Genomic DNA, 55,585 nt, shown 5'->3' on the forward strand with positions numbered 1-55,585 from the left:
CCCTGGATCTGCGCTGGACCCGCACCTATCTGCTGGGCTCCCTGCCCGAAAGGCTGGTTTTGAATTAACTCACTTGGCCTTGCCAGTATTGGCTAGTTTTATCAACACCCTAGTATTACTTCCGCAAAAAAAGCCCCCCAACGCAGCGTTGGGGGGCTTTTTTTGCGGAAGTAATACCTAGCTTGTAAGCTCATATAATGCAACGCAGCTGCTATAATATCAGCGCCGCTACCGGACCTGAGACTCGGCGGGCTGGGCCATTACGGGGCAGTTGATGATAACCCTGGTTGGCTTCAGTCCGGCTATAAAGCCGTTGGGTGCGCCCATGTTGCCGGCAAAGTTGGTTACGTAGCCCTGCTGCACCAGGCTAGCCAGGTCTTCGATGCAGCGGATGCGGCGCCGTTTGCCGGCCCGGATAGCCTCATTGGTCCAGGCGTTGAGGTGAGCATCCCACAGGGGGCTGTAGTTGTTGCCGAACTGGTGTAGGGTTCCCCGACGGTGTTAGATAGCGCGCCGGCCTGCCTCAGTTGTGCGGGCGCTGCCGTAGCGTACTTGCCCCATAGAATAGAGTCGCTCTAAATTCCAGCCCCAAAAATACATCACCACGCTCTGGGACTATACAGCTACGGGGTTGGGGGCAGGTGCTGATCGATGAGCTGGGCAAAGGTAGCCGGGCGCGATTCGGCGAAGATGGAATGATGAAACGCATCGAGCTTTTGCAGCAGGTACACCAGCTGCTGGCGCTCGAAGGGCGTGAGGGTGCCGGCCGCGAGCTGGGCCAGCTGGCTCATGGGGCCGAAGCTGGCAAACAGCACGCGCTGGCCGGCGGGCGTCACGGTCAGGAGCTTGCTGCGGCGGTCGGTGGTGCTGGCCGCTTCCGCGATAAAGCCGTTGGCCAGCAGGCGCTTGATGACTTCGTTGCCGGTCGGGGTTTCGTGAATATTATGCCGAATCAGCTCCGTTTTGGTCAGCGGCTGGCGGCTGAAGGTGGTGGCCAGGTACGTGAAGTCATCGTAGGTCAGCAGCGGCGAATCGGTCAGGGCCAGGCGCGAGTAGGCGCGCAGGTAGCGGTAGAGAAAGGTGACCATCTGGCCAATAACCGTGGCATCGTCCTCCAGCTCGTGGCGGGGCAGGCGGGCCACCGCCAAGGTCTGGGGCGGGGGCGACACGCGCAGCTGTAGCCACGCGCTGAAGGCTTCCAGTTCCCGGGGTTCCTCGCGTGCTCCGGCGGGAGCGGAGGAGGCCGCCGGGGCCGAGGCCTGGAATTCTTCGAGCAGGGGCAGGACTTGTTTGAGGAGGGTGTAGTTCATACGGAGCGAAGAAAAGCAGTCGGCGAAACTACCAGCTAACACCAGAATCCGGCCCGAGGGCCAACGAAAATAGGGTTACGGGCAGGGGTCCTGACAAAGTTAATTTATTTTGTAAACAAAACAAATATTATTCCGTTACTTTGTTTTCAAAATAAAACAACCCGCTTATGAAACTCAACTCCACACTCCTGCTAGCCGGTTGGCTGCTCTGTTTACTTCCCGGCTCCGCATGGGGGCAAAGCACCGGTAGCCTGACCGGCGTGGTGCGCGACCGGGCCACGCAGGAGCTGCTGCCCGGCGTCACGGTGCTGCTGGAAGGCACCGCGCTCGGCACGGCCACCGACGGCACCGGCCGCTACCGCCTGAGCGGCGTGCCGGCGGGCAGCTACAACCTGCGGGCCACGTTTATTGGCTACGCGCCTTTGTTGCGGGCCAATGTGGTGGTGGGCAGCGGCAACGGCCTGGTCATCGACCTGGAGCTGGCGGCCGAAGCGCAGGCGCTGAGCGAAGTGACGGTGGTGGCCAGCCGCGCCATTCGGGTGGCCACGCCCGAAACACCGCTCAGCGTGCAGCGCATCAACACGGAAGAAATCAAAAGCAACCCGGGGGGCAATTTCGACATCTCGAAGGTGGTGCAAACGCTGCCCGGCGTGGGCGGCGGCGGCACGGGTGGCACGGCGGGCTTCCGCAATGACATCGTCATCCGCGGCGGCGCGCCCAACGAAAACGTGTACTACCTCGACGGTATTGAGGTGCCGGTCATCAACCACTTTCAGACCCAGGGCTCGGCGGGTGGGCCGGCGGGCATTCTCAACGTCAGCTTTCTGGAAGACGTGACGCTGAGCACCTCGGCCTTTCAGGCCCGCTACGACAATCCGCTCTCGTCGGTGCTGCAGTTCCGCCAGCGCGAGGGCAACCCCGACCGGTTGCAGGGCAACCTGCGCACCTCGGCCACCGAAGTAGCCCTGACCACGGAAGGCCCGTTGGGCCCGAAGACCACCTTTCTGGCCTCGGCCCGGCGCTCGTACCTGCAATTTCTGTTTCAGGCCCTGGATATTCCCATCCGGCCCGGCTACTGGGACGCGCAATTCAAAACCACGACCAAGCTCAGCCCCAAAACGACCCTGACCACCTTGGGCATCGGGGCGCTGGACCACTTTGAACTAGGCGTGCCCAAAAAGTCAACGCCCGAGAAAGAGTTTATTCTGCGCTCGAACCCGACCATCGACCAGTGGAACTACACGGTGGGCCTGAACCTGCGCCACCTTATCAGCAAGGGCTACGTGAACCTGGCCGTGAGCCGGACGCAGCAGGACAATCGGCTCGACCAGTTTCAGGACGGCCGGGCGAGCGACGAAAGCCAGCGCATCTTGCTCACCCGGTCGGGCGAAACCGAAACCAAGCTGCGGGCCGACGTGAACGGCACGGCGGGCGGCTGGCAGTACAGCTACGGCCTGATGGGCCAGTACATGCAGTACGACAACCGCTTCTTCAACCGCCTGCGCCAACCCGTGCTCGATGGCCAGGGGCAGCTGCTGGTGCCGGGGGTGGTCGTCCGCTTCCAGAGCAGCATCGACTATTTCCGTTTCGGCGGGTTCGGGCAGCTCACTCGGTCCTTCCTGCCCGGCAACCGGCTCACCGTCTCGGCCGGGCTGCGCACCGATGGCAACTCCTTCACCACGCAGGGCCGGCAACTCGGGCGCACGCTCTCGCCCCGTCTCTCGGCCAGCTACGCCCTGCTGCCCACCCTGAACCTGAACGCCTCAGTGGGGCGCTACTACAAAATTCCCATCAACACGGTGCTGGGCTTCCGCGATACGCTGGGCACCCTGGTCAACCAAGGCAACCGCTACCTGCGCTCCGACCACTACGTGGCGGGGCTGGAGTGGCTGCCGGCCCCGGCTACGCGCTTCACACTGGAAGGCTTTTACAAAAAATACGACGCCTACCCCGTGACCGTGCGCGACGGCATCAGCCTGGCCAACCTGGGCAGCGACTTCACGGCCATCGGCAACGAGGCCGTCACCAGCACCGGCCAGGGCCGGGCCTACGGGCTGGAGTTCTTCTTTCAGCAGAAGCTCACCCGCAAGGTGTTTGCCGTACTCTCGCTCACCGGCTTCCGCTCCGAGTTTACGGGGCGGGGCGGCGCGTACGTGCCGTCGGCCTGGGACTCGCGCTTCCTGGCCTCGGCGCTGCTGGGGCGCAAGTTCAACAAGGGCTGGGAAATGGGCTTCAAGTACCGCTTCGCGGGCGGCTCGCCCTACACGCCCTACGACGCGGCTGCCTCCCAGGCCAGCTACCTGGCCGCCGGGCGGGGGGTGCTCGATTACGGGCAGCTGAACACCCTGCGGCTGGGCAATTTCCAGCAGTTCGACTACCGGCTCAATAAGCGCCTGAACTGGAAGCGCCTGTCGCTGGATGTGTTCCTGGACGTGCAGAATGCCTTTGTGCTGCGCAACCCGGGCCTGCCGGACTACACGTTCCAGCGCCAAGCCGATAACACGGGCTTCGCCACCACCGACGGGCAGCCCATCCGGCCGGATGGCGCGAATGCCATTCCCACGCTGCTGAAAAACAACGACCCGCTGGTCACGCCCACGGTGGGCTTCATCCTGGAGTTTTAGCCCGGCGGTACCATGAACGACTTCCAAGACCGGGTTATGGCCGTGCTGGATTTGTTGCTTTTTTCCCAATCACCCTTTTTCCTCAATCACATGACCAACCCTAGTTTAAATGCGCCCACGCCGGCTCCGGGGGCCGCCCATCCGCGTTACCGCTGGTGGCACGGACTTGCCTTTTTGATTGGCGCCACGGCCCTGACCCGGTGGTCGAAGCGGCAGCGGCAAGCCGACATCGCCTTTTATGAAACCCAGAAGTCGCCGGTATGGTCGCCGCCGGGCGTGGCTTTCCCGCTGGTCTGGCCCGTTAATAATGTCGCCCTGACTTGGGGTGGTCTGCGGTTGCTGAATGCCCCTGCAACCTTCCCTCACCGCCGCACCCTGCTGGCTTTGCAAGGCGTACTGTGGCTGGATTTCGTGACGTTCGGGCCCGCCTATTTCCAGCGGCGCAGTCCGATACTACTGGCCATGTGGACGCTGGCCGACGCCGGCGCCGCTGTGGCCAGTTGGGGGCTGGCCCGCCGCTCGGGCGACCCGCAATTGCCCTTCGCCTACCTGCCCATCGCGGCCTGGACGTGCTACGGCTCCACCACAGCCATTTACCAGGCTCTGCGCAACCCCGATGCGTACTTCGGCACGGCCGCTCCCTTGGCGCAAGCCCCCGTTAGGGCGTTAGAGCGCGGCGGGAAAGTGACTTAAAATCAAGTCGAATTTTTCCACGCTGTTACAACTAAGCTTTTTGGAAACAACGGGGCGAAAAACTATTCTAAGCGGACCAGACAGCTGCCGCGAACGGGGTGTTCGGGCCGACGTAGCGGGCGTAAGCCGCTGCGGCGCAAGGGTTATTGCGCGGCGAAGGTGTATTTGCCCAGCCCGCGTCATCATAGGCGTATACGTGGGGAGTATAGGCAATGAAACGAAGCCATGCAGCCAGCAGCGGCACTGCCTGGGGGGCAAATACCGCTGCCTGGCGGGCTTAGTTTTTCTCGAATACCAAGGCATCCGAATCCATGCAGTAGCGCTGGCCGGTGGGCGCGGGGCCGTCGTTGAAGACGTGGCCGAGGTGGCCGCCGCACTGAGCGCACACAATGGCGTCGCGGCCCATGCCCAAGCTGCGGTCCGATTTTACTTTCAGGCTGCCCTCGGTGGCCGGGGCCCAGAAGCTAGGCCAGCCGGTACCCGAGTCAAACTTGCGCTCCGAGGAAAAGAGCAGGTTGTGGTCGGCGGCGCAGTAATAGCGGCCCTTTTCTTGGTTGTCGTGGTACTTGTTGGTAAAGGGCCGCTCAGTGCCCTCCTGGCGCAGAATAAAGTATTGAGCGGGCGTGAGCTGCCGGCGCCACTCGGCGTCGGTTTTGCGCACCGGAAACTCATCGGGCTTGCCCGTCACGGGTTTAGGCTGCGGATACTTGGTATCGCCGGTTGCTACGACCGGGCGCGCCGAGAAAACCCTGGAAAATTGCGTCTGCGACCACACGGACACAAACAAGAAGGAGCAAAGGAGCACGAGCAGGAAGCGTCGCATGGTAAGGGGGTTGAAGTGAGCAGAAAAAGAGAAAAAGGCCTGGCGGCCCTCGGCAGAACGACCTGCCGCCGGGGTAGACGCGGCAACGACTGGTTCCATACACCCGCGAGCAAAAAAGTTGATTTACTATCGTTTTCTGACTGATAATGAGATAGTAGCGTTCGGCCACGTTGGCATGTATTCTTCTTAAAAGCTGCCCCATAAGTGGAAGGTCCAACAGTTGCTGCCGGCTCTGCTTTCCTAGCTGCGGCCAAGACCGGCGTAGCGAACAGCAGGGAATCTTTCTTACTTTTTTACCATGTCAAATACCAATCAACTTCCGCTTCCTACCCAGGTAAAGGCTGTATGCCAGGGCACCTTTTTAGTGGGGCGCCTGGCCGGAGCCGGGTATCTCCATCGAAACTATTCTGGAGTAAGGCGGTGGTTCCGCCTATTCAGTTCCCCCTACCGCTTGCCGCCTGACAGCGCTGGCTCCGGCCGCTGGGGGGCATTTTTACCACCGGCCGATATATTCAGGCCGGTATTTTTTTGTAGCTGTAAGGTTCATTCCGCCTGGTCGTCTAGCTAATCGAAACAGCGTTGTTTCCCCTCTATCGTCTTTTCTTATGAAACGTGTTGCCCTTGCCCTCCTGCCTTTCTTTACCGCCGCTTCGGCCGCGCTGCTCATCAGTTCCCGCTCGGCCCACTTGCCCATGGAGCCCAATGCGGCGGTGAGCAATGTGCCGGTGGTCGTCGAATTATTTACTTCCGAAGGCTGCTCCAGCTGCCCTTCGGCCGATGCCGCCCTGCGCGAGCTGGAAAGCACCCAATCGCTGAATGGCGTAGAAGTTATTGCCCTGGGCCAGCACGTTGACTACTGGAACCGCCTAGGCTGGAAAGACCCGTTCTCCTCGGCGGCCTTCACCCAGCGCCAGCGCGACTACGCGACTGGTTTCGGGGAAGGCTCCTACACCCCCCAGGCGGTGGTTAATGGTCAATACCAATTTGTGGGCAGCCGCCGCCAAGAGCTAGCCGAAACCATTGTAAAAGCCGCCAAAGCACCCCGCGCCACCGTGGGCGTCGTGCGGGCCGCCAATGGCAGCCTGCAAGTGAGCGTAGCCAACCTGCCCGCCGGCACCAAGCAGTCCGAGGTGGTGCTGGCCCTCACCGAAACCGGTCTTTCTTCCCAGGTAGGCCGGGGCGAAAACTCGGGCCGCCTGCTGCGCCACGCCTCCGTGGTACGCACCCTGCGCCCCATTGGCAGCATCGCCGCCAACGGTACCTTCACCACGACGACGCCCCTGAACCTGGACGCCCAGTGGAAAACTCAGAACCTGCGCGCCGTGGTGCTGGTGCAGGAAAAAGCCTCGCGCCACATCGTGGGCGCGGCCAGCCTGCCACTTGGCAGCCAGGTAGTTAGCTCCCGCAATTAAGTTGTTTCGGGGTCGCTGGGGCAGTAGCGCGAAGCTTCCGCTTCGTGTATCGTTGTTTAGTTGTTCAGGCGTTCTGCTGCTGGTCGTTCAACGATACGCGAAGCGGAAGCTTCGCGCTACTGCCGCTCGCCAAGATCTACACCAACTCCGAAACAACTTCAAGTTGAGTTGAGGAGCTTTACATAAGTTTCCAGGCAGGTTGCCAGTTGATACGATTCGACAGCTCTAAATTTTTTCTTCAACCACAAGCTGCCCCCCAAACCCACACCCATTACCTCAACCCCACCACCATGTCGTCGTCCCTACCGCCGGCTCCTAGCCACTCGCTTTCCTTCCGTGTACTGCGGCGGGCGGGGAGCTGGCCCGTGCGCCTCCGGTTTGGGGCGGCTTTGTTGGCCGGGGTGGTTGCTTTTTGGCTTGTCCCGGCTGAGCTGCCCGTGGCTGGCCGGGCCGTGGCGGCCTGGGATGCCTTTGCGCTCACTTCCCTGGCACTGATCTGGTGCATTGTGAGTACCGCCGACGCGGGCCACACCCGCGCCGTGGCCGCCCGCGAGTCGCCGGGGCGGGCGGTGGCCTTTGTGTTTGTGCCGGTAGCCGTGGCGTGCAGCCTCTCGGCGGTGGGACTGCTGCTGAGCACAGGCATGATGCCTAGTTTGCCCCCCAGCATTCGTACCCTGCACGTGGTGCTGGCCGTGACCGGCGTCGTGTCGGCCTGGCTGCTGCTGCACACGGTATTTACCCTGCGCTACGCTCACCTTTACTACGATGCCGGCCCCGAGCCCGGTGGACTCACGTTTCCCGTCGGCTCGCCCCGCCCCGCTTACTTCGACTTTGCTTACTACGCCTTTGTGGTGGGCATGACGGCCCAAACCGCCGACGTGAACATCACCTCTCCGGTGCTGCGCCGGGCTACCCTGCTCCACGGCTTACTTTCTTTCGGCTTCAATACGGCCGTGGTTGCCGTGAGCATCAGCGGCCTGGTGGGCGTGCTGTAGCGCTTCGTGCTACCTGGTTTTGCTTCTCCCAACGCGCCGCGCGGTGCCCGGCCTGGCCGCTCGTTTCTACTCTCTTTTACTCTCTGCCTCATGCGACTTTTCCGCCGTTCATTTCTACTGGCCATGCTCGCTCTGCTAGTAAGCCTGAGCTCCTGCAACAAAGAAATATAGCGGTTTCGCGAACGGTATGTCGGTATTGTAGAGACGCAACATTTTGCGTCTCGCCGTTGCTGATGTTGACTGTCGCGAACTGCCGTTCAACGACGAGACGCAACATGTTGCGTCTCTACATCATAATGGATTCACTGTTCGCGAAACCGCTATAAGGGACCCCCGACCCCGTAAAAACGCCCCCCAGTCCTACCCTCACGGTAGCGCCGGCTAGCTTACCTGATTTCAGCGGGTGGGTGGGTGCGGCTTCGGCGGCCCAGAGCTTCACGGTGAGCGGCACGGCCCTTACCGACCGTATCAGCGCTACGGCCCCAGCCGGCTTCGAGCTGGCCCTGGACCCGGCCGCGTCCTACGCGCCGACCGTTTCGATGGCGCCGGCCGTGGGGGCTGTCGGGGTGGTGTACGTGCGGCTGGCGGCGGCGGCTGGTTCATTGGGGGGCAATATCGAGGTGAGTAGTCCCGGCAGCCCGGCCCGTAGCGTGGCGGTAAGGGGCACGGTAGCGCTTACTCCGCCCACTGCTTCCTCGGCGCCTACGCTCACGGGCTTTTTGCCCGCTACGGGCTCAGTGGGCACGCTTCTCACCATCACGGGCACCAATTTTACGGGGGCCACGGCCGTCACCTTCAACGGCACCAGCCTGCCCGGCTTTACAGTCCTATCAGCATCGGCCATCTCGGTGTCGATACCCGGTAGCATCAGCCCCGGCAGCGGCGTATTGACCGTCGTTACGCCCACGGGCACGGCTAGCAGCGCCACTTCGTTTGCGGTGGTCGTTGCCGGGCCATCCACTTTGCGCACGGGCACCATGATGCCCCAGGGCGGCGTACCCAGCAGCGGTACGCTGGCCATTGACCGCGACGCGGCCGGCACCGAATTCGTCCGCTTCGATGCCAATTTCCGCACCGACTTCCATACGGGCTCCCTAGGGGTGTATCTGGCCATGTCCAGCGCCTCTATTCGCAGCCAGCGCACCGCCAACCCGAATAATGTGCTGCGGGTAGGCACCATCACCCGCGAAGGGGCGCAAAGCTTAGCTATTCCGGGTAGTGCCGCCGGGTTTACCCACGTCATCATTCACTGCGACCCGGTCCAGGTCAACTTCGGCGCCGCTCAGCTCCAATAGGTATGACCACGGCCCTACTACTTTCCGCCCGCTCCCGGCGCTGGCCCCTGCTGGGGCTGGCCCTCTGGCTCCTGGCCACCACCCCCACCGTGGCCGGGGGTGGCTGGACCCGCAAAAAGAAGAAAGGCTACGCAAAAGTCGGCCTGACGACGGTCAGCACGGATAAGTATCACCCGCTCACGGGGGGCACCATCACTACTTCCCAGTTTCGGCAGCAGGTGTATAGTCTCTACGGAGAATACGGCCTCACCGACCGCCTGGAAGCCACCATCAGTTTTCCGTTTTTTCGGCGCGCTACCTTCCCTGGGCTCTCGCCCGGCCAGGGTGTCGGCGACCCGGAGGTGGGGCTGCGCTATGGCCTGCTGACGGGAAAATGGCCCCTGGCGGTGGGCCTGGCCGTAGAAGCACCGCTGGGTAATCCCAATGAGTTTGGCATCAGCCGCGACGACCCCAGCACTTTTCTGCGCCTGCCCACCGGCGACGGCGAATGGAACTTGTGGTCGCGCGCGGCTCTCTCGCACAGTGTGGGGCCGGCCTATTTCACCCTGAGCATCGGCTACAACAAGCGCACCGGCGGCTTCACCGATCAGTACAGTTACGGTGGCCAGGTGGGCTACCAGCCGTTCAACAAGCTGTGGCTCACGGCCCAGGCTCGTACCCTCGATAACGTGCGCGCCCCCGACCTTACCCAGTTTGGCACCATCGGGCTGGGCGAAGGCGTGGCTTACTCCACGGCCGGCCTGGGCGCGAGCTATTCCCTGACCAAAAAACTCTCCACCACCGCCGATTGGGCCGTGGGCTTCGGGAAGCTACGCAACGTGTACTCGGGCAGCCAGTACACCTTTGGAGTGGCGTGGGAATGGTGAGTGTAAATAGGTTTGCGTTGGCGGGGAAAATGTAGAGACTGTTTACTGATTGACCATTGGGGCAATCTGGCCGCTGAGGCAAACAAAAGCTTACTGCTGTGACCACCATCATTTGAACAATTCCACTCCAGGCGCTCAAGCACCTTACCCATCTTCCCGTGAACAAGATTCATTTATTCGACCAGTATTACGTAGCCGTCGTTGAGGCCGAGCAGTGGGAGGCCGTCTTCCAAGAACACCACCAAGCCGTCTTTCTGCACGAGGATTCTCCTTCCCTGGCCGGGCTCCTGAGCGAGGCGGAACAAGCCAAGCAGGCACGCTTACAGCACAATCTGGGGCAGCTGTTGCACCAGTATTTTCTGCTGCTCGCCGACGACGAGCCCATTGGCTGGCACTACGGCCTGCAGCGCAGCGAGCTAGAGTACTTTATGGCTAATACGGGCGTATTGCCTGCCTACCAAAATCGGGGCATTTACTCGGCCTTCCTGCGCTTCATCATCCAGCAGGTCACGGACCTGGGCTTTCAGTTTCTAACCAGCATTCACCACAGCGACAACAACGCCGTGCTCGTGCCCAAACTCAAAGCCGGCTTTCTGATTCAATCCTTTGGCTACCTGATTCAGACCATGCTGCTGGAAGCCAACTACGGCCCCATGATTCAGCTGGTGTACCCGACAAAGCCCGAATACCGGCAGTTTCTCGGGTTTCAGCGCGGGTTGGCGGGTCTGCGGCGGGGGCCGGACCAGTTGCCCAACGCTTCGTCGGCATAGCTCGGAGCCACCTTTCTGCGTACCCCGGCACCAGGTCTTGGCGTTTGGCGTATAACGCGTCACAAATAAGCAGGGAGCGAGCATCAGGCCACCGCAAGGGCGGGCGAAGCCACTGTAGCGGGCTGCTTTATCTCGGGTGGAAAGAGCTTGTAGAGTACCGGGGTGACAATGCGCGAGAGCAGCAGCGAGGAGAGCAGCCCACCGATAAGCACCAGGGCCAGCGGCGTGTAGAGCGGGGCGGGCTCCAGCACCAGCGAAATCAGCCCGCCGATGGCGGTGAGCGTGGTCAGCAGAATGGGAATGAAGCGCGTCTCGCCGGCCTGCTCGATGGCCTCGTTCAGCGGCACGCCCTGCTCGCGCAGCTGGTTGGTGTAATCGACCAGCAGGATGGAATTCTTGATTTCGATGCCGACGAGGGCAATGAAGCCGATGAGGGCCGTGAACGAAAACGTGTTGCCCGAGAAGTACAGCGCCAGCACCCCACCAATGCCCCCCAAGGGAATAACCGACAACACGATGAGCACGCTCTTGAGCGAGCCAAATTCGAGCACCAGCACCAGCACGAAGGCGAACACCGTGAGCAGCACCGTGGTGCCGAAGCCGGCGAAGGAGTCGTTCTTGTTTTCCTGCTCGCCGGCCATCTCGAAGTGGTAGCCGGCCGGAAACTTCAGGGCCGCGAGCCGCTTTTCGGCGGCGGCTTGCAGGCCGGCGTACAGGTAGCCGTCCTGGGCGAAGGCGTTAACGGTGGTGTAGCGGGCGCGACCGAGGTGGCGAATGGCGGGCGCGGCAGTTTCGAAGCGCACGTCGGCCAGCGCGCGCAGGGGCACGGCCTGGCCCGTGGCGCTGCCCACCGCGAGGCGGTCGAGCACGTCGAGGCGCGCAAAGCCCCCGGCCCGGGCCAGCGTCACGTTTACCGGCAGCTTGTCCTGGCCGTTGCCCAGGGTGAGGTCGGCGGCTCGCAGGCCGGCCAGGGCCAGGCGCACGGTGCGGTCGAGGTCGGCCGTAGCTACGCCGAGCTGGCCGGCTTTTTCCTTGTTAATCTCGATTTTGAGGTCGGTAGCGCGGGTGGCGATGGGGTTGTAGAGGTAGGTGGTGCCCGGCACCAGGCGCAGCTCCCGCTCCACCGCCAGCGAGAGCCGGCGCAGCGTGTCGAGGTTGTCGCCGAAGATGCGCACCGCCACGGGCGCTTCCAGGGTGGCCCCTGCTCAAAATCCTTGACCTCGACGCGAGCGGCGGGGTAAGCCGCCAGCTCGCGGCGCAGGCGTTGCACCAGCGCGTTTTTCTCGTCGTAGGTTTCGGCCGTGCACTGCACGAAGATCTGCGCAAAGTTGGGCTGCTCGTTGCGCTGCACCACGTTGTAGTAAATGGGGGGCTGGCCCTTGCCCACGTTGGTGGTGTAGTAGGTGATGTCGGGGTGGCGGGCCAGCACCCGCTCCACGTCGCGGGCCACGCGGTCGGTTTCGGGCAGGCCGGCCGTGTTGGGCATTTCGATGTTGACCAGAAACTGCGGCTTTTCGGCCTTGGGAAACAAGCTGAAGCCAATGCTCGGCACCACCGTCAGCCCCGCCCCCACCAGCCCGAAGGCCACCAGCAGGGCCGATTTGGGGTGGCCCAGCGCCCAGTGCATGAGCCGGCCGTAAGTCAGGTCCACGCCCCGGTTGAGCGCCCGCAGAAACACGTTGCCGCGCGGGTCGGGCGCGGCCCGCAGCAGTAGGCTGGCCAGAAACGGCACGATGGTAAGCGACACCAGCAGCGAAGCCGTCACGGCCGTGACCACGGCCAGCGGCAGGCTGCGGATGAATGCCCCCGCCCCGGCCGGCAGGTTGAGCAGCGGAATGAAGGCCACGATGAGGGTTACGGTCACGCCAATCACGGCCAGTGCCAGCTGGCTGGTAGAATCAATCACGGCGCTGACGCGCTCCTGCCCGGTGCGCAAAAACCGCTCACTATTTTCCACCACCACGATGGCGTCGTCCACCAGGATGCCCAGGGCCACAATCAGCCCCACGATGCTGAGCTGGTTGATGGTGAAGCCCAGCGCGTCGAGCAAAAACAGGCCGATGCTCAGCGAGAGCGGAATGGAAATCATGACCACCAGCGCCGCCCGCCAGCCCAGGGGCAGCAGCGTGAGGCTCACCAGCAGAATGGCCAGGCCGAAGTCCTTGCTGAGCCGGCCCAGGCGCCGCGCCACGCTCTGCGACTGGTCGAAGCTGGTGACCAGGCGGATGGTAGCGGGCAGCGTTTTTTCGAAGGCCGCCACGCGGGGCGCCACCTGCCGCCGCAGGTCGAAAATGTTCTGGCCGGTTTTCTGGCTGGCCGTCACCAGCACCCCGCGCACGCCGTTGAGGCGGGTGAGGTGGCGCGCTTCCTCGTAGTCGTAGCGGATGTCGGCCACGTCGCGCAGCCGCACGATGCGCCCGCCCGCGCCCGCCACCACGGTGCTGCCGATTTCGGCCAGGCTACGAAAGTCGCCGCTGGTTTTCACGTTGAAGCGCCGGGTGCCGGCCTCCACGCTGCCGCCGGGGATGTTGAGGTTTTCGCTTTGCAAAGCGCCGAGCACGGCGTTGACGGGAATGTTGCTTTGGCGCAGCTTTTCCACGTTCAGGGCCACGCGCACCTCGCGCTGAGGGTAGCCCCAGGTGTCCACTTTCTTGATGGCCGGCACTTTTTCCAGCTCGTCCTGCAGGCGCTCGGCGTAGGCTTCGAGCTCCGCATACGAGGCGTTGGGGCCCAGCAAAGCAAACTGGTACACGTTCACGTCGGACGACTGAAACCGCTTGATGTCCAGGCTTTGGATGCTGGCCGGCAGCTCGGGCCGCACGGCGTTCATCTCGCGCACCATTTCCTGGTACTTGTCGTCGGGCTTCACGCTGAAGTCGTACTCAACCGAGATGATGGCCAGCCCGTCGGCGGCAGTGGAGTTGATTTTCTTGATGTTGTCCAGCTCGTTCACCCGTTTTTCAATGGGCTGCACAATCTGGTCTTCAATGTCGGCCGGCGACGCGCCGGGGTTCCCCACCACCACCGTGAAGTTGGGGAAATCCACCTCGGGGTCCTCGCCGCGGGGCATGGTCAGCAGCGAATTGCCCCCCAGCGCCAACAGGGCCACGAACAGAATGAGCGTGAAAGAGCGGTTGCGAACGAAAAACTCAATGAAGCGGCGCATGGCTGGTGAGAGTTTAGATCTAGGAAAGGTGAAGCTGTTTAGAAAGTCGTCAGCCGGTCATGCTTGATCTGGCGTCCGCTTGTTGAAGCATCTCTACTGCTTCGTTGAGTAACGATTGAGATTACTACTCGGTAGAGATGCTTCGACTCCGCTCAGCATGACGTTCCAAATGATTTTTTGCACTACTTGATAGCTTCAGAATTAGCGCACGCTAATCGTGGAATATTCGGTGAGCAGGCCCGCCCCGCGGGCGACTACCTGCGGCAGCGAGTCGAGTCCCTGGCGCACGTACACGTCGGAGCCCTGCAGAAACGCGACCCGAATGGGGGCTTTGCGCACCCGGCGGGTTTCCGCTGGCCCCGGTCCGGCGGGCACGAATACCGAGGCCATTTCACCCTCGCCTTCAATCAGGGCTTCAGCTGGAATAACCTGATAGGTTGTCTGCCGCTGCGGGTGCAGCGTGGCGCGGGCAAAGAGGCCGGTGGCCAGGCGGGCGTCGGCGCGGGGTCGCAGGCGCACTTCCACCTGCCAGGTACCGGTAGCCGGATCGGCCCCCTGAGCCAGGCGGCTGACCTGGCCCGTGAACGCCTCGCCGGGGTAGGCGTCGAGCGCCACGGCGGCCGGGTCGCCGGCTTGCAGCCGCGCCCAGTCCTTATCGGCCACGCCGGCTTTCAGCACCCAGGTGGCGCCGACTGTGGCGTTCATGAACAGTACCGGCGTGCCGGGCGCGGCCAGCTCGCCCTCGTTGAGCAGCTTGCGCACGACGCGCCCGGCCACGGGGGCGCGGATTTCGGAATACTGCTGGTTGAAGCGGGCGATGCGGGCCTGCTCGCGGGCCACGGCGTAGGCGGTGCGCAGGTTCTGCACCGCTTCGAGCGGGGCCGCCGAGTCAGCCAGCAGCCGGTTGAAGCGGTCGAGGTCGCGGCGGGCTTTGGCCTGGGCTTGCTCGGCCTGGGCTACCTGGGCGCTGATTTCGGTCAGGTCCAGGGCGGCCAGCAGCTGGCCCCGGCGCACGTAATCGCCTTCCTGTACCAGGATACGGCGCACTAGGCCACCGGTCTTGAAGGACAGCCGGGCTTCAGTTTCGCTGCTGAGCTGGCCGGATGCTTCCACGGACTGGGCCTGCACCTGCCGGCGCACGGGCGCGAGCGACACCACCACATGGTCGGTAGCCGCGGCGGCTAGCTCCGGGGGCTCGGTGGCGGGCCCAGCCCGGTGGCAGCCCCCTGCGAGCAGGCCCAGGCTAATTATTCGGCAAAAAGAAAAGGGCGACGCATTCATAACAAGACAGCTTAAAAGTGAATACTCACGGCATTATTCAGCCGCCAGCGCCTGGCGCAGCTCCGCCTCGCGGATGAAGACGTCGTAGCCGGCGATGGTGCGGGCCAGCTGGGCAGTGGTTTGGCGGGCGGTGGCGTCGAGCAACTCCAGCACGATGGCCTGGCCTTCCTGGTAGCGGCGGCGCACGAGGGCATAGCTTTTCTCGGCGTTGAGCTGGGCAGCGGCGGCGGCCGTGCTGGCTTCGCGGGCTGAGGCCAGGTTATCATACGCCTGCGTGACCTGCAATTGCAGCTGCTGCACGAGGTCGGCGCGCTGGGCCTGCACGTCGTCCAGGGCCAGGCGGACCAGCTGCTCCTCCGCTCGCCGGATGCCGCCCCGGAACAAGTCCCAGCTCAAGGCAAACTGCATAAACTGAAAGCGCTGCTGCGGCACATCGAAGTGGTAGCCGAAGCCCTGGTAGCCCAGGTCCGCTACCCAGCTGGCTTGCGGTAGTTGGCGGGCGGCCCGGCGCTGGCGCAGGCCCAGGGCACTGGCTGCTTCGGCGCGAGCCAGCTGCTCAAGCTCGGGGCGCTGCTGCACGGCCGCCGCGCGCAGGGCGGTTAGGTCGACTTCGGCTGGTGCGGCCAGGGTTGTGCTGGTGGGCTCTTCAACCACAATACTGTCGTCGAGCGGCCGATTGAGCAGGTAGTTGAAGTTAGTGCGGGCCAGCTGGCGGCGGTTAGCGGCGGTGGCCAGGTCGCGCTGGTTGCCGGCGAGCTGGGCCTTGGTGTTGTAGACCGCGTCGTTGGTGGTGAGGCCGGCCGCCAGCCGGGCCTGGTTCACGCGCAGTAGCTCGACCAGGGTGTGGGCGGTGGTTTGATACACGGCCACGGCCGCCACGGCTTGCAAATACTGATAGTAGGCCACCTCAATCTGATGGCGCAGGGTGTTGCGGTAGGCCGCCAGCCGGGCTTGCTGCCCCGAGAGCAGCTCCTTCTGGGCTTTGTAGTTGTAGTAGATGTCCGAATTGAACAGGGGCTGGATAATCCGGACTTTGGTTTCCTGGAAATTATCCGGCAGGAACTGGATGGATTGATTGGTCAGCTGGGGAAAGCCATTGGTGCCCGTCAGCGTATTCAGGGTACGGTACGCCGGATTGAGCAGGTCGCCGACCGGGAAATCAACGGTGCGCCCGCCCCTGGCCAGCGTGTAGCTCGCGCTTGCCTGCACCTGGGGCTGATAAAGGCCCCCCGCCTGCCGCACCCGCTGAGCCGCGCCGGCTACAGCGATGCCCTCCCGACGGAGCGCCACGTTTTGCGCCAGCCCTTGGTCCACGTATCCCTGTAGGGTGCGGTTGGGCAGTTGGGCCTGCGCGGGCGCGCCCAGTAGCATGGCGGCAGCCAGCAGCAAAGCCCTGCCAAACCAGGCTTTATTACCACTGATAGGAAACATTACAGTGTTCATAACACGGGCAAAAAAAGGTTAAAGACCATGGTGCAGTACCTGATTAAACAGATTCATCGCCTCCTCCAGAATGGTCTGGCGGCGTTCCTCGGAGAATATCATCAGCCGGTTGCTCAAATACAGGGTCGCCAGGCCATGCACCTGGGCCCACACCAGCATGGCGGCCACTTCGGCATCAGGGTGGTGAAACACGCCCGCATCGATGCCATCCTGCATGGCCCGCACCACGCGGTCGAAGGCCGCCCGGCCGCTGGCCCACGGCTGCGCCTCGCCTTTAGCCTTCACGGCCTCCATCGGGCCGTTCATGACGAACATCAACTCAAAAAGCTCGGGATGCGCGAAGGCAAAGGCCAGATACTTATGCCCAATGGCGCTGAGCCGCTCGGCGGGGTGCTGGATGCCAAACACCGATTCAAATTCCTGGGCCAGCCGGCCAAAGGCCTGGTTTTGCAAAGCAAACAGCAGTTCGTTTTTGTCTTTGAAGTACAGGTAGATGGTGGCCGGACTGTACTCGATGGCATCAGCTATGTTGCGCATACTCACCTTCTCGAAGCCCTGCTCGACAAACAACTTCTGCGCCGCGTCCAGAATAGCTTGGCGGCGTTCGGTTTTTTCGCGCTTTTTACGCTCGGCGATGCCCACGGGGATAAGAGAAAGTTAGATTACGCCCCAAATATAATGAACACTGTTCATTATAATTATGAATGGCTGATATTTTTTGAATTGCTGCGTGCGGCAAACAAAGGGTTGGGGATGGCAACAGTTGTTTTACCGATTTTGACTTTTTTGGCGGTGGTAAACTAGGCGGTGCTATTAGACCGGGGCAAGTTGGCGGTCATGCATGTCAATGACGAGTTGAATGCGGACGTGGTGCAGGGCCAACGAGCGACTGAACGAGCAGGTCTTGCATACAAGCGGCTAGGGAAACACTTTATTCAAACGAAACCGACGACTATACCCCAAGCTCTAACCCTGCTAGTTCCCTCGGACAGCTGCTTGTTTGACTCTAGCAAACCCAGGTCGCGGAGCGATTTAGCACTAGCGGCTAGTGCTAAATCGCTCCGCGACCTGGGTTGCTAAATGCGATATATAAACGACGCATTTACTGACCCACCGGACAACGGCTCGCCCAAAAAAGCCCCCTAGAACCTCACCAACCGGATGTCAATTTCCCGGTCGACGTATTTCCATTCCGGGGTGCTACGCAGGCGGGTGAGCAGCTCCTCAAACCTGGCTTCGTCGGCGGGGGCGTACTCAAACCACGTTAAGAAGTCGAAGGGCTCGCCCAGGTCCCGGCTTTGGTAGAGCTGGCGGGCCACGGCCGGCAAATACTCCAACCCGCCACCGCCGAAATTGAGCACTACATGGCTATGCCCGGCCAAGCGCTGAGCTACAAAATCGGCCAGCTCAAGCTGCGCGCCAAATACGAAAAGCAGCTGGGCAAGAAGTTCGATTTGCGCTCCTTTCAAGACGAGCTGCTGGCCGGCGCCGCCATGCCCCTGGCTTTGCTGGAGCGCAAGATGGATGCGTGGGCGGCGCGGCAGCAATAAGCCCGTTACCTTTCGCTTCCAAATGATACTAACTCTTAGCCTGTTTTCCTCCTTGCTTATGCCTAAGTACATACCGGCCCTTTTCACGGCCGCAACCTTTTTGTTACTGCTGCGGCTTCGGCCCAGCAGCCCGCCCTCACCGACCAGGACTATGCCCGGGCCGAGCGGTTTATGGGCTACAACACCCAGGCGCTGGTAGACGGCACCACCGACCGGCCGCACTGGCAGGCCAACGACCGGTTTTGGTACCGCGTAATGACGGCCCAGGGCAGCCAGTTTGTGCTGGTGGACCCGGCCCGCAAGACCCGCAAACCGGCTTTTGACCACGCCCAGCTCGCCGCCGCACTCTCCACGGCCAGCGGCAAAACCTACGACGCAAACCGGCTGCCGTTTCGCACCCTCACGTTCTCGCCCGATGAAAAGAGTATTTCTTTCGCGGCGGGGGGCAAAAGCTGGAAGTACGACGTGGCCAACGGGCAAGTGAGCCCCGATGCCGACCCCGCGGCGAAGCCCAGCCCCAACGCCGAAAATGAAATAGAGTCGCCCAACGGCCAGCTGGCTGCTTACATCCAGGACTACAACCTATGGGTGCGCGACACGAAAACCAACCAGAAAACCCAGCTCACCACCGACGGCGCCAAGGACTACGGCTACGCCACCGACAACGCCGGCTGGACCCACAGCGACAAGCCGGTGCTGCGCTGGTCGCCCGACTCGCGCAAGATTGCCACCTTCCGGCAGGACCAGCGCAACGTGAGCGACATGTACCTGGTGACCACCAACATCGGCAAGCCCACGCTGAAAGCGTGGAAGTACCCGCTGCCCGGCGACAAGGACATCGCCACCATCGAGCGGGTGATTGTGGAAGTGAACACCCCGAAAGTGGTGCGCTTTCAGATGGCACCCGACCCGCACCGCGGCTCGCTCTCCGACGACATTTCCAGCAGCGGCACCTTCGACGACGTGGACTGGAGCCCCGATGGCAGCCAGCTGGCCTTCGTCTCGACTTCGCGCGACCACAAGCAGGCGAAAATGCGTGTGGCCGACGCCGCGACCGGCACCGTTCGTGACGTATTCGAGGAAACCGTGGCCACGCAGTACGAGTCGGGCCAGGGCGCTATCAACTGGCGCTACCTGCCCAAAACCAAGGAGGTAATCTGGTACTCGGAGCGTGACAACTGGGGCCATCTTTACCTCTATGATGCCACCACCGGCAAGGTGAAGCAGCAGATTACCAAAGGCAACTTTGTGGTGACGCAGCTCCTGAAAGTGGACGAAAAGAAGCGCCAGCTCTACTTTTTGGCCGATGGGCGTGAGCCGGGCAACCCGTATTTCACTCACCTCTACCGCATTGGGCTGGACGGCAAGCACCTGACGCTGCTCACGCCGGAGGCCGGCAACCACCAGATCACGCTCTCGCCCTCGGGGGGCTATTTTATCGACACCTACTCGCAGCCCGACCGCCCTGGCGCCACGCTGCTGCGCGCCGCCGATGGCAAGCTGGTGACGGCCTTGGAAAAGACCGACATTTCCCGCCTCACCGCCACTGGCTGGAAGGCGCCCACGCCCATCACGGTGAAAGCACAGGATGGCCAGATTGACCTCTACGGGCTGATGTTTACGCCTACGACGCTGGACCCGGCCAAGAAGTACCCGATTATCAACTACATCTACCCCGGCCCCCAGGGCGGCGGCGTGGGCAGCTGGTCGTTCTCGGCGGCCCGGTCCGACCACCAGGCGCTGGCCGAGCTGGGCTTCGTGGTGGTGGTGATTGAGGGTAGCTGCAACCCGCTGCGCTCCAAAAGCTACCACGACGCCTGCTACGGCAACATGGCCGAAAACACGCTTTCGGACCAGGTAACCGGCATGCGCCAGCTGGCGCAGAAGTACCCCTACATCGACCTGAACCGGGCCGGCATCTGGGGCCACTCGGGCGGCGGCTACGCCACGGCCGCGGCCATGTTCCGCTACCCCGATTTCTTTAAGGTGGGCATCTCCGAATCGGGCAACCACGAAAACCGCAACTACGAGGACGACTGGGCCGAGCGCTACATCGGCCTGCTCAAAACCAACCCCGACGGCACCACCAACTACGACAACCAGGCCAACGCCACCTTCGCCAAAAATCTAAAAGGCAAGCTGATGCTGGCCCACGGCCTGATGGACGACAACGTACCGCCCGCCAACACCCTGCTCCTAGTAGAGGCTCTCACCAAAGCCAATAAGAGCTACGACCTGGTGGTGTTTCCGAATGCCGCCCACGGCTACGGCGCCTACTCGCCCTACATGACGCGCCGTCGCTGGGACTACTTTGTGCAGCACCTGGCCGGCGCCCAGCCGCCGCATGACTATGAAATGAAGCCTAAGCCCGACCCGCGCAACGCCGTGCTCTAAGGGAGCGGACGGGGCTAGCAAAGTAGAAAGAGCGTCCTGCTGCGGGCCGCCCCAGCTTCTCTACGGCGTAACTAGAGCGGTTTGGGAGTTGCTGTACAGACTAGCGGGTGAATGTAGCGCGAAGCTTGGCGTTGCCGTCCTTCGGTTCTGCTTCGTGTATCGTTGAACGACGTGCTGGGGGGCTTTTTCCACGACTTGTTCCCTTAAATAACGGTGCGCGAAGCAGAACCGAAGGACGGCAACGCCAAGCTTCGCGCTACCTCCTGTTCACTGAATCCGAAACTGCTCTACTGAGATTTAGTATTGCGGTAGGGAGGCTTAGGCGGCACGCAGCAGGACGCAGTGGTTATGATCGGAATAACGTTTTTTTCTTCGTTCTTCGCCGCTATGCCCACCCCTCCCGCCCCTGCCGAAACTGCCCGCTTCCCAAAGGCGATACCGTTTATCATCGGTAACGAGGTGGCCGAGCGGTTTAGCTACTATGGCATGCGGGCCATTCTGCCCACATTCTTGGTGGCGCAGTTCTTCAACCCCAGCCACGATACGGCCCTCACCGCCGTGGCCGAAGCCCGGGCCAACGACTTCGTGCACTCGTTTGCGGCGTTGGGCTACGCGCTGCCGGTGGTGGGCGCGCTCCTGGCCGACTGGGTGGTGGGCAAGTACCGCGTGATTCTTTACCTCTCCCTGCTCTATTGCGTGGGCCACGCCCTGCTGGCGGCTTTCGTCGACGATTTGGATGGCTTTCGCCTGGGGCTGCTGGTGGTGGCGGTGGGCATGGGCGGCATCAAATCGAGCGTGACAGCCAACCTCGGCGACCAGTTCGACCGCCACAACGCTCACCTGCTGCCCAAGGCCTACGGCTGGTTTCAGTTGGCCATCGACGTGGGCGCGGCGTTGTCCACGGCGTTCATTCCGGAACTCTACGCCCGCTACGGGCCCGCCGTAGCCTTTGGCGTGCCCGGCCTGCTAATGGGCGTGGCCACGCTCACCTTCTGGCTGGGCCGCCGGCGCTACGTGCGGGTACCGCCCACGGGTCTGTTGCAGGGCCTGCGCCAAACCTTTGGGCCGGGGGAAGGCCGGGCGGCGCTGCGGCGCGTGGGCGTAGTGTTCATCTTTATCCCCGTGGTGTGGGCCCTCTACGACCAAAGCGTGTCGGAATGGGTGCTGCAAGCCGCCCACCTCGACCGGGAGCTGTGGCCGGGCTTCACGCCCTTGCCCGAACAGATTCAGATTCTGGGCATTGTGTTCGGCATTGGGCTGAACCCCTTGCTCACGTACCGGGTGTATCCCGCCCTGGAGCGAATGGGGGTGCGCGCCACGCCGCTGCGGCGCATGGGCGCGGGCATGGTCATCGTGGCGCTGGCCCTGGCCATTGTGGCTGGCATTCAGCATAGCCTCGATAGTGGCGGCCACCCCTCGGTGTGGTGGCAGGTGCTGGCCTACTTTGTGGTGGCGGGCGGCACGCTTATGGTAGCCGTCACGGGCCTGGAATACGCTTACACACATTCACCGCAGGTCATCAAAAGCCTCACTACGGCGCTGTGGCTGCTCACCATTGCGGGTGGCAACTTCTTCCTGAGTATAATGAATTCCAGCATTGCTGAGGGGGGCTTTTTCGCCCGGTTTCAGGGCGCGAACTACTACTGGTTTTTTGTGGGCCTGATGGCCGTAAACGTCACGCTGTTTGCGCTGGTGGCCGCGCGGCTGCGGGAGAAAATCTACGTCGGGGCCTGAGTAGCGGCAGCGAGAACCGGAAGCGGATTCGCCGCGCCGGTTGAATTTTTCAGGCCCCGGAAAAGCAACCGGCTGGTGAGCCTCGGCAAGCAACTTAGCTACGCCGCTAGTTTCTACTCTACTATCTACAAGTGCGCAAGTGCTAACAGATAATCGTACTTCAGCCGGTTGTAAAAAAAGGCAACTAAGCGGCCGTACTCGTTGCACCTTTACTACCTCCGGCCGGGGCCGAACACATCCGGTCGGGCGTAATGCCCTGTCACGTCCAGGGTCATCTGCTCCTCGGTGATGCGGGCCAGGTCGATTTCGGCCGTCAGAATAACTTCCTCATCGAAGACGGGGCCGGCCAGCACCGTGCCATCGGGGCCGATGATGACGCTGCCCCCGCGCAGCAGCAGCGCATCGGGCTGATCTTGCAGGGCGGGCATGGGCTCCAACTCCAGGGGTAGGTCGCGCACGTGCATAATGGCCCCGCAGGCCACCACGAAGCAGCGGCCCTCGAAGGCGTAGTGCCGGCTGGCCACCAGGTTCATTTCCTTGACCTGGGGCCAGGCCGCTATGTGCACGTCCTCGCCCGACTCGTGCAGGCGCTGGCGGGCCGGCGGCATCCAGTGCTCCCAGCAGATGAGCCCGCCCACGCGCCCCACGGCGGTGGCTGCAGCCTGTACGCTCTGCCCGTCGCCCTGGCCCCAGATCAAGCGCTCGGTGTAGGTGGGCATGAGCTTGCGGTGGACGTGGGCCAGGCGGCCGTCAGCGTCGAAGGTGAGCATGGTGTTGTAGAGCGTGCCCCGGCCGGGGCCGGCGGCCACGCGCTCGTGCACGCTCATATTGAGCACCACGCCGTGGGTGCGGGCGGCGGCGCTGAGGGCGTCCGTGACGGGCCCCGGCACCACCACGCTGTTTTCGACCAGGCGGCGGTAAACCTGCTTGACTGCCGGCGCATCCCACAGGTTCACGTCGCGGCACACGTCGAGCCAGGCGGGGTAGCCGGGCAGCCAGGTTTCGGGAAACACCACGAGGCGGGCGCCGCGGGCGGCGGCTTCGGCAATCAGCCCTTCGGCCTTGGCTAGGGAAGCAAATAAGTCGAGGTAGACGGGAGCGGCCTGCACGGCCGCGACGGTAAAGCGCATACAATCAGAGAATAGCGGGCACAAGCGGAGCAAGATACAGCGAGGGTGGCTAAAAGCCGGTAAGCCTTGTAAGGAACCGAAGCCGGCCGCGTCTACCCCCCGAACCCAGCTTCCTCCGCTCATGGCCCGTATTTCCTCCCCCTTCTGCTCCTATTGCTGAGCGCACTTAGCTTGCTGGCGGGTCCGCTCGCCGCGCAGGTGCTCACGCCCACCAAGCTCACCGCTTCGCTCAGCCAGCCCAGCGCCGCGGTCGGCACCGAGCTGGACCTGATCATCCAGGCCCGGATTCAGCCCGGCTGGCACCTCTACGCCACCGATTTTGACCCGAATGTGGGGCCAGCGGTTTTCACGCTCACCTTTACCAAGAGCCCGGCCTACGTGCTGGTGGGGGCGCCCAAATCAGTTAAATCCAAGCACGCCCACGACGAAACGTTCGACGGGGAGGTGGCTTACTTTACCCAGACGGGCCAGATCCGCCAGCGCATTCGGGTGCTGAAGCCGGGCCCGCTCACCATCAAGGCCGAGGCCGAATATCAGAGCTGCTCCGATGCCGACGGCCGGTGCGTACCCGGCGATGCCTCCCTGAGCTTCGGCCCCTTCACGGTGACGGCCAAAGCAGCCGCGGCCCCCGCCGCTTCGCCGGCCAACCCCAAAGCGGCCCGCCCCACTTCGTCGCTGTGGCGGCCGGTGGTGCTGCCCTCGCCCCGACCTGCTAATTTTGCCCCCCAGCAGTCACCCGTGGCCGCCCCGATTACGCTGGTGGCGGGTCCGAGGGCAGCGGCGCCGGTAGCCAGTGGGGCGGCCACGGCTGTTTTGCCCCCCAGCCCAGGGCTCTGGCAATTTGGGCTGCTGGCCTTCTTATCGCCTTGCTGGAGGAGCACGAGTACCCGACCCCGCGCAGCTTTACCGGCACGCCCCAGCCGAAGTCCCTGACCACCGCCCGAGTGCTGCAGCTGCTGCAAGCCAGCTCCCGCCACCAGGTCGATCCGCGCGCCGTGCTCCGCGCCCGGCTCTTTGATATGTTTATCGCTGACTGGGACCGGCATGATGATGAGTGGCGCTGGTGGGCTTACCCCCAGCCCAGGGCGTACGTCTGCCTGTCGGCCAGCACCAGAGTTTCATCGAGCTTGCTCAGCAGCACTTGCCGGCCCACGGGTGGGTCGGTGGCGGCTACCAGCTGGCCGTGGCAGCGGCGCGAGTTCGCGCCGCTGAGGGTAGCACTGGCCCAACCGCCCAGGCCGTTGGTTTCGAGCCACTCGCGATTAGTGGCCGCTTCCCCGTCGGAGGAGGAAGAATACTCGAAGCGACAAGTCAGGCGCGGGGCTGTAAGAGTTTGGCAATCAGGCCCGTCCAGCCGGTTTGGTGACTGGCGCCCAGCCCCCGGCCGGTGTCGCCGTGGAAGTACTCGTGAAAGAGCAGGTAGTTCTGGAAGTGGGGGTCCTGTTGCAGGCGCTTGTCGGGGCCCAGGGCGGGGCGTAGGCCGTCCTCGTTGCGCAAAAACAGCTTGGTCAGCCGCTCGCTCAGGGCATCGGCAATTTCGAGCAGGGTACTGTAGTTGCCCGAATGAGTCGGGTACTCCACCTTAAAGTCGTCGCCGTAGTAATGGTGAAAGCGCTGCAACGACTCGATGAGCAGAAAATTGGTCGGAAACCAGACGGGGCCGCGCCAGTTGGAATTGCCCCCAAATAAGTCCGTTTCCGACTCGCCCGGCTCGTACTGCACTTTCAGGTCCATACCCGCGTAGTGCAGGTGGCACGGATGATCCTTGTGGTAGCGCGACAGGGCCCGAATGCCGTACTCGGAGAGAAACTCCGCCTCATCAAGGGCCCGGGCCAGCAGGCGCTTTACGCGGTGGCCGCGCAGCAGCGAGAGCAGGTGCGTGGCCCCCGTGCCTGGCTCCTGCCAGCGCGACACGAGGCTGGCCAGTTGGGGTCGGTTATCGAGAAACCAGTTGAGCCGGGCCACGAATTTGGGTGCGCCTTGTAGCGCTTCTTCATCCAGCACTTCCACGGCAAACAAAGGAATCAAGCCCACTAGGGAGCGGGTTTTGAGAAACTGCCGGCCGTTGTCGGGGGTGTGCAGGACATCATAATAAAACTCATCTTCCTCGTCCCAAAGGTCTTTTTCGCCTTCGCCCATGTTGGTCATGGCCCCGGCGATGTAGAGGAAGTGCTCGAAGAACTTGCTGGCCAGGTCCTGGTAGATGGGGTTGGTTTTGGCCAGCTCCAGGGCGATGCGCATCATGTTCAGGGCGTACATGGCCATCCAACTCGTGCCGTCAGCCTGCTCGAGGTAGGTACCGTCGGGCAGCGGGGCGGAGCGGTCGAAGAGGCCAATGTTATCCAGCCCCAAAAAGCCCCCTCGAAGATGTTGCGGCCGTTGCGGTCTTTGCGGTTTACCCACCAGGTAAAGTTGAGCAACAGGCGATGAAACACCGTAGCCAGAAAGTCGGTATCGCCGGTGGTGTTGGTGCCGCCGCTGTGCTTGTGGCACATTTTGTACACGCGCCAGGTGGCCCAGGCGTGCACGGGCGGGTTTACGTCGCTGAACTGCCATTCATACGCCGGCAGCTGACCATTAGGGTGCATGTACCAGTCCTGGCAGAGCAGACGCAGCTGGTGCTTAGCAAACTCAGGGTCGAGCTGGGCCAGCGGAATACAGTGAAAAGCCAGATCCCAGGCCGCATACCACGGGTACTCCCACTTATCGGGCATGGAAATAATGTCGGCATTATTCAGGTGCTTCCAACCTGTGTTGCGGCCGTGCAGGCGCGCAGCCGGAGGCGGCGGGGAGGCAGGGTCGCCGGTCAGCCACTGGGGCACGTCGTAGTAGTAAAACTGCTTGCTCCAGAGCATGCCCGCAAACGCCTGCCGCTGCACTTGGCGGGCATCGGCATTGGTCAGGCCGGCTTGTACCATCTCGTAGTACTGGTCGGTTTCCTCGCGGCGCTGCCGGACTAACTTTTCAAAATCGGCGAAAGGCCGAACCAGCCCGGCGGGACCCAGGCGTACGCACACTTTCTGCGAGGCGCCGGCCGGAATAGTCAGCGCGTAATGCGCCGCCGCCTTGGTACCCTCCCGCGCCGGATTGACGGTAGCGGCCCCGTGCACTAGGTAGTCGTTAATGCCGTCCTTATAATACTGGCCGGGTTTGGGGGGCGTTTTGTACAGGCGCGGTTTATTCGTTTCGTTTTCACAAAACAGCAACTCCGGCTTCAGGTCGCAGTACAGACACATTTCGCCCAAGTGCTGATGATGCACTTCGATAGTGTTGCCTGCCGGGGCGGCGGTTAGGCTAGGGCGGTAGCTATCCTCTCCCCAAGCCCAGGTATTACGAAACCAGAGCTGGGGCAGCACGTGTATCGTGGCCGTTTCGGGCCCGCAGTTGTATACCGTTAGTTGGAGCAGTATATCATCAGGCGCCGCCTTTACGTATTCAATGCGGACATCGAAGTAGCGGTTGTCGTGAAACATGGCCGTATCCAGCAGCTCAAACTCGGGTTGGTGGCGGTTCCGGTGGGCGTTTTCCTGCACCAGCCAACTGTAGGGAAACGCGTGCTGCGGATACTTGTAGAGCATCTGCATGTAGGAGTGCGTGGGCACGTTTTCGAGGTAGTAGTACACCTCCTTCACGTCCTCGCCGTGGTTGCCTTCGGGCCCGCTCAGCCCAAATAAGCGCTCCTTCAGGATGGGGTCGTGCCCGTTCCAGAGCCCCACCGAGAGGCACAGCCGTTGCTTGTCGTCGGAAATGCCCCCCAGGCCCTCTTCGCCCCAGCGGTAGGCGAAGCTGCGGGCCATGTCGTGGGTGCAGTAGTTCCAGGCGTTGCCGTCGGCCGAGTAGTCTTCGCGCACCGTGCCCCACTGCCGCTCCGACAAGTAAGGGCCCCACCGGCGCCAGGGCGCGTGGCCTGCGTTGGCCGCGGCCAGTCGTTCGTGTTCAGCAGAAGTTCTCATGGAGAGCTTAGGGGTGAGACGTAAGAGTATATGCTACTACAGCGGTTATGTTAACGCATTATCTCACTCCCCGTTCTGCTTTAGGCGCAGTGCCTAGGGGCAACGCGCCGGAAGCAGAACGGGGAGTTAAACGTATGTTGTTTATGAAACCTCTTTCAAGCAAATTCAGAACGAGAGGCTCGCTTTTTAAAAGCTGTTTGAGCTAGCCAACGATGTAGAGGAGACGCAATATTTTGCGTCTCCTCGCGGGTGAATCGTTCAACGACAAGACGCAAAATATTGCGTCTCTACATCGTTTGGCCATTCAAGAAATTAACTCAAATGCACCTATGCTGGGTAATGGACTTCACCACGGCGTTGGCGCCGGCCGCGTCACCAATGTAGTTCACGGCTACGGCCGCCCCGGCGGCGGCCAATGCCTGGGCCACCGCGCTTCCAATCCCTGAACTCCCTCCCGTTACCAGAGCTACTTGATTTTGTAAGCGTATTTTTTCAGCCATGTAGCTGGTTATGAAGGACTAAAATTAAGTTATCAACCTTAGACGGCTATGGGGGGCTTTTTTAGGTGGCAACGCCTGTTCAAGCGAAAAAGGATTTACCATATACAGCGGAAACCGCACTAAGGGTCTATCCGAATAGGGGGTCATGCTGAGGAATCGAAGCATCTCTACCGCTTTGCTGATTAGTGTAATCAGCAAAGCGGTAGAGATGCTTCGATTCCTCAGCATGACCGTTCTTTTTGGCCTGTTCGGATAGGCTCTAAAAAAGCGGCCTGACCACTTGTAGTACCCTACTTATCAGGATGAATTACCGACCGATAAGCGAGGCGTTACATCTATTCTCAACCAATAGGGAAAAGTAGGGAGCGAACAAAAACGCTTTCGCCCCTTACGCATCCTCCCATTTGTTAGTGATTCATTTTATCGGGTGTTGACTTAGGCTGGGGGCTTTTTTACCGCCGGCTTTGCGACTACTTTGGGAGCCGCCATTTTCGAGTCGGCCATTTTACCTTCTGACATTTTATCGTCCGACATCTTGCTTTCGCTCATTTTCGAGTCGGCCATTTTGCCTTCGCTCATCTTGCTGTCAGTCATTTTCGAATCGCTCATTTTCGAGTCAGTCATCTTCGAATCGCTCATTTTGCCTTCTGACATTTTACTGTCGCTCATCTTACTGTCGGCCATTTTGCCGGTCTTGGCGGGCTGCTTTTTCTCGCCCTGGGCCAGGCTGATGGTGGAGAATGGGGCTGCGAGCAAACAGCCAACAACCAGCGTGAGGGTAAGCCGGCGGAGGGTGGCGGTGGTAGGTACGTTGTACATGAGCTGGAGAAAGAAGTGGAAGTAAGTACTGGTTTCGGGGGGTAGACGCCCTGCCTTACCAAACCTTACATCTGCTTTTCAAAATTTATTTTTATTCTCGTCCAACCTCGGTCTACTGCCCGATAAGCGCTGTTGCAGGCGCTGACGGGCTTCCGCCGACAACCCTGGCAGATTGGCCCGGCGCCCTACCGCATCCTTCATCAGCAGGTTCAGCAGCGTAGATTGCTGGGCATAAGTGGCGCAGTACGGGCAGTAGTGCAGATGCCGCTCCAGATGCTGCTGGTCGGCGGGCGCGAGGGCGTCGTCGGCCTGTTGCTCAACGAACAAGGTCGCTTGCTGACAGGAAATAAGTCGTAGCATATAAGTGGAGGGCCACTGATAAGGCCCGAAGGAAAGTAGAATCAGGCCGCCCGTCCCAGCCCTTGCTTTTCCAGACAGCGGCGGAGCTGCAGCTTGGCCCGGTGGACGATCACCCAGTAGTTAGACGTGGTCAGGCTCAGTTCCTTACAAATTTCTTCAGCTGTTAGCTCTTCCACAAAGCGCAGCACAAAGACGGCGGCGTGCTGGGTGGGTAACTTATCCTGGCAGCCTTGCAGGGTTTGGTGCAATTCGGCCTGTTCCAGCTCCCCGTCGGCACTCTGCCAGCTCGTTGGGTAGTGCGCCTCGCGCCAGTGGCCGTCTTCGGGGTGAAAAACGCAGCTTCCGCCGGCCCATCGGGCGTCACCTGATCCAGCGATACGAGAGGGTGCCGGGCCTGGCGGCGGTAGAAGTCGATGAGCTTGCGGCGCAGAATCAGAAACAGCCAGGTGCGCTCCGACGACTCCCCCGAAAAGAAGCCAGCCCGTTGAGCGCACTCAGGAGTGATTCCTGCACCAGCTCTTCAGCGCACACCTCATCCGATACCCGGCTCAAAGCGAAGCGATAAAGGTCGTCGCCGTACCGTTCCACCCATAGCTCGGGTTGCGGTTGTAGTAAGGTGATAGCCATGAAATAAAGGGTAACTGGTCTGATTTAGAAACAATTAAATATAGTACATAGGCCATTAATAGCGCGCTTGGCCTGCCAGCGTCTGACTATTATAGCAGTTTCCTGAACAGTGTACCTAAGCTGTAGAGACGCGACACTTCGCGTCTTGGTGTCAGAACGACCGGAGCTGCATGGGCCCTAACAACTGTCGCAACGAGGAGACGCGAAGTGTCGCGTCTCTACACTTTCACGGACCGTAAAACCGCTGTAAGAAGTTAGTGTTTATTTAGTAGCAAAGGCTTCTGCTGGTGCACGCTGACAAGCAGATTTCACTCATAACGCCTTTACACAAGGTGCGAAACGCCACGAGCAAGAGGCCAGTCTTACCTATTGCCAGTCTTGACTTATGTCATAAAGATCAGAATTATTTTGATTCTGGAGGACAAAAGGCTTGGTTTGAACTCAGGTACACCAACACCATAATTAGCTTTTATTCCTCTGGATATCAGCTACTAGTATTCCGCTTTCCAAAGGCAGGGCAGATACTTGGTCCATGCGCTGCATTTTATTCTTCCAGAAAGTATTCTATCCAACTTACTAGCTGCTGTTACGCAGTCAGAGTCGGCTTCTGCCCGTTTACTACGCTTATGACGACTTGCACGCTGGACTTGTACACGGATTATTTGTTGAGTTCGACGGGTCCGACAACGGCCACGGGCTTGTCGCGCCTGGTAGACGGGGCCTTGAGCCACGACCAGATCACGCGCTGGCTGAGCAGCACCGCGTGGGGCTCGGCCGCTATTTGGCGAGCGGCCAAGCCGCTGATTCGCCAGGCCGAAGCCCAGCGTGGAGCCGAGGAATTTGCGGTGCTTATCGTCGACGATTCGATTCTGGAAAAGGCCCATACCGCTGCCAACGAGCTGATTTGCACCCACTGGGACCACAGCCAGCAGCGCTACGTGAAGGGCTTGAATTTCGTCAGCCTGCTCTACCAGGCCGGCGAGTTGGCCCTGCCGCTGGCCGTCGAGCTGGTGCGCAAAACGGTCCCGGTCTACCATGCCAAGACCCAGCAAACCAGCTATCAAAGTGCCTTTACCAAGAACGAGTACCTGCAGCAGATGCTGCGCGTGGCCCAGCAACAAGTGGCTTACCGCTACCTGCTGGCCGATACTTGGTATGCCTCGGCCGAGAACATGAGCTTGGTGCGAGCCCTGGGCCACCATTTCGTCTTTGCCCTCGAATCCTCCCGCACCGTGGCCCTGAGCGAAGCGGCACGGGCGCAAGGCCAGTTTCAGGCCGTGCAAACGCTGGTGTTTCCCGATACGCAGCCCCTGCGGGTCTATTTGCGGGCCGTCCAAGAGGCGGTGCTGGTGAGCAGGCACGTCTTGACAAACCAAGACGGCAGCCAGGGCGTGTTATATCTGGTCAGCAGCGACACCGACTTGAACCAGGCCCAGTTGACTGCGATTTACCAGAGACGGTGGAAAGTGGAAGAATATCATAAATCGCTCAAACAGAATGCCTCCATGGGCAAATCGCCCACCAAAACCCTGACCACGCAGGCCAATCATTTCTTCGCGGCCGTGCTGGCCTACACCAAGCTCGAGATACTCAAACTCAAGTGTGGGATGGGCCATTTTCGCCTCAAAGCCCAGCTCTACGCCGTGGGCCTCAAAGCCATGTACCACCAACTTGGCCTACTCCGTGCGTAACATCAGTGAGTAAGTATACCTCCGCCAGGATTTAAAACGGGAGGTTGATTAACCGGGCGGTCACGGCAGGCTTGAAGCGCTTGTTTAGCTCGCTGGAGATTATCGTTAGCCCGAGCAAATCCCTGACGTTCCTCCCGGATCTGGGCAAGAATTCCTGGCTTATTTTGAGGAGAAGCATGTTGCAGTTCTTCCTGAAGGGCCCTGACTCGATCTTCAAGGCCATCAATCATTGCTTGGGCCGCTTTTACTGCGTTAACCTGTGCCTGGCAAAGATCAATTGGCACGGGTTTTACCGCCAGATTACCAATAATCTCGTACGAATCACTACCTGACTTATTGCTAAATGCCAGGGTGAATGGTTTTGTCATAGCTGTCTGCCCTACGGAACCTAAATTCTCGGTATCGCTCCCGACGACATCATCCAAATCAAGGGTACCAAGCCCAATTCTAAATTTTTCTCCTGTTGTCAAGGCGCCTTTTATGCCTGCTTCTACTTTACTCTTGACCCGTTCTTCGATGATGGCTTTAACCGCATTCTCTTCCGCCGGATTACCTTGGGCCGCTTGTAATCTCAGTAGATTAGCGATGATTGCCTCGCGAAGCTCGCTGGAGTACGCTCTAAATCCAGCTTTCATCGCTTTGTCCGGCGTTTCATCACTCTCCCATAACACTACCGAAAGGATCAGCCTAAACCGTTGTGGGTTATCCGTAAACCGCACCCGTAGCGTGTTTACGGAGTTGGGAATAATAACAGACTGGCCAGCACGCATATCATGGTCAATTACTATACGAGCGTTTCCCAGAACTAGGCCTGCAATGTTAACGCTGGCGTTCGTAGTGTCAATCCAAATTAATACAGGCCAGATATAAGGCTCTGAGTGACCAGTGCCGCCATCGCTCTCCCGGATGCACCGTAGTTGTTCGAGGGTTACTATTGCGTCAGTTGCCATATTTTGATTGTTAAGAGGTTAATTGATAAATTAAACCTGTACCAAGCCCTAATATGGGTTGACAATCAGTTAGTTAAAACCAGGTGAAAACCCCTGCGCTCTGTTAAAGTGTGGTCTTTTTATGGCAAAAAAAGACCCTTTAAGTGAACGGAAAGTAAAGTAATAGCTAAGCTGGGACAGTGCACTGAGGTGGTCGAGTTAGGTGAGAGCCGGCATAAACGAATGCTCACGGCTGTTGCAGAACGTGCCGCCCATTTGCCCTTGTTCGTTGTAGAGGCAGAATGCAAGGCAAGAAGCAGTACACCGTGGTGACTCGCTTATCGTCATGAACAGTACTTAGATGGCGCCCGTCCAGTATTCTTGCGCTTTTAAGAAGGCGACCTCTCCCACTTGCCGCCCCATTTTCAGCCCTTGCACGTTGCCCTCATAAAAATGGATTCCCCCGTACAATCTTGATTCGCCAGCATCCAAGGCGGCTTGGGTAAAGGTGGTCCACCCTATCGCTAAACCCACGACGTTCTCTGTGGGATCGGCAGCCAAAGGTTTGGTCTGTAAATAAAAGTAGCCGAACTGATCACTGCCTGTAAAGCGCTTTAGCACTTCGGCCGCCGCCGAACTAAAGGCACTGTGGCCCGAGGTGTACTCCGCAAAAGGAGGAGTCGGGAACGTGTTGACTTGAAAGGTGCGCCAATTCTCGCCTTGTATGTCAATCGTGCCTCGGCCAGCACCGCCCCACGCCCTGATTGTTTTCCCCCGGAATAAGTGCCGAATGGCCGTTATCGGCCGGGCATAATCATAAAATCGTTTGGCTTCCCAGGTGGCAATGGAGGCATCAAATATGGCGTTCGTTACGGCAAAGAAGAGTTTCACACTTTCATCTACCGTCAACTGGTCGCGATCCGCCACATAAGACGTAAAGATGCTCCAGTGGCCGGGAGGAAGTTCCGATCGAGGGCCATCGGCCCAATACTCGGCACTTACTTTCTGCAGAGGCGTTAGCGTGGCTTGGATCTCGATGATGTGTTTGGCTTGATCTAGAAAGTCTTGCGCGGTGAGCAGTTGGGGTGGGCTGGGCCGAAATTGATTGCCCGAAGTCAGCGCAAAGGGCGTCACTTGCCCCCAGTGCGGGGCAATATAGGCCGGGGCATTCGGGCGGCTTTCCGTATTCAGGTATACCAGCTTTTGCCACCTATCAGGATGGGGAATATCTTCTACTGTGGAGGGAAAAAGCGAGTTTAAGGCAGGATTTACACTCTCATAATTAGTGCTATCCGCGTAATTGCCGGCTTGGTTGGCGCCATCCGTGTGCCGGAATTCCAAGACCAGTCGGGCGGCTTCATTACCGATTCCGACGGGGGAAGTCAGGTCCACCGATACATCCGTGGGGTCTAGTGCCAAGGCGGTCATTTTCGCAACAAACAGCGCCTTGACTGGAGGGAACTGATCGGTTAATGACCGGAAGATGGCATAGTGAATAGCCAAGTGCTTGTTGGCCACCGTGTTTTCTGCCTCTGGTCTACGGGCTATGCCCGCTTGCGTGGGAGTAGCAATGAAGTCATACGCCGCCCAGGCATCATAGGCCGCCGTATAGATAATGGCAATCGAGCGCGCGACGATGGGCGGGCCCGGCTTGGTTTGACGAATGGCCTCTAACAGCACTTCGTTCCACTCAATCAGGATGTTTGTCATAGCCAGCAAACTTTACAAGGCTGAGTTACCCAGTATGAGCGCTAAACGTAAGGCATTTCTCCTCACAAGGAATCCGTGCTAGCACTAATTTTAAAGGTGCCTTTCGGCGGCAGCAGAAGCAGTAGTGGCCTTCGGTATGGAGTGCTGAACTGCTTGGCCAGGCAACTATGAGATTCCGGATGCGCTTCCAATTCCTCAACGCCCTTGCTTGTGGCTTCTGCGCTGAAGCCTGTTGCTGGCACATCCTTGGCCTTGGTTAAGAGCGTGTTTGGGAATTGGGTACAGGAGGGTAAAAGAAAGCGAGCCAGTAAGTTGCAGGAGGATATCTACCAGGCTCCTTCCTACTTATGGTTGACGGCTATCAACCCCTCACTGACTCGCAGTGGCAAATTCTTCGGATCCTGCTACCGGTGCAACGGCAGCGGCGCTTGGGTTTGCGCCACGTGTTTAACGCCTTACGCTACGTGTGTCGCACGGGCTGCCAGTAGCGGGCGCTGCCGCCGCAGTTTCCACCCTGGACGGCGGTCTACTATTACTTCTACCGCTGGCAGCGTCTGGTCCGGTGGCAGCGGCTCAACACGGTCGTCAACGCCCTGGACCGGGTCACCCACGGACGCGCGCCCACTCCGGCGCTGGCCTGCGTGGCCAGCCAGCGCGTCAAGCGGGCCCCGCCCATCTACGAATACCGCGGCCTGAACGCGTATAAGCTCGTCAACGGGCGCAAACGGCAGATTCTGACCGATTCGGGCGGGCGCATCTGGGCCGCGCACGTGCATGCGGCCCACTGCCACGATAGCACCCAGGCCCTGGCGCTGCTGCCCCAGTGGCCCTGGTGGGCCCGCCGCTTGGCGTTAGTGCTGACCGATGCCGCGTACCGGGGACGCTTTGCCTAGCATCTGCGTAGGCTAGGGCTAAAACAGCCGATCAGTAGTCGGCCACCCACGCAGCGCGGCTTCGTGCCGCTGGCCCAGCGCTGGGTAGTCGAATGCACCTTCGCCTGGCTGGCCTGCTTTCGGCGCCTCGTCGCCGACTATGAATTTACCCCCGCCAGCCACGTCACTTGGCTGCTGCTGGCCAACATTACCATGTGTTTCAATCGCACCTGAAATTCCCAAACACGCTCTTATATGATAAACCTAAATTTATGATACCCCCACTTGGTAATAAACCAATATTCGATTGATGAAAGCAGCTGCGCGAAATGCGAGCCTTCGCCGAGCGGTCGGGCTATTCTATCTACAAAGTATACTGCAACCAGGAGAGTGGGGGCAAAGCCGACCGCACGCAGTTTCAGTTACTTTTCAAGGATGCCCACCAACGACGCTTCGACGTGGTGATTTTCTGGCTCTGGACCGCTTTAGCCGTGAGGATGTCCCTGGGACCCTCAACCACTTACAGAATCTATCCTTTTGTGGTTAATGGCCCCCTAAAAAGTCGTTCGAATTACTTGTCCAAAAACGCCCTCAGAAAACAGCGTTTCCGAGGGCGTTTACGGGAGTATATGACCTAAGTTAAATAGCCTTGGAATCAGCGCGCGATTCAACTGACAGCTAATCCACAAAACCCATAGCTGGCATGCCGATAGGAGCGCCGGGGGGCATTTCTGCTGCTGGCGGTGGAATGAACGTCTTTGGGTCGGCGCGGAACTGCTCGATTTGCGATAAGCCGAAGAGCAAGTTGGCTTGCTGGGCTCCTTTACCTCGTTTTACTTGCCCGCGCATCCATTGTTGTAAGTCGTCTACTGCCAGCAAGGCCTGCCCGCGCACGCTGGCGGAGGCTCTGGTATCGGCCGCGAGCTGCAACAGATACTTCAGCGTCAAGTTGTTGACCACCGTTTGGAGCGCGCCGGCGTAGCCGGTTTCGGGCTTGGCGCGCCAGGTGCGCGCCAGCAGTTTCTCTACCATCGGCAGAAACCCCGGCTGCCGACTGTCGCGGGCCTGGTATTCAATGAGGCGGGCGGCGCGCTGCGGGTTCAGCAGCGAAGCCAGCGTGGGACCAGCGGCAGCTTCGGCGGCAGCCAGCGGATCGAAGGTAGGACCGGTGTAGCCCGTGAAGATTTCCAGCGTGCCGGGGTAGCCCGACGGGCGGGGCGGAATCTTGGCAATGAGTGCCTCGGGCAGCTGCAGCGCGGCCGGCGTGATAGTAGTAAGCAAAGCCTCAAACGCCTGCCACTGCACGGCCGGATCCACCATCTGGGTGGGGGCCTGCCCGTCGTTTTTTACGGCGTGGGTGAAAAATTGCCCCCCAAGCGATTTGGCCACGGCTTCTACCTGGTAGCGGTGGAGCAGATACATCGGTACCAACACTTCCTCCAGCGTGGCCATGGGCGCGTCCTCCCGAATGGCTTTTTCGGAAAACTGGTCGAGCACATGGCGGCGCACCTTCATGAGCGAGGTCAGCTGGGCAATCGGGTCGGAGCCGTCTTCCCACTGGTTGGCGGCCGGGTGGGCATAGCCGCCAATGTCGGGGATAAAGCGGTGGCCTTGCTGCAAGGTTTCCTGCATGATGCGCTCCAGCGCCTGGTTTTCGTCGGTGCCCTCGGGGAAGTCGGCGTAGCCCCACGTTATAGCGCGCTTGTCCCAGCTGCCGATGCCCACGGCGTAGGCCTGCGACACATCGAGGCGACCATCGGGCAACAAACTGAAGCGTGGAAACGGATAATCCATCACCGAACCCCGGTCTTTGGTGCTGGCCGTGAAGTTGTGGTGCAGCCCCAGCGTATGCCCGATTTCGTGGGCCGAGAGCTGCCGGATACGCGCCAGGGCCAGCTGCTCCATCTGGTCGGATACGGGCTTGCCGTCCTCGTAGGGCTGCAAGAGGCCTTCGGCAATGAGGTAGTCCTGCCGGTGGCGGTCGGCGCCCAACGACACGATGCCTTTGATGATTTCCCCCGTGCGCGGGTCCACGTAACTGGCCCCATACGAGTAAGCCCGCGGCACGCCCGACCGGTTAATCCAGTTGACCATATTGTAGCGGATGTCCATGGGGTCGGCGCCCACGGGCAGCTCCCTGATCTGGAAAGCATCCTTGTAGCCGGCCGCCTCAAAGGCCTGATTCCACCACGCGCCGCCTTCCAGCAGCGCTTTTTTGATGGCTGCCGGCGCGCCCCGGTCCACGTAATACACGATGGGCTTCACGGCTTCACTGACCGGGGCAGCCGGGTTCTTCTTTTCCAGGCGGTGCCGCACAATGAAGCGCTGGGCCAGCGGCTGGCTCATGGGGGCGGCAAAGTCGAGGTAGCTGAAGTCCTGGAAGCCGGAGCGGGGGTCAAATTTGCGGGGCCGAAATCCGGTTGCGGGCAGCTCAATAAAGGCTTGGTGCATCTGCACCGTCACCGCGTTCGGGTCGGGCGCCAGCGAGTAGTCGGCGCCGCGGCCGGGCGTGCTCGTAAACGTAATCAGGGCTTCAAACTCCGTGTTCTTGGGGAAGTTGCGGGTGTTCTCCAGGTACACAGCCGAGCGCGACTCGTCTACTTTGTAGCTGATGGGTTGTCCGCTGCCGGGGCCGCCCATCAGGCTGGCTCCGGGCCCCTGATACCCGCGGCTGCCCAGCCCTTCGGCAATTTTCTGGCTGTCGCGCACCAGAAAGGGTGTCAGGTCCAGCAGCACTTTTTTGCCTTCGGTGGCTACCGGTGCAAACCCCCAGACAACCGATTTGGCAAACGCATTGTCCACGGCCTGCTGCTCGTCGGCGTTGTCGGTCACGGCCCGGTAGTCGTAGTTGGGCTCGATGAGCAGTACTTTGCCCCCCACGCGGATAAACTTGGCAATAGCCGAGCTGCTTTGGCCCCGCTCAATGCCCTTGCCTACGCTGCTGGCCAGAGAGCCGAAGTACAAAAACTCCTCGTCGAACCGCTCTACTTCCAGGAATATTTTGCCCGTTTTCTGGTCGTAATAAAAAGGAAAGTAGCCGTCGAATTTCTGCATCCCCTTGATTTGCGCGGCCAGCGAGCCGGCAGGTTTGGTGGCTGCGGGGGCGGCTTGCTGGGCCTGGGCAGTCGGCCCCTGAAAAGCCAGCAGACCGGTGATAATGAGGGGAAAGGTGTGGCGCGCAACGTGCTTCATGCGGGAAAGGAATAGGGTCGTGAGGTAAGGCAAGTAAGGTTACAATAATTTGGGCGAGGAACCCAACACCGGGGTTTACAATCGGCTGGGGGCAAAATCAGGTTAGCAGCCCCACCTGCTTCTCTCAACTCAGCTACACCTGCTGCCAGCCTCTTCGCTGGCTTTCTTGCGAAAGGCCTTTCGCCAGGCCATCCGGCTGCTCAGCTCACCGCCTGCCTATCGTTCCTGCGTGTCCTGTCGCACCTATGGCAAGCATTCTTAGCAGCTGTATAAGTTAGTTTGTCAGCTGCCAGAACGATGTAGAGACGCGACACTTCGCGTCTTGTCGTTGCGGTCCTTGAACGACCAAGATAGTATGATCCAGTCATCACAAGATCAGCAACGACAAGACGCGAAGTGTCGCGTCTCTACATCGGTCGGCTAATCAAGGATTCACGCAAACAGCTTCTTAACGATCTATTATGCATTGCGAGGCTGGGTTTGGGGCAAGCCAAGATACTGCGGCGAGTTGTTGGGCCGGATGATGGCGTCGGGCGAGAATTGGCGCTGGTCGGCGATGGACGCATTCGTCTTTTTATCGACCAGCTCGGCGGGCGAAACCCAATAGCGTTGGATTCGTTCGTTTGCCTATCTTCATCGGCTAAGTGCAGCAGGACAAGTGAGCTAGTTGTGGCATATACCCTGCACTTCCCATTCTTCCCAAGTCGGCCTTTCGTCCCACTCCCTTGACCAACCACTCATTACACGAACTCGTGGCGGTGCTGGCCGCCGAGCGCCTGCCCGCCGAGAGCCTGCAACGCGCCCTCGACCTGATAGGCCCTCATCTGCATGTGGACCGTTGTTTTCTGTATGTCCGCGACCCGGTGCAGGGGCGAGGCCGCATTGCTTTTGTCTGGCGAAAAGATGCGGCCATGCCCGATCCGCGCCATTCCTGGCAGGACGACACGGGCGACTTACCCAAAGAAGATCCGCTGTTTCGGGCGGCGCTGGCTGCTCAGCCGTCGGTGTATGTTGAGGATGTGGATGAGGCTGGCCCGGAGGTACTTAACCAGGGTTTTGAGCGGCGCACCTTTGGGCACCGGGCCCTGGTGCACGCGCATATTACCGAGCATAAGCAGCTGTGGGGTATCCTGCAGCCCTGCACATTTGACGCCCCACGAGCCTGGACGCCGGCCGACCGGGAATACATAGAAGGCGCAGTGCCCCTGTTTCTGCCCGTTATTCAGGCATACATGCACTCACTAGGCAAGGTGTAGGCAGGTCTTTAGAGCGAGAAATTACCTCGACAAGTCAGGCGCGGGGCTGTAAGAGTTTGGCAATAAGCCCCGTCCAGCCGGTTTGGTGACTGGCACCCAGCCCCCGGCCGGTGTCGCCGTGGAAGTACTCGTGAAAGAGCAGGTAGTTCTGGAAGTGGGGGTCCTGTTGCCGACGCTTGTCGGGGCCCAGGGCGGGTCGTAGGCCGTCCTCGTTGCGCAAAAAAGCCAGATCCCAGGCCGCATACCACGGGTACTCCCACTTATCGGGCATGGAAATAATGTCGGCATTATTGAGGTGCTTCCAGCCTGTGTTGCGGCCGCGTAGGCGCATAGCCGGGGGAGGTAAGGCGGAGTCGCCGGCTTCTCTATGGAAGCCTTGACGAAAGCCTTAAAGTTTGATTTGGCTACGTTGCTTGCTTCTGTTAGCTGGCTAGTTGTATAGTCCCAGCGTGAGGTAGGTTGGGTCTTGGTTAAAGTTAACGGGATTTTTCTGCCACTGGGCACACACGAATTCATGTGGTGTTAGGCCCCGTAAGGTCTTGAGTCGTTTGGCGTGGTTATAGGCGAGGAGAAAGGTCTGCAGGTGCTCGTTCAACTCGTGTGTTGTTTGGTAATGGTAGCGTTGGACCGTGGCCTCTTTAATCGTGCGGTTCATGCGCTCGACTTGGCCGTTGGTCCAAGGATGGCCCGGCTGGGTGAAGCGGTGCTCGATGCCGTGCTCGGTGCAGACGCGGTCAAACAGGTGGCGAAAGGCCCACGGCTGGTGGCGCATATTGCCGAATTGGATGCCGTTGTCGGTCAGCACCGTATGAACTCGGTACGGCAGTTTGGCCAGGACTCGGCGCAGAAAGTCAGCGGTCGCCATTTTGGTGGCCTGCGGCTGTAACTCGGTGAAGGCCACCTTGCTGGTGCGGTCAATGGCCACAAATAAGTACTGGCGGCCTTCTTCCGACTGCACTTCGGCAAAATCGACGTGCAGATAGCCGATGGGATAGTCTTTAAACTTCTTTTTGGGCACGCTCAGCCCATCCTCGGTCAAGGGCAAACGGCTGACGCCGTGGCGCCGGAAGCACCGGTGCAGGGCCGAGCGCGCGAGTTGCGGCAACGTCGCCTGCAAGGCATACAAGCAGTCATCTAGGGGCAAGAGCGTATGGCGCCGAAAGGCCACGGCCATGGCTTCTTCTTCGGCCGTGAGCACCGTCGAGGCCGGTGTGGGGCCCATCCGGGCATCTTGGACCGTAGGGCGCTTGCGCCACTTGGCTACGGTTTTCGGGTTGATGCCGTGGCGCGTGGCTAGCGCTTGTAGGCTTTCCTGACTACGTTGGCTAGCGCGCCGTACTGCCTGCGTTGTGCGGGCGCTGCCGTGGAGTATCTGTCCCATAATATTGTGCGAAATTCCAGCCCGGAAAATACACCAGCACATCGTGGGACTATACACTTAGCTTCTGTTCTGTTTTTCATTGTTATTCACAACACTCTTGTTTTATGGAAACCCGCAATTTCTTTTTCTCCCTACTAATCGTAGCCAGTGCGCTGGCTTCGTTGGGCTTCGTTCCGCTTTATTCGGGCCCGCCCCTAGGCGCTCTACGGCCGGCCCCGCGCCGAAAAACCTTACCGGATTAGCCGTAGCCACCTTTGCCGGGGGGTGCTTCTGGAGCTTCGAAGAAACCTTTGAGGAGGTGCGCGGCGTCACGGCGGCCGTGTCGGGCTACGCGGGGGGCACCACCAAGAACCCCAGCTACTCCCAGGTGGGCGGGGGCGGCACGGGCCACGCCGAGTCGGTGCAGGTGTATTATAACCCCCAGCAGGTGAGCTACCAGCAGCTACTCGACGTGTTTTTCCTGGGTGCCCACAACCCTACGGAGCTCAACCGCCAGGGCCCCGACGCCGGCACCGAGTACCGCTCCGTCGCGTTTTACCGCACGCCCCAGGAAAAGCAGCTCATTGAAGCTACCATCAAGCGCGTGCAGGCTGCGCATCATTATGATGCCCCCATTGTAACGCAAATTGCCCCCTACACCCAGTTTTGGGCCGCCGAAGACTACCACCAGGGCTACTACCGCCTGCACCCCAACCAGGGCTACATTGACCGTGTGTCGCGGCCCAAAGTGGAGAAGTTTCGTAAGGCTTTTCCGGAGCTGCTTAAGCTAGCTGACGTGCTCTAAGTTGGTTTTCTCCCTCAATGTCACCCTTCACCAAGTTGTTATGAAATTTTCCCTCCCGCTGGCTCTTATGGGGCTGCTTTCCCTGCGTTTGTCAACCACCCAGGCCCAATCGGCGGCGCCGGTAGCTACGGCGCCGGCCTTCACCGCTTCGGCCCTGAAAGTGGGCGACACGGCCCCGGCCTTTAAGGCCAAAGATGCCACTGGCAGCGAGGTCGAATTGAGTAAGCTGCTCAAGCAAGGCCCCGTCGTGCTGTACTTCTACCGGGGGCAATGGTGCCCGTACTGCAACAAGCAGCTCAGCCAGCTGCAGGACTCCTTGCAGCTGCTCACGGCCAAAGGCGCGCAGGTAGTGGTGGTGTCGCCGGAAACGCAGGAGAACATCGACAAGACGGTGACGAAAACCAAGGCTTCTTTCCCCATCATCCACGACCAGGATTTCACCATCATGAAAGCCTACCGCACGGCCTTCACCGTGGACGAGCCGACGGCCAAAAAATACCAGGGCTTTGGCCTGGATCTGAAAAAAGCCAATGGCGCCGATGCCAACGTGCTGCCCGTGCCGGCCACCTACGTGATTGGGCAGGATGGCAAGATCAAGTTCGCCTATTTCAATCCCGATTACCGCCGGCGCGTCAGCATCAGGCAGGTAGCGCAGGCGCTGTAGCGGATTGCCGCGTTTCGTATCAACTGGCAGCGCAGGTTACTCAGGGGTAGCCTGCGCTGTTTTTGAATAAGAATCAGGGGATTGCCAGAAAGAAGCCAGGAAAAAGGGCAGGTGGATGTAAGATTTTGTCGGCTCGCGCGTCTACCCGAATGAGCCCCGGCACCGAGTTGGTCTTTATGGGGTGTTGCTATACAAAAAAGCCCCCCAGGAGCCCTTACTCCATGAAAACGACCCTTGCCATTACCCTGCTTTTTGCGCTGTTTGCCCTTACCACTGTGGTGGGCCGCACCTGCCGGCAGTCTTCCGTTGCTACGCCCAGCGTTGTCGAGCCCATGCTGATGACGCCCGTGCAGCTGCACCGGGTGCGGGCCGCCCGAGAGGGGCGGCTATGGGAAGTATATGTCAAGCCCGGCGACGTAGTGCAGCGCGGGCAGCTGCTGGCCAAAGTAGCTATTCCCTTGCACTCGCTGGAGCAGCAGACGCGGGAAGCTGAGTTCCATCGGGTGAAGCAGCACTACAGCCGGCTGGTGCAGAATAATGCCGCGGCGGCGGCGCTGGCCCAGGCCCGGCGAGACTTGGCAGCGGCGGGGCATCGGGTGGCTGGCGCGCCCAAAGTGTACAGCTTCGACTATATAACTGCCACTGCCAGCGGCACCGTGCACGGCCGCTCGGTGCGCCCCGGCCAGTACCTCACCGACTCTAGTACCGTGTCGATTATTGCTACTCCACTAATGGAGGAAATGCCCCCCAGTGTCGCGCTGAAGTAAGAAGTACGGTCGGCGTGAGGGCGCAAGCAACTTGCTGTTCACCGCCACTCGACTCAAAACTGAGCGCCCTCACCATCTTCAGCAGCTACGTCAGTAAGGCCGCTGTTATTGACATTGACTTTCCGGTAGTAGAGCTGCTCAAGCCGCAACTGGCCTAACCATAACCACTGGATGATGGCTCTGCTGAGCCCGAGATTAAGCATCCCGCGCGTTGGATGAACGACATCGGCCCGCGGGATGCTTCTTCGGCTACCAGCGGCCTTACTTTTTCAAGAAAAGCACAGCCGCTGGTAGCCTCCACGGAAAGCTTGTTTTCAGCACCATACCTATGGCAGAGTATTCGGAACCCTTTCATGCGGGCGAGCTATACGTGCAGCAGCAAACGGGTGCGCAGCGCGAAGCCCAGCTCAACGGCCGCATCATTACACCGGAAATTCCGGCTGGGGCAGTACCTTTTATTACTGCCCAGCAGCTGGTTGTATTCGGCAGTCTGGATGCGCAAGGCCAGGTGTGGGCTTCCTTGGCTTTTGGCAGGCCCGGATTCGTGGGGGTGAGGGATGCTCAGCACCTTACGCTCACGCTAACCGACCTGCGCGCGGATGCCGCGGATGCCTGGTGGGCTAACAGCGGGGAGGTGCCAGCGTGGGGGTGCTGCTGCTGGACCTAAGCACGCGCCGCCGTTTCCGTCTCAACGGGACCATCAGTCTTCGTACGGCTGAACACATGACCATCGCCGTGCAGCAGGCATTTCCCAATTGCCCCAAATACATTCAGCGCCGGCAGCCGCGCCAGCTGCCGCCCGTCGCCGTGGTCGAGCCGGTCGTATTCAACGTCTTCGATTCCGGCCACCAAAACTTGCTGCACCAAGCCGATACCTTCTTTGTGGCCAGCGTCAATGCCGACGCGGCAGTTGATGTGTCGCACCGGGGTGGGCCGCCGGGCTTTGTGCGCGTACTCGATGCTACCACGCTGCTCATACCGGATTATCCGGGCAATGGCATGTGCAATACCCTGGGCAACTTTGTCAGCGTACCCCGGGCTGGGCTCCTGTTTTTCGATTTCAACTCGGGACGTATGCTGCAACTCACTGGCGCCGCGCAGATTGTGTGGGCTATGCCTGGTACCACCGCCGAAACCGGCAGCACCGAGCGCTTCTGGCAGTTCAGCCTGCACACCGGGCAGGAGCTGCTGGGCTTACGAGGCGGCGCGTGGTCGGCACCCGAATTTTCCCCCTTCAACCCTTAACTGCCCCCTTTACCCTCGCCACCGCGCTGGCAAAAGTGCAAGCCGCCGAGGATGCCTGGATGCCTGGATGCCAAAGAAACCCTGAGCTGGTTGCGGGGCCAGTCGGCGCGGCATGGGATTATAGTGTTCACCCAAAAGTAGCTAGCTAGGCTTACTCGACCGTATCCGTAGCTGCACCCGACTCGGCGGCGCGGCGCCTTAGCTGTTCCTGCAACTGGTTCTTGAAGTCGGCGCGGAGCTGTAGGGTACTTTCGGCGGCGGGCTTGCGCGCCACGCGGGCAATCAGGGCGGTTTGAGACTCGTAGCGTCGGCACAAAATGCACAGCCGCAAGTGTACGCGCATGGCCAGGAGAGTGCCCCAACTCAGCGGTTGATCCGCTCGAATCTCAATTAAACGCGTGACCTGTTGGCAATTCAGCATGCGATTGTGTTAGTGCGAAGGCTTTTCCAAGCCAAACCAATGCTTTTCCAGACACTTACGCAAATGCAGTTTGGTGCGGTGAATAATAACCCAATAATTGGCCAGAGTGAGTTGCAGCTCCTGACAGACTTCTTCGGCCGTGAGCTCTTCCACGAAGCGCAGCGCAAAGACGGCGCCGTGCCGGCCGGGCAGCTTATCCTGACACTGCTGCATGGTCTGCCGCAGCTCCTGTTGTTCCAGCACATCATCGGCCGGCGCGTTCCACGCCTGGGGGTACTCCTCCTCGCACCAGTGGCCGTCTTCGGGGTGAAAAAACGCAGCTTCCTCAGTTCCTCCCTCCAAGGGCACAAGCGGGGAGCGGGCCTGGCGGCGGTAGAAGTCGATGAGCTTGCGGCGCAAAATGAGGAACAGCCAGGTGCGCTCCGACGACTCCCCCGAAAGGAGTGCAGCCCGCTGAGCGCACTCAGGAGCGTGTCCTGCACCAATTCTTCCGCGTCTTCCGTACCACGCACGCGCCTTAGGGCAAACTTGTACAACTCATCCCCATAACGCTCGGTCCACAACTGAGGCTCGGGTATTTCCACCTGAATAGCCATACTAGTAACTGATGTTACGCACGGAGTAGGCCAAGTTGGTGGTACATGGCTTTGAGGCCCACGGCGTAGAGCTGGGCTTTGAGGCGAAAATGGCCCATCCCACACTTGAGTTTGAGTATCTCGAGCTTGGTGTAGGCCAGCACGGCCGCGAAGAAATGATTGGCCTGCGTGGTCAGGGTTTTGGTGGGCGATTTGCCCATGGAGGCATTCTGTTTGAGCGATTTATGATATTCTTCCACTTTCCACCGTCTCTGGTAAATCGCAGTCAACTGGGCCTGGTTCAAGTCGGTGTCGCTGCTGACCAGATATAACACGCCCTGGCTGCCGTCTTGGTTTGTCAAGACGTGCCTGCTCACCAGCACCGCCTCTTGGACGGCCCGCAAATAGACCCGCAGGGGCTGCGTATCGGGAAACACCAGCGTTTGCACGGCCTGAAACTGGCCTTGCGCCCGTGCCGCTTCGCTCAGGGCCACGGTGCGGGAGGATTCGAGGGCAAAGACGAAATGGTGGCCCAGGGCTCGCACCAAGCTCATGTTCTCGGCCGAGGCATACCAAGTATCGGCCAGCAGGTAGCGGTAAGCCACTTGTTGCTGGGCCACGCGCAGCATCTGCTGCAGGTACTCGTTCTTGGTAAAGGCACTTTGATAGCTGGTTTGCTGGGTCTTGGCATGGTAGACCGGGACCGTTTTGCGCACCAGCTCGACGGCCAGCGGCAGGGCCAACTCGCCGGCCTGGTAGAGCAGGCTGACGAAATTCAAGCCCTTCACGTAGCGCTGCTGGCTGTGGTCCCAGTGGGTGCAAATCAGCTCGTTGGCAGCGGTATGGGCCTTTTCCAGAATCGAATCGTCGACGATAAGCACCGCAAATTCCTCGGCTCCACGCTGGGCTTCGGCCTGGCGAATCAGCGGCTTGGCCGCTCGCCAAATAGCGGCCGAGCCCCACGCGGTGCTGCTCAGCCAGCGCGTGATCTGGTCGTGGCTCAAGGCCCCGTCTACCAGGCGCGACAAGCCCGTGGCCGTTGTCGGACCCGTCGAACTCAACAAATAATCCGTGTACAAGTCCAGCGTGCAAGTCGTCATAAGCGTAGTAAACGGGCAGAAGCCGACTCTGACTGCGTAACAGCAGTTACTCACTGATGTTACGCGGCATATTAGTCGATTGCTTGGAAAGGATGTTTCCTGAAGCAGCAATAGCTTCTTTCTGAGGCAGAGGTGCAGTTGCCGCGTAACATCAGTTACTCAGTAGACAGACCTGCGACTCGACGCAAATGATGCACAGGGCTCGATACAACTATAGGTGGGTGGGCGGCCATGGTGCCCGCCACGTGCTCGCTCGTCAAGCGTAGGGCTGGAGGTGGGACTTCCACCGGCTGTTTTTCGCACAAGTGGTTGAGCGAGGCATTCGCTTTTACCGGGGCCGGGGCCACCGCTTGCGTATGGCCGGCAACTAAGCCGTGGGTCACACACGGGGTAAAGACGTGGTCAAATGGGCGCTCGAAGACAGCGATAGGGTAAAACTGCCGAGTGCGACTGACAATAGAGTGCCACGGCAATTCCTCCTCTACCTCGTAGCCGAGGAAGTAGAGAATATCTAGACGCAAACGGCACTGCTCGACTAAGGGGCGGTCGCTACCCACGTTTTTCAGCCGACCGACGAGCACCAGTTTAAAAAACATGACCGGGTCGAGTGAGGGCTGTCTTGTGTGGCTACACAGCTCTTTTGTTTCCTCATTGAGAAAATCCCAGTCCAGTGGGTCGGCCAACTGGCGGTTCGGTATCCGTTCGGAGAGTCGAAAGTGGGTTAGCACCTCATCCGTGAAATACTCCTTGCCTTGCATGCTTTCCCTTACGCGCTGTCACGGCAAACAGGCGGGTTCTGCAACAGCCCCGTCCGTTCCGTTCCTGACTGACGCCGACTGGCACCCGCTGGCCCAGGTCCGCCCGCGCCACGTAGTCCGCGGTGAACATGGCAGGCAAGCCGGGGGCGACTTGACGCAACACTCGGGCTACCGAAAGGTAAGCCACTGCGTTAAGGAAGCTCGTGGTCCTACGCGCTTCCCTTCTATGAAACCTACCTCGCTCGAAGACCTATACACCAAGTTTAGGCCCCTGACCGGCGAGGTGCCGCCCGACATGCAACGCGAGCTGGGCCAGTTCGACGTGTTTAGCCTGGGCAACCTGCGGCCCGGCCAGAGCCACCGCCCGCCCACGCCCTTCAACCGGCAGGCATTCTACAAAATTAGCCTCACCCACGGGCGCGGGCGCTTCGAACTCGCCGACCAGACCCTAGAGGTCGGGCCGCACACCTTGTTTCTGGCCACGCCCCGCACGGCTTACCGCTGGGAGTCGCTGGAGGCCGCGCCCACGGGTTATTTCTGCATCTTCACCGAGGCGTTTCTGCTGCCCACCAAGGGCGGGACGCTGGTGGAGGCACTGCCGGTCTTTCAGGCGGACGCGCACCCCGCCGCCCTGCTAACGGAAGCGGAGTGTAGGGCCGTGGAAGCCATTTTCCAGAAGATGGTGCACGAAATGGCTTCCGATTACGCGTATAAATACTACCTGCTGCGCACCTACCTGGTAGAGTTGATTCACGTGGCGCAGAAGCTCCAGCCGGTAGCGGCACCGGCCCCAGCCCCGGCCGTGGCCCGGGTAACGGCCCAATTTGCTGACTTGTTGGAGCAGCAGTTTCCGGTGGAAGGCCCCGCGCCGTGCCCGCGCCTGCGCACGGCAGCCGACTACGCCGACCACCTGGCCGTGCGCATCGTCCACCTCAACCGGGTGCTCAAGGAGGCCACGGGCCACACCACCACTGCCTTAATTAGCGACCGGGTGGCGCAGGAAGCCAAGCTGCTGTTCAAACAAACCACCCAAAACGTCTCGGAAGTGGCCGACAACCTGGGTTTTACGGACGTGGCGCATTTCTGCACGTTTTTCAAACGCCAAACCGGCCTCACGCCGAACGACTTCCGGCGGTAGTCCGCTGGTTTAAATAAGGCAGTAACTGGTTTACCTGACGCAGTGCCAGGGCTGCTGGCTTGCCGGACCTTTGTAAGGCATAACCGAGGCCGCGGCACCACCCCCGCACCTCGGTTAGTCATTCCCTCTAACTCATTGCTATGAAAGTTTTTGTCACGGGCGCCACGGGCTTTATTGGCTCGGTCCTCGTCCCCGAATTGTTGAAAGCGGGCCACTAGGTCCTGGGCCTGGCGCGGTCGGATGAATGAGCCCGGGCGCTGACCGATGCCGGTGCCGAAGCCCACCGTGGCTCGCTCGACGACCTTGACAGCCTGACGCGCGGCGCGGCGGCAGCCGATGGGGTGATTCACCTGGGTTTCGTGGTTGATTTCACCAACTTTGCCGCCGCTGCCGAAACCGACCGGCGCACCATCGAAACGCTGGGCGACGCCTTGGCCGGCACCAACCGTCCCCTAATTACCACGTCGGGGGTACTTGGCCTTAGTGCGCCCGGCCGCCTCACCACCGAGCAGGACGCGGCCGCCCCGCAGTCACCCCGCCACTCGGACGCGGCCACCCAGGCCCAGATCGCCAAGGGCGTGCGGGCCTGGGTGGTGCGCCTCGCGCCATTGGTGCACGACGAGCGCTATTGCGGCTTCGTCGCCCTGCTCACCCAGGCGACGCGCCAGAAAGGCGTGGCCGTGTACACAGGCGACGGCCATAATCGCTGGCCCGCCGTGCACCGGCTCGATGCCGCCAAGCTGTTCCAACTAGTGCTGGAGCAGGGCGTGGCCGGTGCCAACTACCACGGCGTCGCCGACGAGGGCATTCCCATGCGCGAACTTATGACCGCGATTGGCCGCCAATTGGACCTGCCCGTGGCGGCTAAATCGCCCGCAGAAGCGCCTGAATACCTAGGACCCATCGCTTTCTACACGGGCCTGGATGCCGCCTCATCGAGCGCGCTCACCCAGCAGCAGTTGGACTGGCACTCCAGCCAGCCGGGCCTACTTGCTGACTTGGAGCAGGGTAACTACTTTGCGCAATAAGTCACGAGCAAGAGCGTCGTACTAGCAACCAACGACGGACCCGCTCGCCCGGCGGGTCCGTCGTTGGTTTCACAGCGTTAGTTTCTCCCAGAAAATAACCTTACCGGCCTGCGCATGCACGAACCGGACGCCGCCGTTCTGGGAGATGACGATGGCCATGCTCTCGGGTTCGGCTCGGCACAAGCGGTAAGCGGCCCGGTGGCGGGTGCCGCCTCTATCGGCGGGCTCGGCCTGCAACCGGGTGGCTTCCGCGTCCAGCGCCTGGCACACCTGGGGCAGCACAAGTTGAGGGGCGTAGGCCTCGATGCCGAACCCAACGATGGCGAGCTCCTTGGTGAGCACCACGGCCCCGTTCACGCGCATCTGGTCCGCCAGCAGGGCGGCGTACTGGTCCACGGCCGCTGCCAACGCCAGCAACGGCGCATCGGCGGCTTGCTGGTAGCGCGCCCAGCTGACCTCCCCTTGTTCGCCCAGGTGCGTGACAATGGCGAGCAGCAGGCGCAGGTAAGGGGACGTGGCGGGTGATTGTACCGGGTACTTGGGCCGCAGCGTGGCCGTGGGTCCTACGAACTGGTTCAGCGTGGCGGTGGGCACGAAGGCCAGCATCCCGTCGTAGCCGCTGGCCCGCACCCGCATGACCACCTGCCGGGTGACGTAACGGGCCAGTTCGGCGGATAGGGCCTGAAGGTCGGACAAAGCAGCTACCGCCTCCGCCCCGAGCCGCTGGTGCAAGGCCTCCAGGTTTTCCCCGCGACCAAGCCACGGGGTAGTCTACGAAGCCGTGGCCTTCCACGTGCCCGTACTGCAGGGTGAGCACCCGCTGATTGCCACAGTAAAAGACTACGTCGCCAGCACGCGCCGATTCCTGGCGAAGCACCAACAGTTGATTTTTCGGATTTTGGTCTTTTTCTGCAGTAGATACCCGAGCATATATGGCTACTCTCATATAGGCTCTTTGGTTGTGATAGCTTGAACAAGGGGTTGTAAACTCACAAGCATGTTTCTTCCAACATTACGGAGTATAATACCACTTACCTCCTTACCGTCTTCGACTAGAAAATTCTTGTCTCCGTCTTGAACAGCTATTTGCTGGCTATTTTCAGGATCTGGGATGCCAAAGTGCACACCACCCTTCACATGAGCGTAGGTGAGTACCAACTCTCTTACAGTCACATGAATTTTATCATATATATAGCATATTGCTCTCTCATAATGTGCTAGCTTTTTATAGTGAGGCTTTTCATCAAATCCACTATAAAAGAAAAGCAATTTCACGTTATGAGGACGTAACAGTCTCAAGGTTAGAGAATTGCTTCCATCCCAAAAAAGCTGACGCAATAAAGCAGAAGCTCTGCGCAAGTCTCTCTGAGATGGTGTCTTCGAATATAAGCATGCATCAAGTTCTTGGACCACTTCTAAAAATAGCTGCTCAACTTTACCTGCTACACTGGCATTTATATTCAGTGAAGGATATATTACCTTATGTTCATTTGGGTCACCTATATATGGCTTAAGAATACTATCAAGATTCAGTGGCGCACCTATATAATCATTAAGAAGCTTAGTATAAGAATGCTAATGCGAACTACTTCGGGAGATTCGTACGTGCGTGCGCAAGATAAGCCCGGTGCGGACTGAGGACGCGCAGGTTGTGTAGGCCACAGGCTACGACCATGACCGTGTCGCGCACCCATGCGCCGCGCAGCCGCAGTGGGTCGCGGACCATGCGCAGGCGCTTAATACCGCTGTGGGCGTGCTCGATGACGACGCGCAACGAACTGAGCAGCTGGTTATAGCGCTTTTGCGAAAACGTCAACTCCTGCTTCGGGGGCTTCTTGTGGGGCATCTCCACCACGACCCCGGCCGGGGCATGGCCCAGCAGGCCCAGATCCTGGCGCACCACGCTGCCGGCCGGCAACTGCAACGGGTACTCGTCGGCCATTTTCTTGTCATGCACCCGTCCGCCTTCCGTGGCCGAGAGGAAATACACGTACTGCGTGGCATCGCACAAGGTCATGTTTTTCAGGCGATGCGCTTTTTTAGCACTGTATTCTTCCGCCTGCCCCTCACCGTCGGCGTTGCGCGGGATGCCGCGCTCGACGCCATCGTAGGCAAAGACCTTGTCCGGGTGCTGAGCCAGCCGCTGCACCAGTTGCGCCCCGTCGCGCACGGGCAGCAGGTGGCGGGCGGCCAGTACCTGGTTGAGCACGGCCAGCAACACGGCCGCCAGGCGGCTGACGCGGGTCTGGGAGACGCCGAAGCTGGCGGCCTGGTGTTGCTGCAAAGCATTGCTTTTGAGGTAGGTGAGCAGAAAAAAGAGCTTGGTGTCGGTACCCGGCAGCGTGGCGTTGGCCCGCTCCTGGTGAGCGGGAAACCCGCGCCGCTTCCCCTCCAGGGTATGGTAGCGGTGGTAGCGCTCCCAAGCGGGCGCAAAGTCGAGCAGTAAGTCGTCAAATTCAGCGGGCAGTAGGCTAGTCAGCGCCAGAAACTGCGTCGGACGCTCCCGTAGGGCCAAATAATTCATGCCCAAATGTACAGCCCCGACTCGCGGGTTATGATAGAAAGACTTTCCGCATCAGCACTAAGGTACATCGACATTCCTTAAACCTGCTTCAATTTGGCCATTACTCCACCCTACGTATAGCTCTGCTTGTAATAAATTACCCCATAGCTGTGCATTAATGATGTAGGGGTGCTGGCTGAAAAATAATGGTTGGTATGTCTCTGTAATTTCCTTTGTCTGATGTTTAAGAGAGACTATTATTCGACCCTTCGTATCAACTGAGATATTGATTGTAGTATCTGAATCAGGAAATACATTGCTGACTAAAATATAGCCCTTCTTTGGTGGCCAAGGGTACTCAAAAATTAAAGTAATAAAGAGAAAACCTTCAGTCATAACAGCGGAGTAGAGAGGAATACAAATCGTTCAAATTAGTGTTCTTTTCTGAACATTTTTGGCATCCACACAAAAGCCCCCGAAAACGCGGTTTTTCGGGGGCTTTTTTTAATACGTAATCTGAACACCGCTTTTACCGGATCCCACTCTCGTTATTCACCTTCTTACAGGTACCATAATTCCGGTCCAATTCATAGGGCCTTTTTACGACCTTCAGTTCACTGGCCCATTTGTCAATGCGCTCGTTCTGCGCGCGCTGCTCTACCAGCAGCGCGCAGTAGGGTGACCGTCTCACCTGACGCCCCTTCGACTCAAACTCACCACTTGACGCTGGATTATTACCGTTAAGCACCAAACACAAAAAAGCCGTCCCCACCCGGAAACGGCTTTTTTACTAGTATCGAAACCGGAGAAAATTCCCACCCAACTCCGGTCCGACCCTGTTCGCTGGGTTTAGTGCCGGAACATCAGTTCGCGGTACTTCACCAGCGGCCAGTCCTCATCGGCCACCATCAGCTCCAGCTTGTCGGCGGAGCGGCGGATGGGGTCGAAACATGTTTTCACCTCGTCGCAGTAGGCTATGGCCCGCTCGCGAGTATCTTCAATTTTGTTAACTCTTTTGCGGCGCTCAATCATCTCGTCCACCGTGGTTTTGATGGTGGAGATGTGGCGCGAAATCGCCTTGATCGTATCTACCGTCACCTGCGAGAACTCGTCGTCGAGGCCCAGCTCGCGCAGACCGCGGATATTCGTGATAAGCTTGGTTTGGTAAGCCAGGGCCGTCGGAATGACGTGGTTGATGGCCAGGTCGCCCATAGTGCGGCTCTCAATCTGGATTTTCTTGATGTAGTCTTCCAGCAGGATTTCGTGGCGGGCGTGCAGCTCTATCTTCGAAAAGATATTGTGATGGCTGAACAGATTGGCCGCATCCTCCCTGGTTAAGGCATCAAGGGCCAGCGGCGTGGTGCGCACGTTGGCCAGGCCCCGGCGCTCAGCCTCCTCTTCCCACTCCTGCGAGTAGCCGTTGCCTTCGAAGCGAATGGCTTTGGACGAAATCACATAGTCGCGCAGTACTTCTACAATCGCCACTTCCTTCTTTTTGCCCTGCTCAATCAGCGCATCTACCGACTCTTTGAAATTAATTAGCTGCTCGGCAACGATAGTGTTGAGCACCGTCATAGCCGACGAGCAGTTGGCCGACGAGCCCACGGCGCGCAGTTCAAACTTATTGCCGGTGAAGGCAAAGGGCGAGGTGCGGTTGCGGTCAGTGTTGTCGAGCAGAATAGCGGGAATCTTGTCGATACCGAGCTTCAGGTAGATGTTGTCGCCCTTGTCGAGGGGCAGCTTGGCCGTGCGCTCCAGCTCATCCAGTACCGAGTTCAATTGCGAACCCACGAACACCGACATGATAGCCGGAGGTGCTTCGTTGGCGCCCAGGCGATGATCGTTGGAGGCCGAGGCGATGCTGGCCCGCAGCAAATCGCCGTAGCGGTGAACAGCTTTAATGGTAGTGATAAAGAAAGCCAGAAACTGCAGGTTTTCCTTGGGACGACGGCCGGGAGCGAGCAGGTTTACGCCCGTGTCGGTGCTCATAGCCCAGTTATTATGCTTACCCGAGCCATTTACGCCCGCGAAAGGCTTTTCGTGGAGGAGAACCTTGAAGTTGTGCTGCTCGGCCACGCGCTCCATGATATCCATCAGGAGCTGGTTGTGGTCGACGGCCAGGTTGGCGTCCTCGAAAGTAGGCGCGCACTCAAACTGATTGGGTGCTACCTCATTGTGGCGGGTGCGCAACGGGATACCGAGGCGGTTGGCTTCTTCTTCATAGTTGAGCATGAAGGCGTGTACCCGGCTCGGAATGGAGCCGAAGTAGTGGTCTTCGAGCTGCTGACCTTTGGCCGGCGCGTGCCCGAAAAGAGTGCGGCCTGTCATCACCAGATCGGGGCGAGCGTCGAAGAGGGCTCTATCCACCAGGAAATATTCCTGCTCGATGCCCAGCGTGGTATTTACGCGGTTTACGTCTTTGTCGAAGTATTGGCAAACCTCAACAGCGGCCTGCTCCAGAATAGCCAACGACTTGAGCAGCGGGGCCTTATAATCGAGAGCTTCGCCGGTGTAGGCTACGAAGATGGTAGGGATACACAGGGTTTTGGCGCCAGCCGTTTCAATCAGGAAAGCGGGCGACGTGGGGTCCCAGGCGGTGTAGCCGCGCGCCTCAAACGTATTGCGAATTCCACCATTTGGAAAGCTCGACGCGTCGGGCTCCTGCTGCACCAGGGCCGTGCCCTTGAAATTCTCAATCGGGCGACCGTCGGAGTTCAGGTCGAAAAACGAGTCGTGTTTTTCGGCCGTGGCGCCAGTGAGGGGCTGAAACCAATGCGTGTAGTGCGTGGCGCCCTTGGCCATAGCCCAGGTTTTCATGGCCGAAGCCACGGCATCGGCCACACTGTGCTCGACGGGCGTGCCTTGCTTTACGGCCGATTGCAGCTTTTTGAAATACTCGCCCGGCATGGTGGCGCGCATTGCATCCAGATTGAACACGTTGCGGCCGAAGGTATCGGAACGACGCTCCCCGGACTGCACCACCGTCATGGGACGGCGCTGGTCTACTAGTTCGAGGGCTTTAAAGCGGAGGATTGCCATGTAAAGTTTGAGCGGGGTTAGTATTAATAAGGCAAATGTAGATGAAAGGCACATTATTTTCCAAAAACCCATTCAAAATTAGGGTCATTTTGAAAAATAACAGCTGTTTTAGTTAAAAGACACCCAAATATTATAAGACCGTCATGCTGAGCGAAGTCGAAGCATCTCGCTCGCGGTAGTGAGATTAGTACTTCAGCATCAGCACGCGAGATGCTTCGCTCTGCTCAGCATGACGTTCTGATAGAGTCTATCCTTCTCCCAAGCTTTTTGCCCCTTTCAACCTCGCCTCACTGCGCTACCTTTGCCGCGTGAGAAACCGCTTTGCCTTCCAGCCGTGGTATTTTTTGTTCTGGCTGGTCTTTTTCGTGGCCGTGAAGGCTGTTTTTTTGGGCTACCACGCAGCCAAAACGGCCGAGTTGTCATTCAGCACCGTGGGGGGCATTTTTGGCTACGGACTGCGGCTGGACGCTTCCACGGCCGCCTACCTGTGCATTTTACCATTTGTGTTGCTGCTGGGGGGCGATTTGGCCGGTTCCCGCTTTCCCACCGACCGCCTCATTCGCTTCTACACGGCCGTGATGGGGGTAGTGGTCAGCGCCCTGACCGTGGCCGACCTGGAGTTGTATCGCGCCTGGGGCTTCCGCCTCGATGCCACTCCTTTACAATACCTCGACTCGCCGGCGGAAATGGCGGCTTCGGCCGGTAGTGCGCCCGTGCTGTTGCTGGGGGGCATTTTTGGAGTTTTACTGGTGCTGGGTTGGTGGCTGTATAAAAAACTGGTGGGGCG

General features: G+C 59.9%; 55 protein-coding genes and 4 pseudogenes. 26 read left to right on the forward strand and 33 right to left on the reverse strand.

Annotated features, from left to right (window positions below):
* Nucleotides 1-228: 228 nt before the first annotated feature.
* Both MKZ35_RS21230 and MKZ35_RS21235 read right to left on the reverse strand, forming a co-directional pair.
* Nucleotides 229-363 carry a hypothetical protein gene (locus tag MKZ35_RS21230; RefSeq protein ID WP_482515229.1) on the reverse strand — a complete coding sequence of 45 codons (135 nt, stop codon included), beginning with the start codon at nt 361-363 and terminating at the stop codon, nt 229-231.
* Nucleotides 364-623: 260 nt separating this feature from the next.
* Entirely contained in the window at nt 624-1,310 is a 687-nt protein-coding gene (locus MKZ35_RS21235; protein WP_482515230.1) for a MarR family winged helix-turn-helix transcriptional regulator, read from the reverse strand.
* A 167-nt stretch (nt 1,311-1,477) separates the two neighbouring features.
* Here MKZ35_RS21235 and MKZ35_RS21240 point away from each other — a divergent pair, with 167 nt between their 5' ends.
* Nucleotides 1,478-3,934: a TonB-dependent receptor gene (locus tag MKZ35_RS21240; RefSeq protein WP_482515231.1), complete on the forward strand. Its 2,457-nt coding sequence runs from the start codon at nt 1,478-1,480 to the stop codon at nt 3,932-3,934.
* A gap of 12 nt (nt 3,935-3,946) precedes the next feature.
* Nucleotides 3,947-4,627, forward strand: a complete 681-nt coding sequence (locus tag MKZ35_RS21245; RefSeq protein ID WP_482515232.1) for a tryptophan-rich sensory protein — start codon at nt 3,947-3,949, stop codon at nt 4,625-4,627.
* Nucleotides 4,628-4,904: 277 nt separating this feature from the next.
* On the opposite strand, the gene msrB is transcribed toward MKZ35_RS21245, so the two are convergent.
* A complete protein-coding gene (gene msrB, locus MKZ35_RS21250) occupies nt 4,905-5,549 on the reverse strand; it encodes a peptide-methionine (R)-S-oxide reductase MsrB (protein ID WP_482515233.1) in 645 nt (214 codons plus the stop codon).
* A gap of 506 nt (nt 5,550-6,055) precedes the next feature.
* Here msrB and MKZ35_RS21255 point away from each other — a divergent pair.
* The 5 genes from MKZ35_RS21255 to MKZ35_RS21275 all read left to right on the forward strand — a co-directional run bounded on the left by MKZ35_RS21255 (nt 6,056) and on the right by MKZ35_RS21275 (nt 10,788).
* Nucleotides 6,056-6,862, forward strand: a complete 807-nt coding sequence (locus tag MKZ35_RS21255; protein ID WP_482515234.1) for a DUF1223 domain-containing protein — start codon at nt 6,056-6,058, stop codon at nt 6,860-6,862.
* Between the two features lie 290 nt (nt 6,863-7,152).
* Nucleotides 7,153-7,857 carry a DUF1345 domain-containing protein gene (locus tag MKZ35_RS21260; protein ID WP_482515235.1) on the forward strand — a complete coding sequence of 235 codons (705 nt, stop codon included), beginning with the start codon at nt 7,153-7,155 and terminating at the stop codon, nt 7,855-7,857.
* Between the two features lie 407 nt (nt 7,858-8,264).
* Nucleotides 8,265-9,152, forward strand: coding sequence for an IPT/TIG domain-containing protein (locus MKZ35_RS21265; protein WP_482515236.1), 888 nt, complete (start codon nt 8,265-8,267; stop codon nt 9,150-9,152).
* A 2-nt stretch (nt 9,153-9,154) separates the two neighbouring features.
* A complete protein-coding gene (locus tag MKZ35_RS21270; protein WP_482515237.1) occupies nt 9,155-10,018 on the forward strand; it encodes a hypothetical protein in 864 nt (287 codons plus the stop codon).
* A 158-nt stretch (nt 10,019-10,176) separates the two neighbouring features.
* Nucleotides 10,177-10,788, forward strand: coding sequence for a GNAT family N-acetyltransferase (locus MKZ35_RS21275; protein ID WP_482515238.1), 612 nt, complete (start codon nt 10,177-10,179; stop codon nt 10,786-10,788).
* 83 nt (nt 10,789-10,871) lie between these two features.
* On the opposite strand, the gene MKZ35_RS21280 is transcribed toward MKZ35_RS21275, so the two are convergent.
* The 6 genes and pseudogenes from MKZ35_RS21280 to MKZ35_RS21305 form a co-directional block, all read right to left on the reverse strand.
* Nucleotides 10,872-11,969 carry an efflux RND transporter permease subunit gene (locus tag MKZ35_RS21280; protein ID WP_482515239.1) on the reverse strand — a complete coding sequence of 366 codons (1,098 nt, stop codon included), beginning with the start codon at nt 11,967-11,969 and terminating at the stop codon, nt 10,872-10,874.
* Between the two features lie 86 nt (nt 11,970-12,055).
* Nucleotides 12,056-13,954: pseudogene (locus MKZ35_RS21285) on the reverse strand (efflux RND transporter permease subunit); the annotation flags it as partial.
* A gap of 201 nt (nt 13,955-14,155) precedes the next feature.
* Nucleotides 14,156-15,235: an efflux RND transporter periplasmic adaptor subunit gene (locus MKZ35_RS21290; protein WP_482515240.1), complete on the reverse strand. Its 1,080-nt coding sequence runs from the start codon at nt 15,233-15,235 to the stop codon at nt 14,156-14,158.
* 33 nt (nt 15,236-15,268) lie between these two features.
* Complete coding sequence (locus MKZ35_RS21295) at nt 15,269-16,678, reverse strand: TolC family protein (RefSeq protein ID WP_482515241.1); 1,410 nt, start codon at nt 16,676-16,678, stop codon at nt 15,269-15,271.
* Nucleotides 16,679-16,696: 18 nt separating this feature from the next.
* Nucleotides 16,697-17,320 (reverse strand): TetR/AcrR family transcriptional regulator, encoded by a 624-nt coding sequence (locus MKZ35_RS21300; RefSeq protein WP_482515242.1) that lies wholly within the window; start codon nt 17,318-17,320, stop codon nt 16,697-16,699.
* Nucleotides 17,321-17,820: 500 nt separating this feature from the next.
* A complete protein-coding gene (locus tag MKZ35_RS21305) occupies nt 17,821-18,039 on the reverse strand; it encodes a hypothetical protein (RefSeq protein WP_482515243.1) in 219 nt (72 codons plus the stop codon).
* 9 nt (nt 18,040-18,048) lie between these two features.
* On the opposite strand from MKZ35_RS21305, the gene MKZ35_RS21310 reads away from it, so the two are divergent.
* The 3 genes from MKZ35_RS21310 (at nt 18,049) to MKZ35_RS21320 (ending at nt 22,356) form a co-directional block, all read left to right on the forward strand.
* Nucleotides 18,049-18,228 (forward strand): DUF885 family protein, encoded by a 180-nt coding sequence (locus MKZ35_RS21310; protein WP_482515244.1) that lies wholly within the window; start codon nt 18,049-18,051, stop codon nt 18,226-18,228.
* Nucleotides 18,229-18,399: 171 nt separating this feature from the next.
* Nucleotides 18,400-20,622 (forward strand): S9 family peptidase, encoded by a 2,223-nt coding sequence (locus MKZ35_RS21315; RefSeq protein ID WP_482515245.1) that lies wholly within the window; start codon nt 18,400-18,402, stop codon nt 20,620-20,622.
* 387 nt (nt 20,623-21,009) lie between these two features.
* Entirely contained in the window at nt 21,010-22,356 is a 1,347-nt protein-coding gene (locus tag MKZ35_RS21320; protein ID WP_482515246.1) for a POT family MFS transporter, read from the forward strand.
* Nucleotides 22,357-22,568: 212 nt separating this feature from the next.
* On the opposite strand, the gene MKZ35_RS21325 is transcribed toward MKZ35_RS21320, so the two are convergent.
* Entirely contained in the window at nt 22,569-23,486 is a 918-nt protein-coding gene (locus tag MKZ35_RS21325; RefSeq protein WP_482515247.1) for a carbon-nitrogen hydrolase family protein, read from the reverse strand.
* 153 nt (nt 23,487-23,639) lie between these two features.
* On the opposite strand from MKZ35_RS21325, the gene MKZ35_RS21330 reads away from it, so the two are divergent.
* Complete coding sequence (locus MKZ35_RS21330; protein ID WP_482515248.1) at nt 23,640-24,419, forward strand: protein-disulfide reductase DsbD N-terminal domain-containing protein; 780 nt, start codon at nt 23,640-23,642, stop codon at nt 24,417-24,419.
* 136 nt (nt 24,420-24,555) lie between these two features.
* Here the strand turns inward: MKZ35_RS21330 and MKZ35_RS21335 are convergent, their stop codons facing one another.
* From MKZ35_RS21335 to MKZ35_RS21360, 6 genes and pseudogenes are all read right to left on the reverse strand, one after another.
* Nucleotides 24,556-24,840, reverse strand: coding sequence for a glycogen debranching enzyme N-terminal domain-containing protein (locus tag MKZ35_RS21335; RefSeq protein WP_482515316.1), 285 nt, complete (start codon nt 24,838-24,840; stop codon nt 24,556-24,558).
* Nucleotides 24,798-27,439 (reverse strand): annotated as a pseudogene (locus tag MKZ35_RS21340) (MGH1-like glycoside hydrolase domain-containing protein). The gene MKZ35_RS21335 and the pseudogene MKZ35_RS21340 overlap by 43 nt, the downstream one beginning before the upstream one ends.
* A gap of 317 nt (nt 27,440-27,756) precedes the next feature.
* The gene (locus tag MKZ35_RS21345; RefSeq protein ID WP_482515249.1) at nt 27,757-27,939 is read right to left on the reverse strand and encodes an SDR family NAD(P)-dependent oxidoreductase; all 183 of its coding nucleotides are present in this window, start codon (nt 27,937-27,939) and stop codon (nt 27,757-27,759) included.
* A 435-nt stretch (nt 27,940-28,374) separates the two neighbouring features.
* Nucleotides 28,375-28,758 carry a hypothetical protein gene (locus MKZ35_RS21350; RefSeq protein ID WP_482515250.1) on the reverse strand — a complete coding sequence of 128 codons (384 nt, stop codon included), beginning with the start codon at nt 28,756-28,758 and terminating at the stop codon, nt 28,375-28,377.
* Between the two features lie 78 nt (nt 28,759-28,836).
* Complete coding sequence (locus tag MKZ35_RS21355) at nt 28,837-29,118, reverse strand: anti-sigma factor (RefSeq protein ID WP_482515251.1); 282 nt, start codon at nt 29,116-29,118, stop codon at nt 28,837-28,839.
* Nucleotides 29,119-29,159: 41 nt separating this feature from the next.
* The gene (locus tag MKZ35_RS21360; RefSeq protein ID WP_482515252.1) at nt 29,160-29,366 is read right to left on the reverse strand and encodes a sigma factor-like helix-turn-helix DNA-binding protein; all 207 of its coding nucleotides are present in this window, start codon (nt 29,364-29,366) and stop codon (nt 29,160-29,162) included.
* Between MKZ35_RS21360 and MKZ35_RS21365 the strand changes: the two genes are divergently transcribed.
* Nucleotides 29,358-29,486 carry a hypothetical protein gene (locus MKZ35_RS21365; RefSeq protein WP_482515253.1) on the forward strand — a complete coding sequence of 43 codons (129 nt, stop codon included), beginning with the start codon at nt 29,358-29,360 and terminating at the stop codon, nt 29,484-29,486. The two genes, MKZ35_RS21360 and MKZ35_RS21365, sit on opposite strands and share 9 nt — an antisense overlap.
* Before the next feature lie 64 nt (nt 29,487-29,550).
* Here MKZ35_RS21365 and MKZ35_RS21370 read toward each other — a convergent pair whose 3' ends face one another.
* Nucleotides 29,551-29,745: a sigma factor gene (locus MKZ35_RS21370; protein WP_482515254.1), complete on the reverse strand. Its 195-nt coding sequence runs from the start codon at nt 29,743-29,745 to the stop codon at nt 29,551-29,553.
* Between the two features lie 626 nt (nt 29,746-30,371).
* Between MKZ35_RS21370 and MKZ35_RS21375 the strand changes: the two genes are divergently transcribed.
* Nucleotides 30,372-31,436 carry an IS701 family transposase gene (locus MKZ35_RS21375; RefSeq protein WP_482511431.1) on the forward strand — a complete coding sequence of 355 codons (1,065 nt, stop codon included), beginning with the start codon at nt 30,372-30,374 and terminating at the stop codon, nt 31,434-31,436.
* Nucleotides 31,437-31,438: 2 nt separating this feature from the next.
* Here the strand turns inward: MKZ35_RS21375 and MKZ35_RS21380 are convergent, their stop codons facing one another.
* A complete protein-coding gene (locus MKZ35_RS21380) occupies nt 31,439-32,386 on the reverse strand; it encodes a hypothetical protein (RefSeq protein ID WP_482515255.1) in 948 nt (315 codons plus the stop codon).
* 336 nt (nt 32,387-32,722) lie between these two features.
* Nucleotides 32,723-34,075 carry a vanadium-dependent haloperoxidase gene (locus MKZ35_RS21385; RefSeq protein ID WP_482515256.1) on the reverse strand — a complete coding sequence of 451 codons (1,353 nt, stop codon included), beginning with the start codon at nt 34,073-34,075 and terminating at the stop codon, nt 32,723-32,725.
* A gap of 347 nt (nt 34,076-34,422) precedes the next feature.
* Between MKZ35_RS21385 and MKZ35_RS21390 the strand changes: the two genes are divergently transcribed.
* Nucleotides 34,423-34,563 (forward strand): transposase, encoded by a 141-nt coding sequence (locus tag MKZ35_RS21390; protein WP_482515257.1) that lies wholly within the window; start codon nt 34,423-34,425, stop codon nt 34,561-34,563.
* On the opposite strand, the gene MKZ35_RS21395 is transcribed toward MKZ35_RS21390, so the two are convergent.
* Nucleotides 34,531-34,851 carry a hypothetical protein gene (locus MKZ35_RS21395; RefSeq protein ID WP_482515324.1) on the reverse strand — a complete coding sequence of 107 codons (321 nt, stop codon included), beginning with the start codon at nt 34,849-34,851 and terminating at the stop codon, nt 34,531-34,533. The two genes, MKZ35_RS21390 and MKZ35_RS21395, sit on opposite strands and share 33 nt — an antisense overlap.
* Here MKZ35_RS21395 and MKZ35_RS21400 point away from each other — a divergent pair.
* The 3 genes from MKZ35_RS21400 to MKZ35_RS21410 all read left to right on the forward strand — a co-directional run bounded on the left by MKZ35_RS21400 (nt 34,810) and on the right by MKZ35_RS21410 (nt 35,585).
* Nucleotides 34,810-34,968: a hypothetical protein gene (locus MKZ35_RS21400; RefSeq protein ID WP_482515317.1), complete on the forward strand. Its 159-nt coding sequence runs from the start codon at nt 34,810-34,812 to the stop codon at nt 34,966-34,968. The two genes, MKZ35_RS21395 and MKZ35_RS21400, sit on opposite strands and share 42 nt — an antisense overlap.
* A gap of 63 nt (nt 34,969-35,031) precedes the next feature.
* Nucleotides 35,032-35,181: a hypothetical protein gene (locus tag MKZ35_RS21405; protein WP_482515258.1), complete on the forward strand. Its 150-nt coding sequence runs from the start codon at nt 35,032-35,034 to the stop codon at nt 35,179-35,181.
* A 95-nt stretch (nt 35,182-35,276) separates the two neighbouring features.
* Nucleotides 35,277-35,585 carry a hypothetical protein gene (locus tag MKZ35_RS21410; protein WP_482515259.1) on the forward strand — a complete coding sequence of 103 codons (309 nt, stop codon included), beginning with the start codon at nt 35,277-35,279 and terminating at the stop codon, nt 35,583-35,585.
* Nucleotides 35,586-35,625: 40 nt separating this feature from the next.
* Here MKZ35_RS21410 and MKZ35_RS21415 read toward each other — a convergent pair whose 3' ends face one another.
* On the reverse strand, nt 35,626-38,139 hold the full coding sequence (locus MKZ35_RS21415) for a zinc-dependent metalloprotease (protein WP_482515260.1): 2,514 nt from the start codon (nt 38,137-38,139) through the stop codon (nt 35,626-35,628).
* Between the two features lie 725 nt (nt 38,140-38,864).
* Between MKZ35_RS21415 and MKZ35_RS21420 the strand changes: the two genes are divergently transcribed.
* Nucleotides 38,865-39,395: a GAF domain-containing protein gene (locus tag MKZ35_RS21420; protein ID WP_482515261.1), complete on the forward strand. Its 531-nt coding sequence runs from the start codon at nt 38,865-38,867 to the stop codon at nt 39,393-39,395.
* A 34-nt stretch (nt 39,396-39,429) separates the two neighbouring features.
* Here MKZ35_RS21420 and MKZ35_RS21425 read toward each other — a convergent pair.
* Together MKZ35_RS21425 and MKZ35_RS21430 are read right to left on the reverse strand one after the other, a co-directional pair.
* Nucleotides 39,430-39,741: pseudogene (locus MKZ35_RS21425) on the reverse strand (hypothetical protein); the annotation flags it as partial.
* Between the two features lie 84 nt (nt 39,742-39,825).
* Nucleotides 39,826-40,776 carry an IS481 family transposase gene (locus tag MKZ35_RS21430; protein ID WP_482515262.1) on the reverse strand — a complete coding sequence of 317 codons (951 nt, stop codon included), beginning with the start codon at nt 40,774-40,776 and terminating at the stop codon, nt 39,826-39,828.
* 97 nt (nt 40,777-40,873) lie between these two features.
* Here MKZ35_RS21430 and msrA point away from each other — a divergent pair, with 97 nt between their 5' ends.
* The 5 genes from msrA (at nt 40,874) to MKZ35_RS21455 (ending at nt 44,236) form a co-directional block, all read left to right on the forward strand.
* Nucleotides 40,874-41,560: a peptide-methionine (S)-S-oxide reductase MsrA gene (gene msrA / locus MKZ35_RS21435; RefSeq protein ID WP_482515263.1), complete on the forward strand. Its 687-nt coding sequence runs from the start codon at nt 40,874-40,876 to the stop codon at nt 41,558-41,560.
* A gap of 40 nt (nt 41,561-41,600) precedes the next feature.
* Nucleotides 41,601-42,224, forward strand: coding sequence for a peroxiredoxin-like family protein (locus MKZ35_RS21440; RefSeq protein WP_482515264.1), 624 nt, complete (start codon nt 41,601-41,603; stop codon nt 42,222-42,224).
* Nucleotides 42,225-42,445: 221 nt separating this feature from the next.
* A complete protein-coding gene (locus tag MKZ35_RS21445; protein WP_482515265.1) occupies nt 42,446-42,991 on the forward strand; it encodes an efflux RND transporter periplasmic adaptor subunit in 546 nt (181 codons plus the stop codon).
* Between the two features lie 328 nt (nt 42,992-43,319).
* Complete coding sequence (locus tag MKZ35_RS21450) at nt 43,320-43,658, forward strand: hypothetical protein (RefSeq protein ID WP_482515266.1); 339 nt, start codon at nt 43,320-43,322, stop codon at nt 43,656-43,658.
* The gene (locus tag MKZ35_RS21455) at nt 43,640-44,236 is read left to right on the forward strand and encodes a pyridoxamine 5'-phosphate oxidase family protein (RefSeq protein ID WP_482515267.1); all 597 of its coding nucleotides are present in this window, start codon (nt 43,640-43,642) and stop codon (nt 44,234-44,236) included. The genes MKZ35_RS21450 and MKZ35_RS21455 overlap by 19 nt, the downstream gene beginning before the upstream one ends.
* Before the next feature lie 151 nt (nt 44,237-44,387).
* Here the strand turns inward: MKZ35_RS21455 and MKZ35_RS21460 are convergent, their stop codons facing one another.
* The 5 genes and pseudogenes from MKZ35_RS21460 to MKZ35_RS21480 form a co-directional block, all read right to left on the reverse strand.
* Nucleotides 44,388-44,657 carry an anti-sigma factor family protein gene (locus MKZ35_RS21460; protein WP_482515268.1) on the reverse strand — a complete coding sequence of 90 codons (270 nt, stop codon included), beginning with the start codon at nt 44,655-44,657 and terminating at the stop codon, nt 44,388-44,390.
* 9 nt (nt 44,658-44,666) lie between these two features.
* Nucleotides 44,667-45,143, reverse strand: coding sequence for a sigma-70 family RNA polymerase sigma factor (locus MKZ35_RS21465; protein WP_482515318.1), 477 nt, complete (start codon nt 45,141-45,143; stop codon nt 44,667-44,669).
* Nucleotides 45,095-45,253 (reverse strand): annotated as a pseudogene (locus tag MKZ35_RS21470) (RNA polymerase sigma factor); the annotation flags it as partial. The pseudogene MKZ35_RS21470 and the gene MKZ35_RS21465, both read right to left, overlap by 49 nt.
* A gap of 14 nt (nt 45,254-45,267) precedes the next feature.
* Nucleotides 45,268-46,332, reverse strand: coding sequence for an IS701 family transposase (locus tag MKZ35_RS21475; protein WP_482511431.1), 1,065 nt, complete (start codon nt 46,330-46,332; stop codon nt 45,268-45,270).
* A gap of 155 nt (nt 46,333-46,487) precedes the next feature.
* Nucleotides 46,488-47,090, reverse strand: coding sequence for a transposase (locus MKZ35_RS21480; protein WP_482515269.1), 603 nt, complete (start codon nt 47,088-47,090; stop codon nt 46,488-46,490).
* Here MKZ35_RS21480 and MKZ35_RS21485 point away from each other — a divergent pair.
* The 3 genes from MKZ35_RS21485 (at nt 47,089) to MKZ35_RS21495 (ending at nt 49,256) form a co-directional block, all read left to right on the forward strand.
* Nucleotides 47,089-48,228: a helix-turn-helix transcriptional regulator gene (locus MKZ35_RS21485; protein WP_482515270.1), complete on the forward strand. Its 1,140-nt coding sequence runs from the start codon at nt 47,089-47,091 to the stop codon at nt 48,226-48,228. The genes MKZ35_RS21480 and MKZ35_RS21485 overlap by 2 nt on opposite strands.
* A 140-nt stretch (nt 48,229-48,368) precedes the next feature.
* Nucleotides 48,369-48,446, forward strand: a complete 78-nt coding sequence (locus MKZ35_RS21490; RefSeq protein WP_482515319.1) for an NAD-dependent epimerase/dehydratase family protein — start codon at nt 48,369-48,371, stop codon at nt 48,444-48,446.
* A 123-nt stretch (nt 48,447-48,569) separates the two neighbouring features.
* Nucleotides 48,570-49,256: a Rossmann-fold NAD(P)-binding domain-containing protein gene (locus MKZ35_RS21495; protein WP_482515271.1), complete on the forward strand. Its 687-nt coding sequence runs from the start codon at nt 48,570-48,572 to the stop codon at nt 49,254-49,256.
* A 69-nt stretch (nt 49,257-49,325) separates the two neighbouring features.
* On the opposite strand, the gene MKZ35_RS21500 is transcribed toward MKZ35_RS21495, so the two are convergent.
* From MKZ35_RS21500 to MKZ35_RS21520, 5 genes are all read right to left on the reverse strand, one after another.
* Nucleotides 49,326-49,988 carry a hypothetical protein gene (locus MKZ35_RS21500; protein ID WP_482515272.1) on the reverse strand — a complete coding sequence of 221 codons (663 nt, stop codon included), beginning with the start codon at nt 49,986-49,988 and terminating at the stop codon, nt 49,326-49,328.
* A gap of 210 nt (nt 49,989-50,198) precedes the next feature.
* Nucleotides 50,199-50,615, reverse strand: a complete 417-nt coding sequence (locus MKZ35_RS21505; protein ID WP_482515273.1) for a hypothetical protein — start codon at nt 50,613-50,615, stop codon at nt 50,199-50,201.
* Between the two features lie 226 nt (nt 50,616-50,841).
* Entirely contained in the window at nt 50,842-51,780 is a 939-nt protein-coding gene (locus MKZ35_RS21510; RefSeq protein ID WP_482511484.1) for a transposase family protein, read from the reverse strand.
* 57 nt (nt 51,781-51,837) lie between these two features.
* On the reverse strand, nt 51,838-52,155 hold the full coding sequence (locus MKZ35_RS21515; protein WP_482515274.1) for a hypothetical protein: 318 nt from the start codon (nt 52,153-52,155) through the stop codon (nt 51,838-51,840).
* A gap of 453 nt (nt 52,156-52,608) precedes the next feature.
* The gene (locus tag MKZ35_RS21520) at nt 52,609-54,798 is read right to left on the reverse strand and encodes a glutamine synthetase III family protein (RefSeq protein WP_482515275.1); all 2,190 of its coding nucleotides are present in this window, start codon (nt 54,796-54,798) and stop codon (nt 52,609-52,611) included.
* Between the last annotated feature and the right edge of the window lie 787 nt (nt 54,799-55,585).

This window comes from Hymenobacter sp. R533113 (genome assembly GCF_056835965.1).

Coding starts and splice junctions, on each gene's coding strand:
- MKZ35_RS21235 (WP_482515230.1), bottom strand. CDS start 1,310: ATGAACTACACCCTCCTCAAACAAGTCCTGCCCCTGCTCGAAGAATTC.
- MKZ35_RS21240 (WP_482515231.1), top strand. CDS start 1,478: ATGAAACTCAACTCCACACTCCTGCTAGCCGGTTGGCTGCTCTGTTTA.
- MKZ35_RS21245 (WP_482515232.1), top strand. CDS start 3,947: ATGAACGACTTCCAAGACCGGGTTATGGCCGTGCTGGATTTGTTGCTT.
- msrB (WP_482515233.1), bottom strand. CDS start 5,549: ATGGAACCAGTCGTTGCCGCGTCTACCCCGGCGGCAGGTCGTTCTGCC.
- MKZ35_RS21255 (WP_482515234.1), top strand. CDS start 6,056: ATGAAACGTGTTGCCCTTGCCCTCCTGCCTTTCTTTACCGCCGCTTCG.
- MKZ35_RS21260 (WP_482515235.1), top strand. CDS start 7,153: ATGTCGTCGTCCCTACCGCCGGCTCCTAGCCACTCGCTTTCCTTCCGT.
- MKZ35_RS21270 (WP_482515237.1), top strand. CDS start 9,155: ATGACCACGGCCCTACTACTTTCCGCCCGCTCCCGGCGCTGGCCCCTG.
- MKZ35_RS21290 (WP_482515240.1), bottom strand. CDS start 15,235: ATGAATGCGTCGCCCTTTTCTTTTTGCCGAATAATTAGCCTGGGCCTG.
- MKZ35_RS21295 (WP_482515241.1), bottom strand. CDS start 16,678: ATGAACACTGTAATGTTTCCTATCAGTGGTAATAAAGCCTGGTTTGGC.
- MKZ35_RS21310 (WP_482515244.1), top strand. CDS start 18,049: ATGCCCGGCCAAGCGCTGAGCTACAAAATCGGCCAGCTCAAGCTGCGC.
- MKZ35_RS21315 (WP_482515245.1), top strand. CDS start 18,400: ATGGGCTACAACACCCAGGCGCTGGTAGACGGCACCACCGACCGGCCG.
- MKZ35_RS21320 (WP_482515246.1), top strand. CDS start 21,010: ATGCCCACCCCTCCCGCCCCTGCCGAAACTGCCCGCTTCCCAAAGGCG.
- MKZ35_RS21325 (WP_482515247.1), bottom strand. CDS start 23,486: ATGCGCTTTACCGTCGCGGCCGTGCAGGCCGCTCCCGTCTACCTCGAC.
- MKZ35_RS21345 (WP_482515249.1), bottom strand. CDS start 27,939: ATGGCTGAAAAAATACGCTTACAAAATCAAGTAGCTCTGGTAACGGGA.
- MKZ35_RS21350 (WP_482515250.1), bottom strand. CDS start 28,758: ATGTACAACGTACCTACCACCGCCACCCTCCGCCGGCTTACCCTCACG.
- MKZ35_RS21355 (WP_482515251.1), bottom strand. CDS start 29,118: ATGCTACGACTTATTTCCTGTCAGCAAGCGACCTTGTTCGTTGAGCAA.
- MKZ35_RS21370 (WP_482515254.1), bottom strand. CDS start 29,745: ATGGCTATCACCTTACTACAACCGCAACCCGAGCTATGGGTGGAACGG.
- MKZ35_RS21375 (WP_482511431.1), top strand. CDS start 30,372: ATGACGACTTGCACGCTGGACTTGTACACGGATTATTTGTTGAGTTCG.
- MKZ35_RS21380 (WP_482515255.1), bottom strand. CDS start 32,386: ATGGCAACTGACGCAATAGTAACCCTCGAACAACTACGGTGCATCCGG.
- MKZ35_RS21385 (WP_482515256.1), bottom strand. CDS start 34,075: ATGACAAACATCCTGATTGAGTGGAACGAAGTGCTGTTAGAGGCCATT.
- MKZ35_RS21390 (WP_482515257.1), top strand. CDS start 34,423: ATGGTTGACGGCTATCAACCCCTCACTGACTCGCAGTGGCAAATTCTT.
- MKZ35_RS21395 (WP_482515324.1), bottom strand. CDS start 34,851: ATGCACGTGCGCGGCCCAGATGCGCCCGCCCGAATCGGTCAGAATCTG.
- MKZ35_RS21410 (WP_482515259.1), top strand. CDS start 35,277: ATGCGAGCCTTCGCCGAGCGGTCGGGCTATTCTATCTACAAAGTATAC.
- MKZ35_RS21415 (WP_482515260.1), bottom strand. CDS start 38,139: ATGAAGCACGTTGCGCGCCACACCTTTCCCCTCATTATCACCGGTCTG.
- MKZ35_RS21430 (WP_482515262.1), bottom strand. CDS start 40,776: ATGGGACAGATACTCCACGGCAGCGCCCGCACAACGCAGGCAGTACGG.
- MKZ35_RS21440 (WP_482515264.1), top strand. CDS start 41,601: ATGAAATTTTCCCTCCCGCTGGCTCTTATGGGGCTGCTTTCCCTGCGT.
- MKZ35_RS21445 (WP_482515265.1), top strand. CDS start 42,446: ATGAAAACGACCCTTGCCATTACCCTGCTTTTTGCGCTGTTTGCCCTT.
- MKZ35_RS21450 (WP_482515266.1), top strand. CDS start 43,320: ATGGCAGAGTATTCGGAACCCTTTCATGCGGGCGAGCTATACGTGCAG.
- MKZ35_RS21460 (WP_482515268.1), bottom strand. CDS start 44,657: ATGCTGAATTGCCAACAGGTCACGCGTTTAATTGAGATTCGAGCGGAT.
- MKZ35_RS21475 (WP_482511431.1), bottom strand. CDS start 46,332: ATGACGACTTGCACGCTGGACTTGTACACGGATTATTTGTTGAGTTCG.
- MKZ35_RS21485 (WP_482515270.1), top strand. CDS start 47,089: ATGCTTTCCCTTACGCGCTGTCACGGCAAACAGGCGGGTTCTGCAACA.
- MKZ35_RS21480 (WP_482515269.1), bottom strand. CDS start 47,090: ATGCAAGGCAAGGAGTATTTCACGGATGAGGTGCTAACCCACTTTCGA.
- MKZ35_RS21490 (WP_482515319.1), top strand. CDS start 48,369: ATGAAAGTTTTTGTCACGGGCGCCACGGGCTTTATTGGCTCGGTCCTC.
- MKZ35_RS21510 (WP_482511484.1), bottom strand. CDS start 51,780: ATGAATTATTTGGCCCTACGGGAGCGTCCGACGCAGTTTCTGGCGCTG.
- MKZ35_RS21515 (WP_482515274.1), bottom strand. CDS start 52,155: ATGACTGAAGGTTTTCTCTTTATTACTTTAATTTTTGAGTACCCTTGG.
- MKZ35_RS21520 (WP_482515275.1), bottom strand. CDS start 54,798: ATGGCAATCCTCCGCTTTAAAGCCCTCGAACTAGTAGACCAGCGCCGT.